This window comes from Paenibacillus sp. RS8, assembly GCF_041956825.1.
Lineage (GTDB): Bacteria > Bacillota > Bacilli > Paenibacillales > Paenibacillaceae > Paenibacillus_AQ.
In genome coordinates this window covers 4,891,769-4,949,439 of the sequence record NZ_CP168131.1, presented here as the reverse complement: position 1 = coordinate 4,949,439, position 57,671 = coordinate 4,891,769, and the positions used below count along the sequence as shown (strand labels likewise).

At 40.4% G+C, this 57,671-nt stretch carries 57 protein-coding genes, 2 tRNA genes, 1 pseudogene, 1 riboswitch and 1 other annotated feature (2 of these 62 running past the window's edge); of the genes and pseudogenes, 5 read left to right on the top strand and 55 right to left on the bottom strand.

All coding sequences use genetic code 11. From position 1 onward, the window contains the following. The 5 genes from ACDZ28_RS23515 to ACDZ28_RS23495 form a co-directional block, all read right to left on the bottom strand. Positions 1-2,371: the 5' portion of a discoidin domain-containing protein gene (locus ACDZ28_RS23515; RefSeq protein WP_375102885.1), read on the bottom strand. Its footprint begins 1,547 nt before the window's first position; 2,371 of the gene's 3,918 nt are visible here — the first part of the coding sequence; the start codon lies at positions 2,369-2,371; its stop codon lies beyond the left edge, outside the window. 270 nt (positions 2,372-2,641) lie between these two features. Next, positions 2,642-2,989 carry a multidrug efflux SMR transporter gene (locus ACDZ28_RS23510; RefSeq protein ID WP_042127587.1) on the bottom strand — a complete coding sequence of 116 codons (348 nt, stop codon included), beginning with the start codon at positions 2,987-2,989 and terminating at the stop codon, positions 2,642-2,644. 17 nt (positions 2,990-3,006) lie between these two features. Further along, entirely contained in the window at positions 3,007-3,333 is a 327-nt protein-coding gene (locus ACDZ28_RS23505) for a multidrug efflux SMR transporter (protein ID WP_042127584.1), read from the bottom strand. 13 nt (positions 3,334-3,346) lie between these two features. Next, entirely contained in the window at positions 3,347-3,880 is a 534-nt protein-coding gene (locus tag ACDZ28_RS23500; RefSeq protein WP_375102884.1) for a TetR family transcriptional regulator, read from the bottom strand. Between the two features lie 107 nt (positions 3,881-3,987). After that, positions 3,988-4,467 (bottom strand): GNAT family N-acetyltransferase, encoded by a 480-nt coding sequence (locus ACDZ28_RS23495; RefSeq protein ID WP_375102883.1) that lies wholly within the window; start codon positions 4,465-4,467, stop codon positions 3,988-3,990. A 114-nt stretch (positions 4,468-4,581) separates the two neighbouring features. On the opposite strand from ACDZ28_RS23495, the gene ACDZ28_RS23490 reads away from it, so the two are divergent. Next, a complete protein-coding gene (locus ACDZ28_RS23490; RefSeq protein ID WP_375102882.1) occupies positions 4,582-6,249 on the top strand; it encodes a ribonuclease J in 1,668 nt (555 codons plus the stop codon). 59 nt (positions 6,250-6,308) lie between these two features. Here ACDZ28_RS23490 and ACDZ28_RS23485 read toward each other — a convergent pair whose 3' ends face one another. Further along, on the bottom strand, positions 6,309-7,418 hold the full coding sequence (locus ACDZ28_RS23485) for a phosphotransferase (protein WP_375102881.1): 1,110 nt from the start codon (positions 7,416-7,418) through the stop codon (positions 6,309-6,311). A gap of 91 nt (positions 7,419-7,509) precedes the next feature. Continuing rightward, positions 7,510-9,066, bottom strand: coding sequence for an ABC-F family ATP-binding cassette domain-containing protein (locus ACDZ28_RS23480; protein WP_042188035.1), 1,557 nt, complete (start codon positions 9,064-9,066; stop codon positions 7,510-7,512). A gap of 198 nt (positions 9,067-9,264) precedes the next feature. On the opposite strand from ACDZ28_RS23480, the gene ACDZ28_RS23475 reads away from it, so the two are divergent. After that, positions 9,265-9,849 (top strand): AAA family ATPase, encoded by a 585-nt coding sequence (locus tag ACDZ28_RS23475; RefSeq protein ID WP_375102880.1) that lies wholly within the window; start codon positions 9,265-9,267, stop codon positions 9,847-9,849. Positions 9,850-9,966: 117 nt separating this feature from the next. Here ACDZ28_RS23475 and ACDZ28_RS23470 read toward each other — a convergent pair whose 3' ends face one another. The 6 genes from ACDZ28_RS23470 to ACDZ28_RS23445 all read right to left on the bottom strand — a co-directional run bounded on the left by ACDZ28_RS23470 (position 9,967) and on the right by ACDZ28_RS23445 (position 17,236). Then, the gene (locus tag ACDZ28_RS23470) at positions 9,967-11,943 is read right to left on the bottom strand and encodes an acyltransferase family protein (RefSeq protein WP_375102879.1); all 1,977 of its coding nucleotides are present in this window, start codon (positions 11,941-11,943) and stop codon (positions 9,967-9,969) included. Positions 11,944-12,166: 223 nt separating this feature from the next. Next, the gene (locus tag ACDZ28_RS23465; protein ID WP_375102878.1) at positions 12,167-12,475 is read right to left on the bottom strand and encodes an NUDIX hydrolase; all 309 of its coding nucleotides are present in this window, start codon (positions 12,473-12,475) and stop codon (positions 12,167-12,169) included. 85 nt (positions 12,476-12,560) lie between these two features. After that, a complete protein-coding gene (locus tag ACDZ28_RS23460) occupies positions 12,561-14,360 on the bottom strand; it encodes a peptidase (protein ID WP_042127572.1) in 1,800 nt (599 codons plus the stop codon). Positions 14,361-14,362: 2 nt separating this feature from the next. Beyond that, positions 14,363-15,424, bottom strand: coding sequence for an AAA family ATPase (locus ACDZ28_RS23455; RefSeq protein ID WP_375102877.1), 1,062 nt, complete (start codon positions 15,422-15,424; stop codon positions 14,363-14,365). A gap of 75 nt (positions 15,425-15,499) precedes the next feature. Beyond that, a complete protein-coding gene (locus ACDZ28_RS23450) occupies positions 15,500-16,483 on the bottom strand; it encodes a phosphotransferase enzyme family protein (RefSeq protein ID WP_375102876.1) in 984 nt (327 codons plus the stop codon). 198 nt (positions 16,484-16,681) lie between these two features. Further along, positions 16,682-17,236, bottom strand: coding sequence for a YdhK family protein (locus ACDZ28_RS23445; protein ID WP_375102875.1), 555 nt, complete (start codon positions 17,234-17,236; stop codon positions 16,682-16,684). 176 nt (positions 17,237-17,412) lie between these two features. Between ACDZ28_RS23445 and sleB the strand changes: the two genes are divergently transcribed. Then, complete coding sequence (gene sleB / locus ACDZ28_RS23440) at positions 17,413-18,054, top strand: spore cortex-lytic enzyme (protein WP_375102874.1); 642 nt, start codon at positions 17,413-17,415, stop codon at positions 18,052-18,054. Positions 18,055-18,101: 47 nt separating this feature from the next. Here the strand turns inward: sleB and ACDZ28_RS23435 are convergent, their stop codons facing one another. The 7 genes from ACDZ28_RS23435 to ACDZ28_RS23405 form a co-directional block, all read right to left on the bottom strand. Continuing rightward, complete coding sequence (locus tag ACDZ28_RS23435; RefSeq protein ID WP_375102873.1) at positions 18,102-18,368, bottom strand: CD3324 family protein; 267 nt, start codon at positions 18,366-18,368, stop codon at positions 18,102-18,104. 102 nt (positions 18,369-18,470) lie between these two features. Continuing rightward, positions 18,471-18,543, bottom strand: a tRNA-Phe gene (locus ACDZ28_RS23430). Positions 18,544-18,561: 18 nt separating this feature from the next. Continuing rightward, positions 18,562-18,634: transfer RNA gene (locus ACDZ28_RS23425), tRNA-Phe, on the bottom strand. Between the two features lie 53 nt (positions 18,635-18,687). Continuing rightward, positions 18,688-18,928, bottom strand: a binding site (T-box leader). An 87-nt stretch (positions 18,929-19,015) separates the two neighbouring features. Next, positions 19,016-19,549: a GNAT family N-acetyltransferase gene (locus ACDZ28_RS23420; protein ID WP_375102872.1), complete on the bottom strand. Its 534-nt coding sequence runs from the start codon at positions 19,547-19,549 to the stop codon at positions 19,016-19,018. Positions 19,550-19,554: 5 nt separating this feature from the next. Further along, positions 19,555-20,052 (bottom strand): GNAT family N-acetyltransferase, encoded by a 498-nt coding sequence (locus tag ACDZ28_RS23415; protein ID WP_375102871.1) that lies wholly within the window; start codon positions 20,050-20,052, stop codon positions 19,555-19,557. A gap of 174 nt (positions 20,053-20,226) precedes the next feature. Next, the gene (locus ACDZ28_RS23410) at positions 20,227-21,243 is read right to left on the bottom strand and encodes a zinc-binding dehydrogenase (RefSeq protein WP_375102870.1); all 1,017 of its coding nucleotides are present in this window, start codon (positions 21,241-21,243) and stop codon (positions 20,227-20,229) included. A 144-nt stretch (positions 21,244-21,387) separates the two neighbouring features. Continuing rightward, on the bottom strand, positions 21,388-21,993 hold the full coding sequence (locus ACDZ28_RS23405; protein ID WP_076118528.1) for a TetR/AcrR family transcriptional regulator: 606 nt from the start codon (positions 21,991-21,993) through the stop codon (positions 21,388-21,390). A 391-nt stretch (positions 21,994-22,384) separates the two neighbouring features. Here ACDZ28_RS23405 and ACDZ28_RS23400 point away from each other — a divergent pair, with 391 nt between their 5' ends. Next, positions 22,385-22,627, top strand: a complete 243-nt coding sequence (locus ACDZ28_RS23400; protein ID WP_375102869.1) for a hypothetical protein — start codon at positions 22,385-22,387, stop codon at positions 22,625-22,627. A gap of 70 nt (positions 22,628-22,697) precedes the next feature. Here the strand turns inward: ACDZ28_RS23400 and ACDZ28_RS23395 are convergent, their stop codons facing one another. The 15 genes and pseudogenes from ACDZ28_RS23395 to ACDZ28_RS23325 form a co-directional block, all read right to left on the bottom strand. Further along, on the bottom strand, positions 22,698-22,964 hold the full coding sequence (locus tag ACDZ28_RS23395) for a CD3324 family protein (RefSeq protein WP_042127555.1): 267 nt from the start codon (positions 22,962-22,964) through the stop codon (positions 22,698-22,700). 190 nt (positions 22,965-23,154) lie between these two features. Beyond that, positions 23,155-24,549, bottom strand: coding sequence for a protoporphyrinogen oxidase (locus tag ACDZ28_RS23390; RefSeq protein ID WP_375102868.1), 1,395 nt, complete (start codon positions 24,547-24,549; stop codon positions 23,155-23,157). A 134-nt stretch (positions 24,550-24,683) separates the two neighbouring features. After that, entirely contained in the window at positions 24,684-27,287 is a 2,604-nt protein-coding gene (locus ACDZ28_RS23385) for an ABC transporter permease (RefSeq protein WP_375102867.1), read from the bottom strand. Beyond that, entirely contained in the window at positions 27,284-27,967 is a 684-nt protein-coding gene (locus ACDZ28_RS23380; RefSeq protein WP_042127549.1) for an ABC transporter ATP-binding protein, read from the bottom strand. Before ACDZ28_RS23380 ends, ACDZ28_RS23385 begins: the two co-directional genes overlap by 4 nt. A gap of 95 nt (positions 27,968-28,062) precedes the next feature. Next, the gene (locus tag ACDZ28_RS23375; protein WP_375102866.1) at positions 28,063-29,064 is read right to left on the bottom strand and encodes a sensor histidine kinase; all 1,002 of its coding nucleotides are present in this window, start codon (positions 29,062-29,064) and stop codon (positions 28,063-28,065) included. Further along, entirely contained in the window at positions 29,065-29,748 is a 684-nt protein-coding gene (locus ACDZ28_RS23370; RefSeq protein WP_375102865.1) for a response regulator transcription factor, read from the bottom strand. Positions 29,749-29,917: 169 nt separating this feature from the next. Further along, the gene (locus ACDZ28_RS23365; RefSeq protein ID WP_042127544.1) at positions 29,918-30,718 is read right to left on the bottom strand and encodes a GNAT family N-acetyltransferase; all 801 of its coding nucleotides are present in this window, start codon (positions 30,716-30,718) and stop codon (positions 29,918-29,920) included. A 95-nt stretch (positions 30,719-30,813) separates the two neighbouring features. Further along, positions 30,814-31,560 (bottom strand): class I SAM-dependent DNA methyltransferase, encoded by a 747-nt coding sequence (locus tag ACDZ28_RS23360; protein WP_375102864.1) that lies wholly within the window; start codon positions 31,558-31,560, stop codon positions 30,814-30,816. A gap of 14 nt (positions 31,561-31,574) precedes the next feature. Further along, positions 31,575-32,786 carry a DUF2812 domain-containing protein gene (locus ACDZ28_RS23355; protein ID WP_375102863.1) on the bottom strand — a complete coding sequence of 404 codons (1,212 nt, stop codon included), beginning with the start codon at positions 32,784-32,786 and terminating at the stop codon, positions 31,575-31,577. Next, the gene (locus ACDZ28_RS23350; protein WP_375102862.1) at positions 32,767-33,114 is read right to left on the bottom strand and encodes a PadR family transcriptional regulator; all 348 of its coding nucleotides are present in this window, start codon (positions 33,112-33,114) and stop codon (positions 32,767-32,769) included. Before ACDZ28_RS23350 ends, ACDZ28_RS23355 begins: the two co-directional genes overlap by 20 nt. A 156-nt stretch (positions 33,115-33,270) precedes the next feature. Further along, positions 33,271-33,588: an iron-sulfur cluster biosynthesis family protein gene (locus ACDZ28_RS23345; RefSeq protein WP_375102861.1), complete on the bottom strand. Its 318-nt coding sequence runs from the start codon at positions 33,586-33,588 to the stop codon at positions 33,271-33,273. 121 nt (positions 33,589-33,709) lie between these two features. Further along, positions 33,710-34,168: a DMT family transporter gene (locus tag ACDZ28_RS23340; RefSeq protein WP_042127538.1), complete on the bottom strand. Its 459-nt coding sequence runs from the start codon at positions 34,166-34,168 to the stop codon at positions 33,710-33,712. A gap of 38 nt (positions 34,169-34,206) precedes the next feature. Beyond that, positions 34,207-34,632: a DMT family transporter gene (locus tag ACDZ28_RS23335; protein ID WP_076118510.1), complete on the bottom strand. Its 426-nt coding sequence runs from the start codon at positions 34,630-34,632 to the stop codon at positions 34,207-34,209. A gap of 191 nt (positions 34,633-34,823) precedes the next feature. Continuing rightward, positions 34,824-35,225, bottom strand: coding sequence for an NUDIX domain-containing protein (locus ACDZ28_RS23330; protein WP_339291035.1), 402 nt, complete (start codon positions 35,223-35,225; stop codon positions 34,824-34,826). Between the two features lie 167 nt (positions 35,226-35,392). Then, positions 35,393-35,536: pseudogene (locus ACDZ28_RS23325) on the bottom strand (maltose O-acetyltransferase); the annotation flags it as partial. 551 nt (positions 35,537-36,087) lie between these two features. Here ACDZ28_RS23325 and ACDZ28_RS23320 point away from each other — a divergent pair. Beyond that, a complete protein-coding gene (locus ACDZ28_RS23320; protein WP_042127532.1) occupies positions 36,088-36,888 on the top strand; it encodes a polysaccharide deacetylase family protein in 801 nt (266 codons plus the stop codon). Between the two features lie 66 nt (positions 36,889-36,954). On the opposite strand, the gene ACDZ28_RS23315 is transcribed toward ACDZ28_RS23320, so the two are convergent. The 20 genes from ACDZ28_RS23315 to ACDZ28_RS23220 form a co-directional block, all read right to left on the bottom strand. Further along, positions 36,955-38,097, bottom strand: coding sequence for a copper amine oxidase N-terminal domain-containing protein (locus ACDZ28_RS23315; protein ID WP_042127530.1), 1,143 nt, complete (start codon positions 38,095-38,097; stop codon positions 36,955-36,957). Between the two features lie 148 nt (positions 38,098-38,245). After that, the gene (locus ACDZ28_RS23310; protein ID WP_042127528.1) at positions 38,246-39,406 is read right to left on the bottom strand and encodes a DHHA1 domain-containing protein; all 1,161 of its coding nucleotides are present in this window, start codon (positions 39,404-39,406) and stop codon (positions 38,246-38,248) included. Positions 39,407-39,544: 138 nt separating this feature from the next. After that, entirely contained in the window at positions 39,545-39,772 is a 228-nt protein-coding gene (locus tag ACDZ28_RS23305; protein ID WP_042127526.1) for a hypothetical protein, read from the bottom strand. 92 nt (positions 39,773-39,864) lie between these two features. Next, the gene (locus tag ACDZ28_RS23300) at positions 39,865-41,487 is read right to left on the bottom strand and encodes a DUF4179 domain-containing protein (RefSeq protein ID WP_052414599.1); all 1,623 of its coding nucleotides are present in this window, start codon (positions 41,485-41,487) and stop codon (positions 39,865-39,867) included. Further along, positions 41,465-42,055 carry an RNA polymerase sigma factor gene (locus tag ACDZ28_RS23295; RefSeq protein WP_042127523.1) on the bottom strand — a complete coding sequence of 197 codons (591 nt, stop codon included), beginning with the start codon at positions 42,053-42,055 and terminating at the stop codon, positions 41,465-41,467. The genes ACDZ28_RS23300 and ACDZ28_RS23295 overlap by 23 nt, the downstream gene beginning before the upstream one ends. 148 nt (positions 42,056-42,203) lie before the next feature. Then, the gene (locus ACDZ28_RS23290; protein WP_052414598.1) at positions 42,204-43,493 is read right to left on the bottom strand and encodes an amidase; all 1,290 of its coding nucleotides are present in this window, start codon (positions 43,491-43,493) and stop codon (positions 42,204-42,206) included. A gap of 75 nt (positions 43,494-43,568) precedes the next feature. Continuing rightward, positions 43,569-44,771, bottom strand: a complete 1,203-nt coding sequence (locus ACDZ28_RS23285; protein WP_042132168.1) for an MFS transporter — start codon at positions 44,769-44,771, stop codon at positions 43,569-43,571. 8 nt (positions 44,772-44,779) lie between these two features. Beyond that, a complete protein-coding gene (locus ACDZ28_RS23280) occupies positions 44,780-46,336 on the bottom strand; it encodes an ABC-F family ATP-binding cassette domain-containing protein (protein WP_375102860.1) in 1,557 nt (518 codons plus the stop codon). A gap of 426 nt (positions 46,337-46,762) precedes the next feature. Continuing rightward, positions 46,763-47,506 (bottom strand): MerR family transcriptional regulator, encoded by a 744-nt coding sequence (locus ACDZ28_RS23275; RefSeq protein ID WP_076118488.1) that lies wholly within the window; start codon positions 47,504-47,506, stop codon positions 46,763-46,765. 13 nt (positions 47,507-47,519) lie between these two features. Then, the gene (locus ACDZ28_RS23270) at positions 47,520-48,257 is read right to left on the bottom strand and encodes an ABC transporter permease (RefSeq protein WP_042127519.1); all 738 of its coding nucleotides are present in this window, start codon (positions 48,255-48,257) and stop codon (positions 47,520-47,522) included. Further along, positions 48,254-48,958, bottom strand: a complete 705-nt coding sequence (locus tag ACDZ28_RS23265; protein ID WP_375102859.1) for an ABC transporter ATP-binding protein — start codon at positions 48,956-48,958, stop codon at positions 48,254-48,256. The genes ACDZ28_RS23270 and ACDZ28_RS23265 overlap by 4 nt, the downstream gene beginning before the upstream one ends. 169 nt (positions 48,959-49,127) lie before the next feature. Beyond that, entirely contained in the window at positions 49,128-50,432 is a 1,305-nt protein-coding gene (locus ACDZ28_RS23260; RefSeq protein WP_375102858.1) for a voltage-gated chloride channel family protein, read from the bottom strand. A 67-nt stretch (positions 50,433-50,499) separates the two neighbouring features. After that, a riboswitch (Fluoride riboswitch) is annotated at positions 50,500-50,561 on the bottom strand. Positions 50,562-50,568: 7 nt separating this feature from the next. Then, the gene (locus ACDZ28_RS23255) at positions 50,569-51,288 is read right to left on the bottom strand and encodes a YebC/PmpR family DNA-binding transcriptional regulator (protein WP_042127514.1); all 720 of its coding nucleotides are present in this window, start codon (positions 51,286-51,288) and stop codon (positions 50,569-50,571) included. A 166-nt stretch (positions 51,289-51,454) separates the two neighbouring features. After that, the gene (locus ACDZ28_RS23250) at positions 51,455-52,582 is read right to left on the bottom strand and encodes a 5-methyltetrahydropteroyltriglutamate--homocysteine S-methyltransferase (RefSeq protein WP_375102857.1); all 1,128 of its coding nucleotides are present in this window, start codon (positions 52,580-52,582) and stop codon (positions 51,455-51,457) included. 140 nt (positions 52,583-52,722) lie between these two features. Continuing rightward, positions 52,723-53,832 carry a 5-methyltetrahydropteroyltriglutamate--homocysteine S-methyltransferase gene (locus tag ACDZ28_RS23245; protein ID WP_375102856.1) on the bottom strand — a complete coding sequence of 370 codons (1,110 nt, stop codon included), beginning with the start codon at positions 53,830-53,832 and terminating at the stop codon, positions 52,723-52,725. A gap of 16 nt (positions 53,833-53,848) precedes the next feature. Next, positions 53,849-54,781, bottom strand: coding sequence for a LysR family transcriptional regulator (locus tag ACDZ28_RS23240; protein WP_042127507.1), 933 nt, complete (start codon positions 54,779-54,781; stop codon positions 53,849-53,851). A gap of 122 nt (positions 54,782-54,903) precedes the next feature. Beyond that, the gene (locus ACDZ28_RS23235; protein WP_042127505.1) at positions 54,904-56,019 is read right to left on the bottom strand and encodes a phosphodiester glycosidase family protein; all 1,116 of its coding nucleotides are present in this window, start codon (positions 56,017-56,019) and stop codon (positions 54,904-54,906) included. Between the two features lie 178 nt (positions 56,020-56,197). Then, positions 56,198-56,899 carry a hypothetical protein gene (locus ACDZ28_RS23230; protein WP_231574199.1) on the bottom strand — a complete coding sequence of 234 codons (702 nt, stop codon included), beginning with the start codon at positions 56,897-56,899 and terminating at the stop codon, positions 56,198-56,200. 24 nt (positions 56,900-56,923) lie between these two features. Continuing rightward, a complete protein-coding gene (locus tag ACDZ28_RS23225; protein ID WP_375102855.1) occupies positions 56,924-57,592 on the bottom strand; it encodes an ABC transporter permease subunit in 669 nt (222 codons plus the stop codon). Further along, positions 57,585-57,671, bottom strand: the end of a protein-coding gene (locus ACDZ28_RS23220) for an ABC transporter ATP-binding protein (RefSeq protein WP_375102854.1). 858 nt of this gene lie beyond the right edge of the window; 87 of the gene's 945 nt are visible here — the last part of the coding sequence; its start codon lies off the right edge, out of view — the gene reads right to left on this strand; it ends in the stop codon at positions 57,585-57,587. The genes ACDZ28_RS23225 and ACDZ28_RS23220 overlap by 8 nt, the downstream gene beginning before the upstream one ends.

Here is a 57,671-nt window from a genome sequence, read left to right as displayed (position 1 = left end):
CGTTCGAACCATTCGAAGGAAGGGCTACATAACGCTGACCTGATGCTTCTGAAGCGATTAGTGCTTGATCAAACGTAGGAGCAGATTTCAATGTTGCACCACCACCGAGAGTAGCATCTTCAGTATCGTACCGACTATAAGGCATGCTTGCACCACGTAAAGCATACACAACTAGATTAGCCGTGCTAACATTGTTTGATTGCTTGGCTGTTACTTCGTTCGCATCCACTTCAACACTAGTGGTGACAGTGTAATTGCCGTTGACTGCTGTCCATGTCCCTGGAATTGTGACGTTAATGGAAGCTCCTGCAGCTATGGTTCCGTTATAGGATCCAGTAAATGTCTGAATAGTGGAGCCCACTGAGTTCTTTAATGCTACTGTAATACCATGAGAACCGCTTGCAGAAGCAATGGTCCCTTGATTCTTGAGATTCACGGTAAAAGCTACAGAACTATTGGCAACTGGATTACTTGGTGTCCATGAAGCCGCGCCCACTAAGTCAGAGCTGGAGACCGGAGCGATAACAAGCGGTGCCCCGTTCGTATAGCTGTTGTTCCCTTCATTTTGCTCAAAAATCACATTGCTTTCATCTACCTTAGCGCTTAGAGTATAGGCCGCTGCGATTTTGGCTCCAGCATTTAATGTCATTGAGGCTGTTGTGGAAGCCCCGGCAGTTAGTAAACCTACTGGTGCAGATCCAACTAGTTCATTGTTTAAGTAGAAGTTAACAGTTGTTGCTGGGGAGCTAGAATTTCCATTGTTCTTAACAACTGCATTTAATGTAATTGCACTTGTCTCGACCGGAGTAGTAGGAGACCAGGACATACCCGTTATCATTAGATCAGGATTTGCTCCGGGAGTACCAAATACTTGAAACTCTGCGATTTGCCCAGCCGGCGCACCGGAGTTCGAAGTAATATTCAACTGAAGACGTTTAACCGTTGCCGAGACCGGGATGGTTACTGTGTTGCCCGAAGCTGGATTAAATGTATACGATTGAGCCGCCACCAAATTACTGAAGCTAGTTGTGTCTTGGTTGTGACCAAGCACCTGAATCGTTTGAGTACGAGTACTCCAAGCAGTGGCTGGATTCAGCTTCAATACGATTGAAGTAATGTTATGGTTCGCACCTAAGTCGAGCGTCAAAGTACTTGGATTGCTGCCGCCTTCCCAGTATGTGCTTGTGTCGTTATCGTTCGCATTTGTGGCTACGAACGTTTGTGTGCTGGAAGATGCGGTAATCGACTTGCCGACAGCAATATTACTCCCAGGAGCAGGTGTTGGTGTTGGTGTCGGCGTTGCTGTTGGTGTGACCGTCGGTGTTGGTGTGGTTGTTGGCGTTGGTGTTGGCGTTGGTGTTGGTGTTGGTGTGGCTGACGGTGTTGGTGTTGGTGTGGCTGTCGGTGTCGGAGCAGGTGTTGCAGGTGGTGTTGTTGTCGTCGACGCTACAGTGATTTGGTCAAGGTTAACATTGCCAGAATCACCAGCATCATATTTATATGCGATGGTGTTGTTACCCGCATTTAGATTAAGAACTTCTACTTTAGTGCTCCATGAATCCCAATTTGGTAAGTTAGATAATGAGGTCTGGCCAATTTTAGCACCATTGACATAGACACTTATTGTCTTTGCACTGCCACTTGCATTAGCGTATTTCAATGTCACTTCACGACTACCTGCTGCTGGCACGTTAATCGTGAATGTCGTTGTTGCACCTTGTGTCAAATATCCATCCACGAAGCCCGCGCCGGAGTAACCGGCATGATCCGTGTTCACTTTAGCTCCTCCAGACAGTGAAGCGGATTCAGCTTCATAAGTGCCGGAAGGCGATGGAGTTGGAGTAGGAATAGGACCACTAGCGCCGTAAATCTCGAATTCAGAGAGCTGAGCTGCCGGCCAACCTGTGTTGCTCGTTACATTCAGACGAACATAACGCGTACTGGTTGAGGCAAAGTCGATGGTAACACTGTTACCTGCCACTGATGGATTGAATTCATAATTCGCAGACCCTACAATGTTTGTGAATGTCGAACCGTTTGTGCTACCTTGAACAGCCAATGTTTGCGTCCGCGTCTCCCAACCAGAAGGGAGCTTTAGAACGATTTGATCAATATTCGTATTTGCACCTAAATCGACTTGAATCCATTGCGGGAATGCATTATTCGTACTTTCCCAATACGTATTTTGATTACTGTCTTTAACATTGTTCGGACTATAAGTTTGAGATTGACCGCTTGCCGTTACATTTTTACCGAGTGTCAGGTTTGGTCCTCCGGAGGCTGAAACAAAATTAAACGGGCCCGCAGCCAAGAATAAGCTTGAAATCAACATGGATACTACCAACGACCATACAACATACTTGTTACGCATTTTAATTTTTAATCCTCCTCAATTGTGTTAGATTCTCTAAATAATGAACCTATCAAAGTGCTCGAATGATAGCGTTTACAAATATAGTCACCTTAGAGCACATTTAAAAGAACCACACCCTCCCTCCACTTTCAGACACACTCATTATAGATAAATAGCAGCTCAAACTATAAGATGTAATTCTACGGAAAAGGTAAGTGATACCATTATTACGAAACTATGCGATTTACGGAATCTATGACATCTATTCAAACAAAAAAAGAGCCCGATTTAACGAGCTCTCTCTTGATCTGCAGAAGGTGCGTTTAATAATACTACCCCGCCTACTATTAATACTATTCCGGCAAACGTAAGAATACCAAATGGATCTCCCCATACAACCATACCCACAAGTGCGGTTAGAACTGTACCTACACCCGACCAGATCGCATATGCTAAGCTTAACGGTAATTCTCTAAGGCTTATAGATAAACTATAAAAAGCGATTATAAAACCAATAATAACCCCTATTGATGGGAGTAATTGCGTGAATCCTTCCGACATTTTCAGCATAGTAGTGCCTACGACTTCGCTAGCAATCGCTATACCTAGAGCTATATATCCAACATTTCTTTTCATGCTACAGCCTCCAAATTCTAATGAGCCCCACCAGAGAGCTTCATAATAATTACCCCACCAATAATGAGCAGCAGACCTAATAACTTCTTACGGTTAAAGCTCTCTTTATAAATGAGTACGCCTATTAAGGCTGTCAATGCTGTACCCACCCCTGACCAAATCGCATAAGCCGTCCCTAATGGAATTGTTTTAAGTGCTAAAGAAAGACTATAAAAGGCAAAACCCATCCCAAGGATCACTCCAATGGAAGGTAATAGCTTTTTAAACCCGTTAGATACTTTTAGCATTGAACTGCCAAATACCTCAAAGATAATCGCTGTTGCCAATAATACATATGAATTCAAATTTAGCGCCTCCTTACTTCGTCATATTTATTAAATCTTGAATGACTTTAGTCCGTAATTCATCTTCTAACACACCTAATCCGAACATCTCAGAATACCATAACCCGTCTGCAGCCAACCTAACGATAGTAGAACGGACAGGATCAATGCCGTCGTTCTCTATATTTTTTTGCCACATTGCATATTGATTTTGAAATTTACTAAGAATATCCGGATTGGTAAAAAGAGCAGCCGAAAGTGCGGTACCGATCTCTTTGCCTTCTTTAAGATCTTCATCAATAGCTTCAGCAAAAGCCCGACTCCACTTTCCTTTCTCAACGGTTGCGCTCAATGCCCTTTCTTGAACATTAGTAAAAAATTCGTTCGTTAACTCTTCCACCATCCCCATGATCAAAGCCTCTTTATTTGGAAAATGGTGCAGTAGTCCGCCTTTACTGACACCAGCCTCTTTAGCAACAGCTTCAAGCGTCAGCTTCTCCACGCCATTATTTTTAACAACCGCGGAAGCTGCCAGTAAAATTGCTTTCCGTTTAGAATTACTGTTCACGTTAATCACCTCTGCTATTTACTATACCGTCTGGACGGTTTTGTTGTCAAATAAAAATATCTAATTACATATAAAAAGCCCGGTAATCCAGGCTCACATTTTTCAATCTATCGAGTTAAGTCTTTTATATACCAAGCATCACAAGCAAAATGCTCCGAACCTGCAAGTGGCGCGTTTAAACGTTCAAATCCGCTTTTTGTATAAAAACGGTTAGCTCCCTGCATATTCTGCAACGTCTCTAGATAACATTTGTTGTAATGAAGTTTGGCAAAATCCAGCGCGATATTCAATAGTTCGGTGGCTACTCCAGTACCTCTAGTAGTATAAGTTAAATACATTTTTTGTAATTCACATATGTCCTCTTCTTTCCCGAAAGGTGCAATTCCGCAACCTCCTAACACAGTTCCTTCCTCTTCAACAATCCAGTATGCTCGATTCTTATCATTAGTATAGTACTGATATAAATGATGCAAGCTGTCATCTTCCCACGCTAAACCTCCTCTATTCCCTCCGAACTCCATTAGGCACTCCCTAATAATTTGTTCGATAGCATAATTATCCTTCATTTGTATTCGTCTGATGTTCATGATTAATCGGTCCCCTAACCTTCGAGTATCAATCTATTGTACCACTTAAATTAAAGGATAATTATAAGTGGTTTCATACATAATATAGGTGAATTTATTAAGGGAGGGACTTTAATGAAAGCGGCAGCAAAGCAGCTCTGGATTGCAGCATTAGGCGGTGTGAATGAAATTGGTAAGAATATGTATTTGCTGCAATATGCTGATGATATTGTTGTCATTGATTGCGGCTCTAAATTTCCGGACGAGAGTCTACTGGGAATTGACCTCATAATTCCTGATGTTACGTATTTATTAAGCAATCTTGATAAGGTTCGAGCATTAGTAGTTACACATGGACATGAGGATCATATTGGAGGAATTCCGTATCTGCTCAAACAATTAAATCTTCCGATTTATGCATCCCGGTTAACCTTAGGCCTAATTGAAAATAAACTGAGGGAACATGGATTATTACGTCAAACCAAGCTTCATGTCATTGATTCTGACTCCACTTTAAAGCTAGGTGCGTTTACTATAACGTTCTTTAATACCAATCATAGTATTCCGGATTGCCTTGGTGTTGTGTTCGATACCCCAGAAGGGACCGTTGTTCATACAGGGGATTTCAAATTTGACATGACCCCTGTGAATAAGCAGTATCCCGATATACATAAAATGGCCGACATCGGGAAGAACGGTGTAAGATTTCTTCTATCTGAGAGTACCAATGCAGAACGCCCGGGTTTCACTCCCTCCGAGAAGCTCGTAGGCGCTCATATAGAAGAAGCATTCATGAAAGCAGATCGCAGAATTTTTGTCTCTACCTTTGCTTCAAATGTACACCGTCTACAACAGATCATTGAGGCTGCTCATCTAACAGACCGTAGATTAACCTTACTTGGCAGAAGTATGGTGAATGTGGTCCGGGTTGCCCAAGAACTCGGATACCTGAGCATTCCCGATAACATGCTAATTGAGCCTACAGAAGCTGCCAAACTCCCCCCGGAGCAAGTAACTGTATTATGTACAGGCAGTCAAGGTGAGCCCATGGCTGCGTTATCGCGACTGGCTAATGCAAGTCATAGGCAGATGGAAATCCAGGCTGGAGATACCGTTCTGATTGCAGCTAATCCCATTCCCGGGAATGAACGCAATGTATCTAGAATTGTCGATAATTTATATGTGCTTGGTGCTAAAGTCATCTATGGATCACGCAGCGAGCTTCACGTGTCTGGGCATGCCAGCCAAGAAGAGCTTAAATTAATGTTAACCTTAATGAAACCTGAATATTTCATACCGATTCATGGTGAATACCGTATGCTTCATCATCACAGCTTGTTGGCGGAGGCAGTTGGTGTTAACCCCGATAATATCTTTATTCTAAAGAATGGGGACATCGTTGAGTCTTCGTCAGGTGTTGTCCGTCAATCGGGCAAAGTGACTGCTGGACAGATCCTAGTGGATGGCCTTGGCATTGGGGATATCGGGAATGTCGTGCTTCGTGATCGTCGCCAGCTATCGGCAGACGGGATTTTGATTACAGTAATTACTCTAAGTCAAACAGATGGACGTCTATTAAACGAACCGGATACTATCTCCAGAGGGTTCATCTATGTCCGAAACTCAGAATCTTTAATGGAGGAAATTAACCAGCTTGTAACTTCTACCCTTCAAAAGATGAGTGAGCCTGATCTAGGGCAATGGAATATCATCAAACAGACTATTAAGGAGACCCTGAGTAGATTCCTGTACGAAAAAACGAAACGACGTCCGATGATTCTCCCCATCATTATTGAGGTGTAGCAAAAAGGAGCTCATGTAGAATGGGCTCTTTTTTTATATCTGGTGAGAAATAAAGTTAACTATGTTATACATAATTTTAATGCGTCAGCTTCTAGCGCCATTTTTTGATGAATAATAATAATTTGCTCCAAACGAATAACCCGCTCCTGAAGACTAGTGTTTAACGGGTCAGATTGTAGCTGAGCATTCAGAGAAATGTATTGAGGTACTTCCCAGATACTACGTAAAGCAGTGCTTAAACAGTAGCCATATCGAGCAAGGCGCTCATCCCCATACCAGCCTGAATCCTTTAATCCTTTGATGTAGGCATGGAACAAGGACTCTTTGTAATCCTTGTAACGGTGAACAGGAATGACTCCTAAGCTCATGTTTACGCCAAACATTTTGCCAAGGTCTTCACCAATGCCGGATATGCTCATGAATTGCCAGTCAATCAGAACTAAACGTTTCTCTTCCATTTCACCCTGATTCAGCAGCATATTCATCTGACTGAGGTCCTGATGGGCAAGTACTCGTGGCAAGCTATTGAGAGCATTCAAGTTACTTTCTATCTGATTAGTAAAGCTGTGGAACCATGTCCAAATGTTTAGCGCATTTTCTCCATGTAAATGATTTATGTAAGTATCCAGATTAGGCGCATACATTCTACTAGATGTAGTCCACGATTTAAGCCAGCCCCTGCATATCCAATCCTCATCAGGTATTTTCTTTCCGGTAAGATAAGCTCCATTGAATTGACCTAACCGCTCAGCGATAAAATCAAACTGCTGCTTTGTATGTGCATATTCCCCGTCTATTCGCTCCAACCATAACCATATGGTCCCTTCTGCTTGCTCTTCAACAAGATAACACTTTGGGGCTTGGATAGAGCCGGGAAGCTCATCCAGAATCTTAGATTCAAAGACTAGCGCTTCGCGGCGCCAGTAATTGTGATGGGCTGGATCCTCTTTTTCTACACTATCCGACTTGATGATTTTTAATATGATTGACCATGGAACCTGCTCTTGATTAACTATTGCCAGACCGTGAATAGAAAAGATACCTGATGTAGTAAAGTTAGGCATTTTATAATTTAAATCTTCGCAAGAGAAACTGATTAATTCTACTCTTTGTTCTCCAAAAAATCGTTGAACACAAATGTTAAGCTGATCCATTTTATTCTCTAACACATAGATCCTCCTCACGATCCGTAAAAAAAAGCCTACAAAGCGTAACTGATTCGTTAACACCTCATAGGCTTGTTCAATAAAACATTGCTTATTAGAATACTTTTGTTGTCCAATCTTCGCAATTCCAGATATCGGTCACGATGTCTTGATAAAAATCCGGTTCGTGAGAGATCATGAGAATGCTTCCTTTGTATGCTTTCAGCGCGCGTTTCAGCTCATCTTTAGCATCGATATCCAAGTGGTTTGTCGGCTCATCCAGTACGAGAATGTTAGTCTCACTGTTGATGAGCTTACATAGACGCACTTTTGCTTTTTCTCCACCACTTAGAACTGCAATCTTACTTTCGATATGTTTCGTAGTAAGTCCGCATTTGGCAAGGGCGGCACGTACTTCGAATTGTGATAGGGATGGGAATGTATCCCAGATCTCCTCGATACAAGTCTTGTAATTGCCTTCTTTCATTTCTTGCTCAAAGTATCCAATCTCTTGATGGTATCCACGTTCTACCGAACCGGACAATGCTTGGATTTCGCCTAAGATGCTGCGAAGCAAGGTGGTTTTACCGATCCCGTTCGCACCGACCAACGCAATTTTTTGTCCACGCTCCATCAACAAATTCAGAGGTCTAGACAACGGTGTGTCATATCCGATAACCAATTCTTTAGCTTCGAAAATCATCTTGCCCGCAGTTTTTCCTTCTTTAAAGTTAAACTGTGGTTTTGGCTTCTCTTTTGCAATCTCGATAATTTCCATCTTGTCGAGCTTCTTCTGTCTGGACATCGCCATGTTACGAGTAGCAACGCTGGCTTTGTTACGCGCGACGAAGTCTTTCAGCTCTGCAATTTCTTGTTTCTGACGGTTATAAGCAGATTCAAGCTGTTGCTTTCTCATTTCGTAGACCTGTTGGAATTGCTCATAATCACCCACATAACGGGTTAGCTTTTGATTTTCCATATGGTAGATCAGGTTGATAACGCTGTTCAAGAAAGGCATATCATGTGAGATCAGAATAAATGCATTATCATATTCTTGCAGATAACGTCTCAGCCATTCAATATGCTGCTCATCCAGATAGTTCGTAGGCTCATCTAGGAGCAAAATATCTGGTTTTTCAAGCAACAGCTTCGCAAGTAAGATTTTGGTACGTTGACCACCACTAAGATCAGCTACGTCACGATCCAATCCAATATCTGTGATTCCTAGACCGCGCGCGGTTTCTTGAATCTTCGCATCGATCATGTAGAAATCTTGGTTTGTAAGTGTATCTTGAATCGTACCCACTTCTTCAAGCAGCTTTTCCAGCTCTTCAGGCGACACGTCACCCATTCTGCCGTACATATCATTCATCTCTTGCTCAAGATCAAAGAGGTATTGAAAAGCGCCTCTGAGTACATCTTGAATGGTCATTCCTTTGGTCAACACTGCATGCTGATCGAGGTAGCCAACACGCACTCGTTTGGACCATTCAACTTTACCTTCATCTGGCTGTAGCTTGCCTGTAACAATATTCATAAAAGTGGATTTACCTTCGCCGTTAGCGCCGAATAATCCGATATGCTCGCCTTTTAGAAGACGGAATGAAACATCCTTAAAGATCGCACGATCTCCAAAGCCATGACTTAATCCTTCTACATTTAATATGCTCATTTATGGACACCTTTTTCTTATTTTTCTCGCTATATTATAAGCAGGATTACACAAAAACTCAATGGAGAATCAAAATAATGTTCTCAGATCCGATCTGTCAGATGACGATTTTGCGCTGGCGATTGCTCACCATCTTCTATATGATAGTATTCAGAGCTAGACTATAACGTTGAATTGATGTTCTAAGGAGAGTCAGTAATGAACAAACTTGTATTTTTTCTAGGGCCAGCTGGGGCAGGCAAAACGACATTAGCAAAAGCGATCGCTTCAGCGCGTAAAGTCCCCTTTTTTGATATGGATATTCTTTTACGGCCAGCGGCTGACGCGATCATGACCTTTCACGGATTGGACCCGGCAGACAGAGACTCTGCCGATTACAAAAGATTATGCCGTGATTTGGGCTACCGGATTACGATGGACGCAGCGCTAGACAATATAGGCCTGAATGTAGATGCATTTGTGGTTGGACCATTTACTAAAGAAGCTGCCAACCCTGACTGGATCAGCAGTGAATTATATCGAATCGGACGTTCGCTGCAAGATGTTGAGGTTAAAGTTGTCTTGGTCGAACTAGCCAATGAGGAATTGTATCGGACACGAATTCACGATCGACATTCACCATTAGATGAATGGAAGTTCCAGCATTGGGATGAATTTCGCAAATCATTTGGAAACCGTAGTGTGAAGTGGCCGCTTCCAAGTTCTAATGTGAAGGTGATCGACAATTCTAATCCAGACATAACGAAGACTGTGGCTGTGGTGGAGCATTTTATCTACGACTAGGAATTGATTAGCTTTTCAATGATCATTCGTTTACGAAAAAAAAGACCGGCAAAGAGAGAACTCTCTTGCCGGTCTATTAAAATATAATATCAAAAAGTTTGGAGATTCAATTAATTCTTACTTACTTTCCAAGGCTTTCGCAAGAAGTGAGGCGTAACACTTGGAGCCCTCTGGTTTAAGATGCACACCATCTTGGTAGAAATAATCGTCTTTTCCTTCACTTGCAGAGTACCAGTCTACTACGGTCGTATTACTATATTCACTGGAAACTTTTGAAATATTGTGATTCACATTATTCTCCCATTTTCTTGGGACCCGTGTATTGACCAAAAAAATCTGCTCAGCATCACTTAATGAATCCAGTAAATTACGTAATTGCTTTGAACTAAAGGATCCGTTGGTCCCAAGCTCGATTATAACCTTTTTACCCAGCCGGCCTTGAGCTTTAAGCTGATCCACTACCTCCTGAGCTTTAGCCATCTGCCGACCGATCTTTCCCTCGATGACAATGCCAGGTAATTCCTCTGAAAGGTATGGTGCTGCATCCAAAATGACAGAATCTCCAATGGCCGTAACATCCGTTCCAGCTTGACTCTTCTCAGCCACAGGTTTCTTTTCTTCAGGAACAGATTTTTTCACTTCTGATTCAGGCTTTGCTATTTCTGTATTTGTTGTTCCCACCTTAGTATCAGCTTTTTTCACTTCAGGTTCAGTTGTAGCTGTTGCCAAGGCTGGTATTGATGGTTTATCAGTTACATTTTCGTCTATCGCTTTATGATCTGCGGGATCATTCTTTCTTCCCATATCTTGTTGTTCTTGCTGCTGCAGTCGTTGTTCTTGCTGCTGCAGTCGTTGTTCTTGCTGCTGCAGTTGTTGTTGTTCATACTGCAAATCTGCCAATTCGATCGCAGACGTATCCGATCCAGCGTTTAACAAATAACCTTTGCATGCGATTGGGATAAGAATCACAGCAATAATAGCCATTAAGAAGCCTGGACGAAGACCACCCCTTCGTTTTACACTGATGTTCTTCCATGTTTCTTTAAGTGAACCTCGACGAATGGGCTCCTCCACATACTTATATGACAATGCAGCTAGAAGAAAACTTACTGTTACCTGAATGATGATCCGAAGCATGCTGCTTTCTTCAGTACTCACATTCGGACTGCTAAGGATAATGACTGGAAAATGCCATATGTACAAGCTATATGATCGCAGCCCGATCCAACGCAAAGGTTTACAGCCTACGATCGATCCCAGACGGCTAGCAGGATGAGCTAGAACGGCAATAACTACAGCTGCAATCAAAGAAATCACTAAAAACCCACCACGGTAAAGTAAATCATCGAACTCATTAACCTGATTAAAAAGTACCAACAATAGAATGAGTCCTAATCCCCCTACAATATCAAGCGCACACCGAGCCGGTTCTGAGACGTTATCATTAAGTTTCTGACTTGGCCAAGCAACTGCAAGTGCTGCTCCAATGAGAAGCGCAAATAAGCGGGTATCCGTTCCATAATACACTCTACTTGGGTCAGTCCCCGGTACGTAGATCAATGCCATTGCTAATGCCGAGACTGCTGCGCAAGCCATAATCCATGCAATAAGCTTACCTCGCCGACGAGCGATTTTCATCACGATGATGAGAACTAATGGCCATAGAATATAAAACTGTCCTTCAATAGAAAGCGACCATAAATGTCCGATAGGAGATGGTGGGCCAAAGCTTTCAAAATAGGAAACATTATGAAATATTAGCCACCAGTTATTGAAATAAAATAAGGAAGACATAAAGTCACCCTTGAGCCCAAACAATCTTGATGGTTCTATAATTAAAAGCCATATGGCAACCACAAAAAGCATAACGGCCATCGCAGGCAACAGCCTCCGCGCCCTACGAACCCAAAAGTCTACAAGGTTCAGCCTTCGGTGCCGCTCCCACTGGCTAATGATTTGGTCAGTAATGAGATATCCGGAGATTACAAAAAATATTCCAACGCCGAGAAGTCCACCCTCAGCCCAATTCAGATTCAAATGATATGCGATTACAGCGAGTACTGATAAAGCCCTTAGACCATCAATTCCTGGCACATAACGCCTGCCGCCTACAGATTGTATAGAAGACTGGCTCCTCATATTATTTCTGAAAAGCTTCGTGTTGTCTTTCATAATGTTTCAGTCCTTACCGTCGATTTATCGTTCATAAGTAAGACGCTGTAAACGTATGAAAAGTTCTGTAATCAACTGAAAATGTTATAAAATAAAAAAAATGAATCTTTGTTGATCGAAACACTTGTCCATTGTGCTCCCTACATTAACTCAGATGTGTAATAATAATTTTTCCAACTTCTGTGCCCCGTAATTCTACGTAAAACGGCTGCGCATCATCATTTAAACAATACTCTAGCCGCAATCTGAGGTTTTTCCATGTGAGCATATCCATCGCTTGTTCTATTGAAAAAAAACCCACATCCAAGCTTTCGGAACTAGTAGCAGGCTCACCACCGATAGCTTTACCCAGAAATAATGTAGTGCAAATAGATCGATCTACATTTTGAAAGACGCCGCAGAACTTATTAATCTCTATATCAATACCCGATTCTTCTTTGGCCTCCCTGATCATTGAATACAACGGTAGCTGCGGAAAGAATATGTTTTGGGGTTGTCATATCGGTTACTCCCTCTAATCATTTCTAAGATCTTCTACCTTAGTTAATTCTGAATACAGGTCCTTTGGGTGAGAAAGGTAAGTCATTTCCCTTTGGCAAAATATAAGCATGGTCTCTTTTAATGGTCAGCTTGTCACAATAACCATCTGTAATAATTAGAAGCGGTCCTTTTTTCGGAAAATCCTCAGCTTGTTGAATCAAATCAATAGCTGGTTGTAAGATCGTTCCCCCTCTTCCCTTCACTTGTACTCGATCTGCGATAGCCTCGGGGGGCATGAAACCTGCATCATAAGGACAAGCATCACAAAATATAATCCGTGCAAAAGGAACATCACGAGCCTGCGCATAACTTGAAATGGCCCCTAATGCTTTGGCCAGAAGCTTTTTATCCATTGAGCCTGAGGTATCTAAAATAACACCAAAAGTACGGCCATCATCTGCAGCGCCGCTATGAACCCACTGTGGTCGAGGGATATCAGGCGTAGAAGATTGACGTCTGCTAATTCGTGAATAAGATCTGGTCTTCTCAAGCGGTGAGAAATAATGATCAAACCAACGAGCAAGCTCTACATCCCATTTAATAGGTGGCTGGCCCAGCGCTCTAATCTCTTCAACTAGTCCTGATGGCAAAAGACCACGGCTTTGCTCTTCATGATACATAAGTCCTTGTTGCATAGCATTCTTACAAAAATCATCAAGCGTTTGTCCTTCTCTCACATCCCAAAAACTAGATGAACCGTTATCTAAAATATCACCGAGTCCGTTGCCTCTCAAGGTTGCCAGTTTCTTATAAGTGCGGATATCTCCGACCATACGATCATAAATCGTTTCAGCAGATAAACCTTTAAGCTCAGGATCTAACAAGAGTCCAATTCGCGGATACTCCCCTACACTCATTTCTATTAGCCAAAGATTTATTACGTAGTCACAAGCCACATTCCAAAGATAATGATCTCGACCAAGACATCGCTCGTGATGCTGAAGCCCCGCATGCAGAAGCTCATGCGCCATCACGAAAATACACTCCTCATCGTTTAGTCCGGCTGCAGGGTTCATAAATATTTTGCGATCAACAACGTCAATGGCAGCTATGGAAATATCTAATCGCCGACATATCGCTGGATCTTCTATAATCTCAAAGCCGGCGGCAAGCGCACCTAATAAAGGATATCTGTCCATGAACCATCGTTTTGCACGTTGTGGAGCTGTTAATGAAAGTGCAGGGTCACTAATAGTATTAGCGTGTCCTCCAGCAACACTTACTGCATTCGTCACAGCATTCGATAACCCATAAGCAAGATAGGCTTCCCAATCTGGTGCTTTTCCCCAGTATCTTTTGGTGGTATCTCGAACATTCATGTCTAGCTTTGAAACACCCGCAGTGCCAAAATATCTGGAGTTGTCCGGAATTCCTTTTATCATAAATTGCTCGTAAAGCTGTTGTTCATCTTTAATTGTAAGATTAATTCGCGACTCCATATCTGCGGGTACTTTCCCAAACTTCAAGTCATTTAAAAACTTTGCTATGTACACATCACATGCAACGTTCCACGCCACTTGATTCTCTTTAATCTTTAAATGCCCAAGTCCTAAATGAAGAAAACAATGTGCCAAAACGTACATCCATTCAGCAACCTCACCACGCCGTTTAGGATGAGTGTAAATATAACCGTTATTAGTGACAATTGCCCAGCCGTTTTCAGGATAGGGACTATTTTCATTATGGATAATCGAAGCTCGAACAGATAACGGTGCAAAAATAGGATGATCCGCGATTAACGAACATGCCTCATTAAAATTTTTCAAAGCGGGGTTTTCTGGAGTTGTCTTTTTAGCCATATTTACCCCCTATCTTTTATTGCAAGACGTGGTAAATCACGCACAATTTCAACCATTAACCAATCTGGAATATTATCACTTTGCTCCTGCTTAGCAACTACTAGCTGTGCAATTTCAAAGCTAATGACTGACAGGTCTTTAATCAGTTTTTTAACAGTGTGTGCAAATTGGCGATGTCCATCTCGTACGTTATCTTTAATCGGAGGGAGTTCTTTAATAATCTGGGCTCGCAAGGATTGCGCTAGGAAATACAGGAGATCCCGATCTTCTGGAGCCGTTGGAAATGAGGATTTACCATCAATAATTTGATTAAGTTCATATTTTCCAGTTAGATTTTTATAAAAAGCCCTGAATTGTGTGGCGTGAGAAGTTGTCAGTGAACCATTCGCTAAAATCCCCACGGTATCCACATTTATATCATCCCCAAACTCATGTAGTGCATCACTAAGCATATGCCAAGAGCGTGGCGTGGAGAAAGGCTCTTCAGTCTTTGGAGGTGCACTCCACAGATGATCGGGACGCATTTCCAGATATTCAATAACCATAGGATGAATGCTATTCTCATATGCCCAAGAGATCCAATTCTGAAAAGATACATTTAGCTGTATATGGAACATCCGATTGATAAGCGCGGAGGACATAGGTTTAACAATTGCACTATCTTGTGCACGGTTACCAGCTCCTATTACTATAGAGCCCTCAGGTAGGTGATAATCGCCGATGCGGCGTTCGTGGATAAGACTATAAAAAGCTTTTTGCACCTCTTGAGAACAGGCATTAAGCTCGTCTAAGAACAAGCAATACGGTTCGTCCCGAGCAATCATTTTCGGAGGACAAAATTGGCTCTTGCCGTTAACGATTTGAGGTACCCCAATGATGTCTTCCGGTGCTAGTTGAGAACCCAGAAGAGAAACACATGGAAGACCCACCTGATCAGCAAAAGCTTCTACAAGAGAAGACTTTCCAATACCAGGCGCCCCCCAAATAAAAACAGGGCGGATCACAGAAACGTTTAGAAGTACTTGCATAAGCTGAATAGGTGTTACAGGAGTTGCTAGGTTCAAATAAATGCTCCTTTTTTATATGATATATCCTCATTATCTATTCTAAATTTATTAAAAACTACTCAAAAGGATTTATTAAAGCTCTAAACAAGCTTTGTCATTTAGGGCATCCTGAATATTACGGGCAAGCCACTCTCTATCCTGCTCACGCTGTGACTCCGAAAACTCTTGAAATAACAAAAGCACTAATTCCAGTCGGCGCTTCTCAATAAAGAGCGGGAGCTCTTCTAGCCATTTATTGTCGAGTGCATACTCTCGATTATACCCTTTCATAAAAGACGTCAGCATGGCTGCCGCAAGACTAGAAGTTCTACTCTGCTCTACCTCCGGTTTTCGCCAATCCCCAAAGATGGTCGAATAATAAACGGCAATGGCAATATCATGCACCATATAGTCGTATCCGCAATCATCAAAATCAAACACGGTGATCTGCCCCTCATGCACGAAGAAATTACCCGGATGCAAATCACGGTGACATAGTCCATAGCCTTCTCGATTCCGCGGCAACTGGTTAATCCGATCATTTATTTGAAGCAACTTTTCAAAAAGCTGCTGTTCAACAGTACCAATGTTAGCAAAGTCAAAATCTAGCTTACCCTGATGTGGTCTTGCCAGAACAGTCTCCGGATTGTATTGCAGAGTTAAAGCATGCATTCTTCCTGTTACCTCACCCCATTGCTCAAAAAGCTCCGTTCCCCAATTGGGATCGGAAGCATTAACATGACCACCTGGTGCTTTCTCCATTACACAGATCATAAATCTTTCCTCATCTTTGAATAGCGTTTGTACCAAGCTGCCATCCTGAAAGGGAATGGGGCGAGCCAGTTGCACGCCATGTTTTGCAAGATGGTCCATAAAGTCAAGTTCAGAGATGACCATCTCCTGCTCCTGATGAGACTGATGTGTTACACGTAAAATATATTCATGATCATCTTTTGGAAAGCTATAGACAACATTTTCAAAACCACCAATATACTTAATCGTTGTCCAATCGACTTGAATCTGTTGTGCAGCTTGTTTAAGCATTTCTTCATCGAATTTCACCTGCCAGTTAGGCATTTCAATCACGCTCCTACCTTCTAAGAAAATATCAATTAAAATGGTATATTTTGTATAGAAGTGCTTTATAAAGATATTTTAACACTTCACTACCAATAAAAGAAGCAATCAAAAAGGTAGGAGCAGCCTAGAACTTTAACAAAGTCCATGACTGTTCCTACCTTGATCATTTTTCATTACTTAAGAGCTTAATTTCTATTAGTAATTTATTGCTGAAAGCTCATCTTCCGTTACCCATTTATGATTTTTCACTTTATCTCCACCCGTAGTAGGTGTGTAATCAATCATATATACCGTAGTATGTTCAGCTGAGTTAATTTGAGCCGTTGCACCTTTCATATCTTTCATATGGTCAGCTTCCATTACGACTTCTGAGCCTGATTCATAGGGTTTGTCAGCTGCTTTTTTGATTTCTTCATGAATAATCCACTTGTGATTTGTAACTGGAAATCCGCCTGTTGTAGGTCTATAAGAAACGATATACGCTGTGGTGTCAAAAGCTCCAACTATTGTTGCAGTAGCCCCCTTCATACCTTCCATATGGTCCGTTTGGATGATCGCTTGACTTCCAACTTTATAAGCTGGATTCTCCGCCACCTTCAAATCATCAGGTACCTCACCTGAGCTAGAGTGCGAGGAATGTTCCATCTGTGTATTGTTTGAGGACATCTTATTGCCATAGCTATTATCATTACTGCATGCACTTAGACCGAGAGCAGCGGCGATTATGAGTAGAATTAATTGCTTTTTCATATAAAGAACCTCCGAAGTTTTATATGCCTTTGACTATTAATTTACCCATTTCAGAAGATCACAAACCGAAAATAATATTTTGAAAATTGTAAGACGTTAATTGGATTACCAATAAATGAGTGTTGTCTACGTTATTGAAGGTTATTTATAATGTTTTCTGAAAGGAGGCTACTATAATGAAGACTAAAATATTCACTTTGTTGCTTCTTTTGGGTCTGGTAAGTATGGCTACTATGATCGGTTCTGCTAGTGCTGCTCCGGTATTAACCGTAGGAAGTTCTTCAGGAGATGTATGGGATCTTCAGTATCGATTGAAGACTCTGGATTTCTATACTCAGCCTTTAGATGGTGTATATGGATCACAAACGAAAGCAGCCGTTTCTAAATTTCAAAAAGCCTACGGATTAAGCGCCGATGGTGTTACTGGCACGAAAACATGGAATGCACTAAAAAAATATACGCTTAATATTGAGGAAATGGACATATTAGCTAAAGTTATCTACAGTGAATCTCGCGGTGAGCCTTATAAAGGCCAAGTTGCAGTTGGCGCTGTAGTTATGAATCGCATACAATCTAGTCAATTCCCAAACAATATTAAAGACGTAGTATTTCAAAAAGGTGCATTTACAGCCGTATCTGACGGTCAATACTGGCTTACTCCAAACCGGACTGCCTATTTAGCTGCACTTGATGCTGTCCGTGGTTGGGACCCAACAAACAATTCGATCTATTATTTCAATCCAGATACAGCTACAAGTGCTTGGATCTGGTCACGTCCTCAGAACTTAAAAATTGGTAAGCATATATTTGCGAGTTAAACGCTTCAAATAAATGTAATAGCCGTCCAACCTTAGTGGCTGGACGGCTATTTTTTAGTATAAACGATCTTCTTAATACTATCCTTAGAAAGACAGTATTCACTTGAGAGCTGGTCAACGGTTGCGCCACCAGCAAACCTCAAGCAGATCTCAATATTTCTTGATTTCAAATACTTCCTACTCCCTGACTTCTCGCCCCATTTCACATGCAATTCTTCAGGCTTTGGAACGTAGACTAAACCACCATTTATATACTTCTGTATTTCTTGTAGTAACTCTTTTGGGAAGACTGTATCTGCATTTACATATTTCATAATTGTTCTGCTCCTTAAACTTTGATGAGATCACAAACAGCCTGCCTAACCATAATGGTCAGACAGGCTGTTTTTATAGAAAGCTTACTATTAAAATTAAGATGGCTCGGGACGGGATTGAACCGCCGACACTAGGATTTTCAGTCCTATGCTCTACCGACTGAGCTACCGAGCCTTGCTATTAAAGTTAAGATGGCTCGGGACGGGATCGAACCGCCGACACTAGGATTTTCAGTCCTATGCTCTACCAACTGAGCTACCGAGCCTTACATGGATACAATTATTTCTTCTAAATGGAAACAAAAAGACCCCTCGTCCGAAAAGGGACGAGGAGCCGCGGTACCACCCTAAATTAGAACTATTCTGTACAACTAGCAGAAATGTTCTCACTTAAATATTTAACGGTTAACACCGGTACACCTCTACTTGCCAACAATGGTTTCAAGGGACTGCTCCGGAGTGAACTTCGATCAACCCTTTTCTCTAGAAACGCTCTCAATCTCCGGCGTTTCCTCCCTGTAAAGAGGTATTGAACTACTTTTCTCCATCAAAGCATTTGTTTTATTATATAATTTTTTCTAATTGTAAGCCCTAATCCACTATAAGTCAATAGAAGAAATAATTCCCACATTTCGATTTGATTAGCTTTATCCATTACTAAAATTAAAAATCATCTTTAATTCATCATCAAAAGACTTCTTACATTCTTCTTGAAAGCTATTACCAGTATATTCTTTTAGTGTCTTTCTCCAAAAATGCTGGGCTCTCCTATTTGTAGCTGTGGGATTGGTTTGTAGCTCCCATTTTCCAATATGAAGATTAAATACCTCCTTAGCCGCGCGTTCAGCGATTCGCGTACCTCGAAAGGGCCGCAGGATAAAGAATTCGTTTAAATAAAATTCACAACCTGGTGGTGTATGAGGTGGTGTGGCTACTAATGCAAAGCCAGCAGGAATTCCATCCTCCTTTATTAAATAAGGATATAAAATCCCTGGCTTCTCCCACCAGATGTCGAAGACTTTATTCTGTTCATTCAGCGTTTGTGTTTCATTATCCTCGTATACCCCGTATTGATTAGGAAGGTTCCCCCATATCTCTGAAAGATCGTGTAAGTATAGTGGGTAGAGATTATTAATCATAAACTTCGTTGTGCTGTCAGTTAATGTTACGCTGATCTTCATTTCATTCACTCCCTCCCATCGAATGCTTGGATGTATTTATGGCAATCACTTAAATAACGTTCTGTGTAGTTATCTTTTGTATAATCCTTAAGCACTTTTCGCCAGAAAGCTATGGCAGGTTTATTATTTTCCATTTGAGCTAGTTTCCATTTAGCTTCTTTAAATAGATCAAGTGTTTTTATTGCGGCAGCAGTACCTATTCCATTTCTTCTGTATTTCTGCAAAATCATAAAGTCATAGATCACATGAGTTGGATCTGGGTCTGTATCTAAGTTTTCAAAAAGAACAACCACAAATCCAGCTAAGTTTCCTGAAACCTCGATCAGATAAGGATTCCATCGATGATCCCCTTCCCAAAAATAATCAATATCCACCTCGAATTCTCCATGCTGATTCACATCTTGATCCGTAAATAAACTGAAATCATAATAGTAAAGTTGATATAGATTAGACAGTACCGCTTTATCTTCAAACGTTACTGGAACAAGTTTAATTTCCATCATACCCCCACGTTTGGTTCATTATTGTTACTTCTGTACTTAGTATAATCACGACGTCACTCTAGTTATATGCCATATTTGATTTGAATTGAATTTTATATAAAGTCATTATTCATCTAGAATAAAAAAAGCTCATATGAGCTTTTACGCCCACATGAACTTTTTTCAGTCTAACAATCAAGTTAAATCTACGATGACTTTAATGGTTTCTTTAGCTTCAATGGCTTTGTCAAAGGCTGCTTGGATATCCTCTAATTTAAAGGACTGTGTCACCATTGTAGAGATATTCGTTTTCTTGTCGTTAATATGTTCAATAACCTTTACAATATCTTCATGTGTGTATCCACTAGCTCCAACTATGTTAACTTCTTTACTCATCACTTGAGCAAGGCTAATAGGTACTTCATTTTTATAAACCGCAATGATTGCAATTCTTGCTTGTGGCTTTACAATCTGCATCACTTGTTCAAATAATATCGGAGCACCCGCTGCGTCTACAAAAGCATCTACGTTTGGCATGTTAACGCCGTAAACATTTACTTCCCCGAAGTGTTTAATTAAGCCCTCTGCTAATGATTCAGTCGTCGTATTAACTGTTAAAGCTCCTAATTCTTTGGCTTTATCCAAACGCCATGGATCAATATCCACAACACAAACCTCTTTAATGCCTTCCCCTATTAATCCTGCAGCAGCAGATAAACCAATAGGACCCGCTCCGAGAATTACGATTTTTTCACCTTGTTTGGGTTGTACACTAAAGGCTCCATGAAAGCCCACACTCATAGGTTCCATTAATACGGCCTCTGTTGCCGAAACGGAATCATCAAATTCATAAAGGTTATAATTAAGTGCTGCATCTTCAATTAAGACATATTGTGAAAAGGCTCCTACCTCCAACGAATAACGACGACCTGCACGTTTTGCAGTAATTGGATTCACACCTACACGCATGCCAACTTTCAAATCGGTTTCCGCATCAGAACCTAATTCGACGATTTCACCAAACATTTCATGTCCAAACTCTGAGCCGAAACGGATACCCATTTCTGAGCCTGCTTTTACTATATTAATATCTGTACCACAAATTCCCCCCGCTAAAATACGAACCAACACATCTTTTGGCCCTACTTCAGGTATTGGCCGCTCTTCTATCCCCACACTATTTTTACCGTGATAAATACCGACCTTCATCATTCTTAACACACTCCTTATTACTATCTATTACTAAATGGTAGTAGTTATTGTGGAGCTTAGCAATCTACAATAAAACTGAAAGCGTTAATAAAACGACAGTTAATAAGCTTGTGTTAATTAAAATTTTAAAAGTGAAATGTTTCACTATTTCTTTTTATTATTTGAAGGGATAAATGGATTTAACTGTATAATTCGCTCTGCTAAATATTTAGGGGTATAGGGCATATCATTGCCAAGCCACATGGAAATTGTACCAATGATTGCAGATGTTCCATACCAAGCTGCGATATCAGAAGGAGTATCTACGGTTAAGAAATCTTCTGTTTTTTGAATCGATTGTTGTTCTGTTGTTATTAATATCAATTCATATAAAAGATCCATCAATTTCGGTGTGAAATAAGGAATGTTTTTGCTTACAAGCAACACCTTGTACATATGAGAATTCTCTGCAATATGCTCTAGCAATAAAATCAGCGAGGTAAGTTCATCCCCTGGTTTATAGGATTCTTCAAATTTATCTATAAGTATTTTCTTCAAATCTGCTAATAAGTCATCCAAGATACTATCAATCAAATCATTAATATCTTTGTAATGTAAATAAAATGTAGCTCGATTGATTTCAGCCTTTTGCGTAATAGCGTTGATCGAGATCTTATTCAGTTCTTTCTCTGCTAATAAATCTATAAAGGCATTCCGAATTGCTTTTCTTGTTTTTCGTATCCGTAAATCTAAGTATGTTTTGTCTGCCATGAATCTTCCACCTCGTAGTTAATGAACTTAAAAAATAGTTAGTATTTGCGAAGAAACAATTTATAGTAAACTCAGAAGAAATCAGGAATTTTATGGATTACAAGATCAGTGGTTGAACGATTAAAATAAAAGTTCGCTTACTAGCTGAAATGACCAGTCTTACATATGCATAATTGACACCTGAAGTATCTAATGAATCTATACTTACCTTTGAATCAGATGGATATTCAGATTATATTGTTACAGGCGTTCAAGAAGGTTCTGCAGAAGTAGTATTAAATATGACGAAATTGCCTCTGAGGCATATGTAAAGAACAGAATAGATACAGGAAACAATAGAAAACAACGCTATACAGCATTTAATAATGTGATAATCCCTAATTACACTAAATTGGTAATTGAGGCGAAAAAGATTAAAGCACCCAATGCAGAATTGCAGGTATTACATGAAATCTGTTTAAAAGCGATTAAGTCGCAACTAGAAGCAATGACAATGATTAAAGAGGCCTTATACAAAACGAAAATTTCCAGCACTGCTTTTAAAGCAGCAAATAAAGAGATGGATGAAGTCGTGAAATATGAAGGACAGTTTGTAGATGGGATCGATAAATATCGGAAGAAGTATGGTATTTAAGATTGAATGATAATTAAATCCCAAAAATCCACGTCAGAGCTTCCTCTAACGTGGATTTTTAGGATTATAGCTATTTTTTTGTGTAAACAATCTTCTTAATACTGTCTCTTGATAGGCAATATTCATCCGAAAGCTGGTCAACCGTTGCACCAACAGCAAACCTTAGACAGATTTCAATGTTTCTAGATCTTAAGTATTTTCTGCTCCCTGACTTCTCGCCCCATTTTACATGTGCTTCTTCAGGCTTTGGGATATACACTAAACCACCGTTAATATATTTCTGAATTTCCTCTAATAATTCTTTTGGAAAAATCGTATCAGCATTTACATATTTCATAATCGCTCTGCTCCTTAAACTTTTTATGAGTTTGAAGGTAGCAAAGTCTATTCTAAAAACAACAATGCACAATGCACTGGCGGTAAATCAAATTTTATTCGCTCTATACAAACAACCGCCGTTGTTTATAGTCTAGACTTTGCATAGAGCTTATCGCTAATCTTTTCACGATTGTACACCCTCCCTTTCATCAATTTGAAGTCAGTTCCTCCAAAATGCGCTTGGCTGTCTTCTCTCCATTAGCAATACAATCTGGAATACCCACACCATAATAAGAGCATCCGGCAAGGATTACGTTAGGATAATGATCTGCAATCTTCTTCTCTAAGGATACTACAATCTCATGATGGCGCATGTGGTAATTTGGCATAACATCATGCCATTTGGTCACGTCGTAGGTTACTGGCTGTCCAGTAATCCCAAGACTTGTCTGTATATCTTTCAACGCCACCTGTAATAATTCCTCTTCTGAGAGCTTAATCAAGGACTCATAATGCGGTCCTGAGCTCTTATAAAACAGTCTGACGAGCAGACGTTGTTGTCCAGATGTATGCTCCCACTTGCGACTTGTCCATGTACAAGCATTACATAGAACATCATCACTGTTGGCGGTAATAAACCCTGTACCGTTCGCTGGCAGCTGACTATCAGGGATATCAAATCCTAGATACACACTAATCATAGAGCTGTTAAACAACTGATTAAAATCTTCATCCAGCACTTCATCTTGAAGTAATGCTTGTGCAGTAGAATGCATTGTTCCAAGTACGGCAAAATCGCTGTCCAAGATTCGTCCATCTGCCAGTGTTACACGGTACCGTTCTCCATCCTTTGCAATGCGCTCGGCACGAATCCCTTTGATGATCTGTACATCGGACAGCTGTTCTTCCATGGCATCGATCAGAGCAGATACGCCACCCTTAAAAGACATAAACTTCTTATCGCCGTTCCCCTGGAATTTAGCCTTATTCGCGGACAATCCCTGAATAATACTTCCATATTCATTTTTATAATCAATCAAATAAGGAAGGGTCGAGGCAATGGTAAGTTCACTCAATTTCCCGGAATATACACCTGAAAGGACAGGTGATATTTGCTTTTCGACCAGCTCTTTTCCTAGGAAAGCTTCTAGAAATTCACCCACGGAATCATTTTTCGTAAACTTATCATTCGGAGTGTAAAAATCTTTAAGTGCTTCAACTTTACCTTCAGCAGAGACCAGATCTGTTGTAGCAAGCGATTCAATACTTAGAGGGATACCAAAGACTGCATCCTTAGGAATTTGCTTAAGCTTTCCTTCTGTATAGATATATGATATTCCTGTCGCGTTATATACGACCTCATCTTGCATGCCAAGTTCTTCAATTAATGGGGCAACATTCGTTTTGCGAGTAACAATAGAATCTGCACCTGATTCCATAATGAAATCTTCCTGTCGCAGTGTTCTGATTTTTCCACCCAGTCTATCGCTGGCTTCAACCAAAATGATTTTTACATCTAGCTTGTTATGCTCTATAGATTTCTGTAAATAGTAAGCGGTAGACAATCCAGTAATTCCCCCGCCAATCACGACGACCGTTCTCAAGCGTTGACACCTGCCTCTAAAGTTATTATCTGTTAAATTCAATTGAATACATTATATCATAGGGATTTATATGTAATAACATACCGTTCGTGTCAGATATGACACAAAAAAGCCGCGATTATCGCGGCTAATCTTTATATATTCTCCTGTTTTAAAGCATCAATAATATTTTCCTTCTTCACTTTTGAACTGGAGTACAGCATAGCTGAGCTAACGATGATAAAGACAGCGACTATGACATACAAGATACTCATCCACGGTAGTGCGAATCCATAGGAGAAACTACTCATCATGGATCTATAGATCAAGTACATCACGATTATGCTAATCGGAAGCCCGAAAAGTAGTGATTTTATCCCATAGAAGATACTTTCATAATTAATCATTTTATTAAAACCGTTTGGCGTCATCCCTACAGACTTCAACATCGCAAACTCTCTTTTACGAAGTGATATGCTAGTTGATATCGTATTGAAAATATTCGCAATCGATATTAATGTAATCAAAGCAATAAAACCATAGGTGAAAATAGACATTAACATAATCATCTGCTCACTATTTTGTCTATTTTGAAACACATTTTGGACATAGACATTCCGCTCTTTCATTTCCTCAATGGCCTGTTGTGTCGCTAATGGATCAGAGCTGTTCAGGTTTAGTCGGCTTTGTATATCGTTACTCATCGTATCATTTGTTAATTGATCAAAGACTTGTTCAGAGACTATGATGTTTAATCCACCAACTAGTGCTGAATGAACACCCATAGGGCGTTTATCAGTTAATGCGACGATTTCTACTGGTGGTAATTTCGTCTCTTTTTCTGTATCCCAATCCGTATAAATTAAATCAAGCTTCTGACCGATTTCCGAATGAAGAGCTTTGGTCTCAATAATCTTTTTGGCGTTCTCATCCTCAAAGGTGACGGTATCATTCACAATAGCTGACATCTGATTGAGATCCGTTAATTGTTCATAACTTACACCGACGGATTCTGCATAGGTTCTCAAACTCTGCTCATTTAGGGCATGGATCTGAATGTAGTAAGGATATTTCCCATTCTTTAAAATACTGCTATCCTTCTCCACGATCTCTTGCAATTCTTTTGCCATATCTTTTTCATCAATCCATGAACTCAAGCTTAGTTCCCTGATCACATTATATTCCGTTATATTAGGTAAGGCAGATATCGATTTCGTCAACCGATCTACTTTTTGAGCGTCCTCAGTCCCCATATAAACTTGAATATCGTAGTTCAAACCATCCTGTGAGAGTTCTACCGACTTTCTCATATTCGTAGTGAACGAAGATACGGATAAAAACAGAACAATACTAATGACAAGGGAGAACACGGTTGCTTGGTACCTGCGTTTATTTCTCTTTAAATTCTTCAAACCAATTTCTGCTTCAATTCCAAACAACTTGCGAACGAACTTGGAAGTTTTCACCGCTTTACCAGAGAGCTTAACATCGGTTGTTTGTCTGATCGCATCAATCGCCGAAATCTTGGAAGCTTTTCTGGCTGGAAGATAAGTGGATATAAAAATCGTAAGTATCGAAACTACACAAGCGGTGAATAGGGACAAAGGCGTAACAACCAATGTTAATTTTTCCGTTATCCCCAGTACATCTTGAATCATCGAATTAATAAACATAAAAGTGATCCCGATTCCTGTAATTCCGCAAAGGATTCCAATAGGGATGCTAATTAAACCGATGATCATTCCTTCAAAAAACACCGAATTCTGCTTCTGCCTCTTTGTAGCACCTACGCTGGAGAGCATTCCTAAATGGCGTGCACGTTCCGAGACAGAAATCGCGAATGCATTATAGATTAATGAAACAGAGCCAATGATAATTACAGTCATAACGATGACTGACAATGAAAGAAGTGCATTACGTAAGCCGTCGCTATTCGTCACACCATAATAACGCAGCAGACTATTATTATAAGAAATCGACTCTATATTGTTTTCTTTTGCCAATTCCTCTGCATGCTTGTATATGGAGCTATCCACCTTATTTAATACAACTGTAGCTGTAGTTTTTTCGGCTGCTCCAATCAAGCTTTCATCTACATAACTTAGGGCAGTATAACCCGGAGACCATGTGGGTTCCCAAGTGGGGCGCTTTATCACTCCCACAATTGTGTAGTTCATTGGTTTTTTATGAATGATCTCTTCATTCAGAGTGTCATCTTCAGTCCGTAATCGTTCGTTTTGGGATAAGGGTTGACCACTATTTTTATCATCCCTAGTAACTCGCTTTCCGACATCAAGCGTTAGAGCTTCACCTATCTTGTATGTTACTTTAGCATTTTTTGCGATTTCCTCAGAAATGACTACTTCATAGTTAGTCTTTGGGAGTCTTCCTTCCAAAAGCTCAATCGGAAATTGTTTAAAACCAGCTGCATTATATTCCTTGATATACCAATAGGGCTTGTTCTCATTCTGTCCCCCCTCTAAAGGGGCATACCCACGATCATTTGAGATGACAAGTGTTTTCGTTGCATCATCCGCTTCTATCGCTTTAAGCTGAGCTTTAGTAACATTTCTGTATTGGACATGCCATTCTCCATTTGTTGAGATACTTTGCTTCCTCATTAATTCCATAAATGAAAAACCAAGCGTTGCCACCGCCGTCACCATAGCCACAGAAATGATGACTCCAATAATAGTAACCAATGTTCTTCGTTTATTTTGTTTCAAATGTCTAAGCGTTAATTTATTTACAATATTCACGGACGAATCACCTCATCTTTGGCGATCCTTCCATCTTCAATGGTAATTACTCTATCCGCTTGTAATGCAATCCGTTCATCATGAGTAATGACAATCAGTGTTTGATTATAGGTTTTATTAAACATTTTTAATAAATCTATAATTTCACCACTGTTCTTACTATCCAGATTACCGGTTGGCTCATCCGCTAACATGATTGCAGGATTACTAATTAACGCTCTGCCTATCGAAACCCGCTGTTGTTGCCCACCTGAGAGCTGATTCGGGAGATGGTTTAAGCGATTTTCCAAATTTAACGCCTTTACGGTATCCGCAAATTGTTTCTTATCTACCTTGTGCTGATCAAGCAGTAAAGGGAGTGTGATGTTCTCTTCGACCGTTAGCACCGGTATAAGATTATAGAATTGATAAATCAGCCCAATTTGTCTGCGTCTAAAGATCGCCAGCTGTGTTTCATTCAATTCATAAATATCCGTATTATCTACGAATACTTTACCGCTTGTCGGTCTATCCACTCCGCCTAATAAGTGAAGAATGGTCGACTTCCCGGAGCCTGAAGGCCCGATAATCGCTACGAATTCCCCTTTTTTAATCGAAAAAGATACATCATCCAGTGCCTTTACCGCTGTTTCGCCTTTTCCATATGTTTTAGACAGATGTTCAATCTTTAAAATGTCCATTGTTAGACCTCCATTTGTTGATGAGATCAGTATATCTGTCTACAATGACTATCCAGTGACTCTAAAGTGACATTCTAGTCACTAAGCCATAAGTGCTAAATGACTTGCTTATAAAATTTGATCAGAAATTGCGAGCCCTTTCCCACTTCACTCTTCACATCAATCGTTCCGTTTTGGCCTGTGATAATGCTTTGTGCTAGGGCAAGTCCTATCCCTACACTATCTTCGCTTGCATTCTTACCTTTATAAAATCGTTTGAAGATATAGGGGAGCTCTGCCTTTGGGATTCCTTTGCCGTTATCTGTAATGATAATTTCCGTAAACAGTGCATTTTCTGCAAAAGAAATCGAAATCTCTCCCCCAGCAGGTGTGTGCTCTACACAGTTTTTCAGAATATTAATGATCGCCTCAGTTGTCCAATTGAGATCGCCCGCATATATGATGCTATCTTCTCCATCAATCAGGATCTGTTGTTCTTTAATATCCATTGGAATTAACATGGGCTCCAAAGATTTTTGAACTAGCTTCTTCACTTGAACTTGATCTTTTTTAAAATGAATAGTTCCAGCATCGATCTTGGAGAACTTTAATAACGAGGAAACTAACCACCCAATTCGTTCGAGTTGAACAGTGATCTTCCGTGTGAATTCCATTTTTTTCTCCACATGCAGCTCCGGGTCACTTAATAAATCGGCCATCACAGTCATGGAGGTAAGCGGGGTTTTGAGCTGATGAGAGATATCCGAAATCGCATTCGTGAGTTTCAGTTTATCTTCTTGTAATTGCGCGCTCTGCTCGGATAACATTAACGTCACTTTGTAAATGTCATTCTTCAGGATACTAAGCTCACCTTCCTGATTATCACGAACATCAAGCGTATAATTCCCACTACTGATTTGACGCAGATATCCAGAGAGCTTTTCAATTTCACCGTATCTCCAGCGAGTAAATACTAAACTGCAGCCTATCAGCAAAGCCGAAGTCATAGCTGTGATTCCCAACGCCTCCGGTGATATAAATGCTGCTACGGCTGCGGCCACAAGACTGATCAAGCACATCGTCAACAATAACCATCTGATTTCTTTATTACGAAGCACCTAATCACCAACCTTATAACCCAACCCACGCACTGTTTTGATCAGTGTAGGTTCTTGGGGGTTATCTTCTAACTTTTCCCTAAGTCTTTTTATGTAAACTGACAATGTATTATCGTTCACGAATTCTCCAGCTACATCCCAGATCCGCTCTAGCAATTGATTTCGCGAGAGAACTTGGCCCACATGATTAGCAAAGATCAGTAGCAATCGATATTCTAATGCGGTCAGTAGCACTTCATCGCTGTTCTTATAAACCTTACCTTCCAGTGTGTTAATCCGTATATTCTCTAATTCGATATTGGATTGGGTCTGTGCTTGCTTGTTATATCTCCTTAACACCGATTTAATCCGCGAAAGCAGCTCCCGAATCCGAAAAGGCTTGGTTATGTAATCATCTGCCCCCATATCGAGTCCCATCACCACATTGACCTCATCATCAATCGCCGTTAAAAAAATTACAGGTATATCACTTTGCGCTTTCACGAGTTTGCACAATTCATAACCGCTTCCATCCGGAAGTGAGAGGTCAAATATGCATAGGGTGAGATCTGATAACTGCTCAGATAACACCGCTTTTGCAGTAGTGGCATCATAACATAGGACAGTTTCAAAGTGATCCTGTTGTAATGAATATTCGAGCCCTGATGCAATTGTTCTATCGTCCTCGACAAGCATAATTTTCATGGAAGATCATCCTAACCTAATAATATATTCAAAAGTTCAACTCGTTCCGATGATCATTCTCTCATAATTATCGAGTTATACCAAATTACATATCATATTAAAGTATTTACAACTTCACAGTAAATATAATAAAGACGTCTGCTCCGAAGAGTTGACGTCTCATAAATGATCATATCGAAAAAGCACTACACTTATATTGATGTATCTGCTGAAACCCTAGTCGTAGTGCCGATTTTTTCGAAGCTTCATTATCCAGTGAACAATCCCAGTAAGGAATAAAGCCATTGGCAAGCACATCTTCAACTACTAGCGTTGCTAAATGTGTCCCCACTCCTTGTTTCTGATATTTAGGAAGGGTTTCAATTCCAATTGCGTGTGTATCCTGAGTAACAAAACTAGAATAACACACCCCCATAATTTCAGATCCCTCAACTGCAGCATATCCGTAGCCTTTTTCCGCAAAGTCTTCTTTCGATGACCAGAATAAATCAATATTTTCATGTACAAATTCTATATTCTTTAGATCTAAGTTTTCCCAATCCAGCATTTTAAGATTTATAGTTCTAATCCCATTAGTCTGCGTCGTAGGCGGCTTGTGAAGTAACTTGAACACCATCTGTTCAAAAGGATATAGCTTCCTAGAAGGAAATATCAATTCAAGATTCCATTCCTCATGTTGACCAGAAACTTCGAAATGTTCCATCCCGAGTTCCTTCATTCTAGGTACTATATAACTCGTTACATAACCGTCCAGTGCATGGATAAAGGCTTGATTGGTGTGATCGCCGATAAGATAAAACCCTTCAATCCCCTGACTCCATACTAACGCACTCTTTGGTGCTGTAATTTGATCCACAAAGATCCAACCTGGATTATTGCCTTCAATCACAGAGAGAATTTCGGGATGGATATGCTCTCCTTGAAGTAGCGGCTTCACTTTATAATAATCCTCATGAGGTATTTCATGCATACAAACACTCCCCTTAGTTTCCTTGCAGATGCTGTATACATAAGTATAAAGGAATCGTCCTCAATCGGATGGTAAAGTTCATTAATAACTGAAGATTACTTTCCATGGATAAGCGTTTTCCTAGCCTTAATTAATAGAAATGAAGGCCTCCTTCTCTCATTTAATAATTTGGGCATATTTTCTAATCCCTCAGCTATGGATTCGGGTTCAACAATTTCTTCAACAGTTAGTCCATTTTGGATCAACGTATTAAGTAATGTTGAAAGTTTCCTGTGATATTTTATGACGCCGTCAATTCCCCAAAACTGGCTTCTGAGACCTTCTTCTCCATAATTATCAATAGGCCAATGTAGGATATTATGATCAGGATCTTTAACCCACCCACTTTGGCTCTTATTTGATAAAACAACCGGATGCTCTGTTGAAAATACCAGATGCCCATTGGGTTTAATCCATTCTGAAATCCTACTAATGAGTGTTTTGTAATCCTCAATATAATGAAAAGCTAACGAACTTACTACCAAATCAAATTCATTACTATTAAAATTGATTTCCTCCATAGAGCCCTGTATATAAAGGATCTCAGGTCGCTTCCCTGCCATAGCTAACATTTTCTCTGATATATCTACTCCTGTTACGTGTGACGCTTTGTTATCAATCATATAGTTTGCCATTTCACCAAAACCGCAGCCAAGGTCGAGAACGTTTAAATCCTGTAGTTCTGGAAGTAACCCTCTTATTGCAGGTTGTTCAATAAAGTCATTGTATGTAATTCTTGATTCCCTTAAGTTCTTATACATTTGAAAAAACTCAGGGTTGTCATAAATGTTCTGTTGCATCATACACCTCCACGATATTATAGATGATGTTTACGAAGACGGTTGTAATATAGCCAAGTTCGACTTACATACGAGCCAAACATGAGAATTAATATGGCGAACAAAATCAAATTTATGAGCTGCAATCGATCCAGATTTGAGAAAGTCGATAATTTAATGTTAATTACTATGGTATACGTATATACAATTATAAGGGGCAAGAACATAGCAGAATAAGTTAAGGCTATACGTCTAGCTAGTTTCAGTTGATTTAACTTATCGCTGTATATTTGCGGTTTTGCTTCACCCGGTACATATTCTTGGCCCCATACAACCCATCTTTGAGTCCATGAACTTGATTTATACAGACATGCCCAGCCAGATTCCATGTGAAAGTTGAAGTAATTGGTGTCTGCAGTATTTTGTAAGTCCGCACAATAACACACCTTAATAGGTTTCCCTTTTATAAAATAAAAGGCAGCACCTGTTTTGCCAACTTTGTACAGATTATATCCCTTTTCTTCCATTCCCTCTAGCCACGCCTCAAGCCGATCTGGCGCATACATCCATCCAGGCTTCCACTTCATAACAAGTTGACCTGAATTTTTCAAACGCTTTTCTTCATTTTTACTTAGTATGATTTGCTGAAGGGGTGTCACTTGACCATTTGACTTGCTTGGCTGTAAGAATTCTTCTGTTATTCTTTTGTTAGTCTTGTTTAATGTGATCAACGAATACACTGTGAAAATACACAAGATCACGCTAAGCCCCAATGCAGTAGCGGGAATAAAACCATACGGTCCACTGAAAACATTAAAATGATTAAATTTGGATACACTCATTGCTATTGCACTTATTAAAATTACATTGAGGAATGCAACCATTAAATAAATCAATATCCCCATAAAAATATACATGATCTTCTTGTTATGCTTTACGATCCCTTCTCGATCAGGAAATGTTCTTATCTGTTCTAAAGGCAGCCTATTCATCGTCACAACCCATTTGCCGTTCTGTAACACCTTCGTCCATCCAAAATTTAATAATCCTTTAGAAAGGGATGGATTTCGAACTTTATCGAATACGATCCGATAGTTAGCTACGTTCGATTCAACCTGTTGAAAGTAAAAATATCTAGTTAAATGGTTGATTCGGATAAGTTCATAACCTTTTTGCGCCATAGAAGCCAACCAATCTTCGGTTTTCTGAACATCATAACTCCAAAAGGGTTTAAATATTTTGATGATCATCTACATCACCCCCATATTTTATAGCATTCTCATGCAGCTCTTTAAGCCTTTTGATCTCAGTAGCAAGAATTAGCGTCCCTAAGTCTGTTCTTTCATAAACCGTTTTTCTCTCTTCATCAGCAAAAACAGTAATCATCCCATCTTTTTGCATCTTCGTTAACGTGCCATAAACAGTTCCTGAGCCTAACAAAAGGCGTGCTTTCGTGATTTTCTCTACATGCTTCACTATTCCATATCCATGACGTGGTTCATCTAAGGATAAAAGAATATAGAAAGCTGTTTCAGTCATGGGTACATATTTTTTCAACACTTTCTCAGGGTTCAACATGCCCAGCTCCCTTATTACGTACAGCGTGTATACGTCACAATTAAATATGTCTCAACGTGACTATATCACGCCGTGACATAGTAAGCAATAAAAAAAGTGTGCAGAATCGCTTCATCAGCCACTCTACACACTCTACATTCAACTGCTCCGACCCGCCTATCGAATATCTTTTACTCGAATATTACTTCCTAACAGACTCGAATCACTTCTTAATCTGAACGCTGGGTAATTCTCATCTGCTTCAAGCCGCATCTGTTCATCAAATAAAGATTCCTGCTGTCGGTCAACAAAAAAAGTAAAAGGCTCTTTCTGAACTTCAATATCTGTAGGATGGGGTTCACTAATGATCTGAATTACGATCACACCATTACAACCACAGCCCTCTGTGTCGAAAAATAATTTAAAATATCCTGGTCGTTCACCAAGGTTTTTTTCTAACTTTTCAATAGTTTGGGAGTTCAATTGTATGAACATAGGATGATCCACTCCTTATTTATATTTGAGCGAGTACTTTCCCAAAGTATAATTTGAATTAGTTCCAGCCTCGTGTGACTGCCATCACTTTTATATTGACAGACATGAGTCTGAGAATAAATCAAGCTGCCTTCTGCGTCTCCCGTTCGCCACCTAGCTTAAACACGAGGATACCCCCAATAATAACCAGTACTCCAAGCAACTGTTTCCAAGTAAAAGGAACCTTTTCAAGCCCTAACCAGCCTAGTGAATCCCAGAGTAGTGCGAACCCAAGCTGAGAGATCAATACGATCGAAATCGCATACGTTGGGCCCAGTCGTTTAGTACCTTGCACAAGGCATAATACCACCCCGACTCCGATCAAACCACTGATCCAATACCAAGGCTCCATATTTCTCAAAGTAAATATACGGTTTCCCTCAACGATAAGACTCATAATAAATGAAGCTAAGAATCCCATCCCTAACACTAAAGTTGTCGTTGCCCAAGAACCAACCTTTTCGTTAACTTTCGTATTAAATATATTTTGCAGACTCACGAGTGATCCCGCAATAAGCGCTAATATCAACCCAATAACCATAACTTAATTCCTCCATTTATCGACTATACTCAAGGTTGTTAGAATTTTAGTATCACAACGCCAGCTATCATCAACCCGATGCCGATGAACTGCGGTAATCTCATCTTTCGTTTTTCCATTCCAAACCAGCCTTTGATATCAATCAAGAAGGTCAGACATAGCTGAGCAATCAACAACGAGGATATTGTAAATGTAACACCGATTTGCTGAATGGCCGTTACTTCACTGAAAATAATTACAGCTGCAAAAGCGCCGCCGATCAAATATAAGGGTTTTACTTGCTTTATTCCTCCCCATTTCCCATCTCTAACGAACAAAAGAATTAGGAAGGACATGATAAACCCCGTTAACTGTGTAATTGTCGCCGCCTGCCAAGTCCCGATATCTTGACTAATTCGAGCATTTGATACACCCTGTAACGTAATACAAGCCCCCGCTAAAAATGCAAATATAATCCCTCTCATTTCTCTCTCTCCTCAACTTCGATCTCTTACATATTAAAAAGCAATTCAAGGGTTTAAAAAAGGACATCTGTCCTAAATGAGAAGAAACGTTGTTATTGCCCAGCAGCTGCTGTTGCTCGTAGAAATAAAAAGACCGTCTCAAGCCTTCGTACGGGCTTAAAACGGACTTCAAAAATTTTTTTATAGTTGATTTATAAGAGCAAATTCTTCTCATGCAATTGATCAAAAATAATTTGGGTAACTACAGACACACGATTTCGATCTTTATAGCTTAACCAAGTCAATTCCTCGATTTCGGACGCTGGCGTTAATGTCCCTTCATAATCCGCAATATAACAGGTCATTTTTACTGTAACACCTTCTGCTTTGCCATGAGCCTCTGCTTCAAAGGTTCCAAAATAAGAGACGGTATCAGCCTTAATCTGAACAGAGATTTCTTCCTCAATTTCGCGCAAAAGCGTCTCCTCGTCTGTTTCTCCGGCTTCTCTTTTTCCCCCAGGCAAATAATAGGTATCTTTCCCTTTGGAACGCGCACATAAAACTTGTCCGTTCTCGATATGAATCCAAGCGATTTTATCAATGATTGTAGTCATATAGTTCTCCCTATGCCTTTTTTTCAACAATTATATCATACAACTGAACTAACACATTTATGCAACGTCAGTTTTAACTTTTTGGACATTAGGGTAACACACAGGGCAAATCATATATGCAGCGAAGATAAGAAAAGGATAGCTTACATGGCAGTATGATTAACTTCTTATTTATGATCATATTGACCCTTATCATCTTCAGTTATCTCCCGTATGACTCTGCAAGGGTTACCCACTGCAATCACATTTGCAGGGATATCTTTAGTAACAAGACTGCCCGATCCGATGATGGTATTATCTCCGATAGTGACCCATGATGTCTTTCTCCTCTCTACTTATACCAAGATGATTGTAAAGCGTACATGTTTGCATTAATCCCTTTGTGAAGCACTAAATCTTGATAGTCCCCTACTTCAGCGATCTCTCCATTATACATAACATAGATCGTATCGACATTCTTAGCCGAGCCCAATCGATGTGAAATGAAAATAGCCGCTTTATCTTGGCTTTTGGATCAATAGCAGAGGTAGGTTCATCGAATACTATAAGCTCCGCATTATTGTATAATGCGCGCGCATCACTAGCTTTTACCACTGACAGCCTGATAGCTGCCTACTTCCTTCTACTGATTAAAAAGATTGGGGCAATCAGTAACTTAGTGCTAAAATATGAGAGTGAGTTTCTTCTGTCTATCACATATAATAGTTTTACAACATAGAGAAAGTCAGACAGGCAGCCCCTCTTCTTATCAGTGTATTTCTTTCTGCAAACACTTTCATTGTTAAGACGGGAATCCGATTATAAGGTCTATAATTGGATGAGGTAATTTTCGAAATGAACATATGAATAGGAGTGTGAATTCATGAAGCTTCAATTTAATTTATTCCCGGGCGGATTGCCCAAGGCGCTTACTATGAGCTATGATGATGGACAAAAACACGATATTCGCTTGGCGGAGATTTTTGATCAATATGGGATTAAAGGTACTTTCCATCTAAATAGCGCTATGATAAACGCACCCGGATTTTTATCTTCTGCTGATGTTAAACATTCACTCAGAAACCACGAGGTGTCTGCCCATTCTGTTACTCATCCACATCTAGAACGTCTTCCTTTACCTATGGTGATCGATGAGCTGTTTGAAGACCGTAAGCGACTTGAGAAACTAGTGGATTATCCGGTACGTGGAATGTCCTATCCTTACGGTACATACTCTCAAGAAATCATAGCGCCACTTCAGTCTGTTGGGATTGAATACAGTCGTACTGTCCACTCTACCAAACAGTTTGATATGCCTCTGAATTTCATGGAGTGGCATCCAACATGCCAACATAATGAAGACCTGCATCACGTATGGGAGCGATTTACAACGGAGGGTCCATCCCAAAAACTAAGACTCTGTTATGTTTGGGGTCATAGTTATGAATTTGCTGAGCAGAACAATTGGGAGCTTATCGAGAACTTTTGCCAACAAGCTGGTGGACATCCGGATGTTTGGTACGCAACCAATATAGAGATTTATGATTATGTCACTGCGCTGTATTCACTGAAAATGAGTGCTGACAAAAAGATCATCCGTAACAACTCTGCTATTGATGTCTGGGTATCTGTAAATGATCAACCTGTTCAGATTAAGGGTGGAAGTACGATGATGCTGAAATAATCCCGAACACAAAAAGAGCGATTCATAACATCGCTCTTTTTTCTCGTTACATAAAAGTAACTGCAATTATTTGGATTGAAGTGTAAATGTCACTGTTTTTGCTTTTTCCTCAAGGATTGGAGTATAGGTAAATGTCAGCACATTCCCTTTGCGACCCTTCAATACTAACATTCTGGTCAAAACATATGGATCTCTGCCATCATTCACTCTATCCCATTCCTTACGATCCTCACTTGTTATCAGTTGTTCGCTGAGATTGATGATTTCCCCAGAGCTGCTATAAACCAAATATAAGTGTGTCGTATCTAATAAACGTATGAGCGCCACATCCTCCGATGCATATTCCACGATGAAATCTCCTGTTGCCCCGGTTAGCTTCTCCATCTCAAATAACTTCCCTAGATCGCCATCCTTAGTAATATACTGCACGTTCTTCCCATCTGTCATATACAACTGAGTAGAAGGCACTTGCGGCGCATGTGGATAAGCAGAATTCATATATTGATAATTCATTTGTTTGAGAATAGTGCCTGCTTTGACCAATACTTGATAGCTGCTATTGAAATCGGTGAACATGGCATAGTGATTGTCTGTTAACCGGAGAAGATCCGTGCCATTGACAATTTTCTTGACCTCAAAAGCGTAGTTGTAGGCTGATTCCTTGAACGGTAGTCGACCAATAATTACCGGTTTCCCAGCTGAGGTAGCACGGTAATACAAATCTCCGTTTTTCTGAGATATCCAATAGGATCTACCATCTACAGAAGCAGAAACCAATCTAGCTTCATCTACGATCTGGATAACCCCATCCGTTTTATTAAGCCCCGTTTTACCTCCAAGTGCACTGACCGCTGAGACCAATGGCACATACACTGAACCTTTAATAATACGTGGGGATTTCGTTAAATTCACCACTGCTTCATTTACTTTTGACTTTACAGTACCAGTTGTGAAAATAACCTCCCTTTCAGGACGAACAAGTTTGGCCGTTTTGGTTTGTTGATCCCAGGATAATGTGTACCCCATAGCATCTGCGAGTGATTTCAGAGGCACAAAAGTTGTATTCTCTGTGATGACCTGTTTACTGCTGATTCCGATTTCTTTAAAGTTGAATTGAATTTGGCTTTCTGCTTGCGCAGATACAGATCCAAACCCCGTACTAAAAATCAAAACAGCTATGATTCCTAGCGTAACCTTCCATTTATTCATTTCTATTCTTCTCCCTCGACTTTATAGTCATATGTAATTAGACGACATTTTTTGGAAAAAGTTTCTTATTCTTCCCTTTCATCATGCAAAAAAGACCTGATCCACGGAGACTACCGCAGTCAGGTCATCTGTCTTTTATATTGTAATCTTAACTTCTAGCAAACTCATAAAACGCCAAAGCGTCCTCCCAAGTTGGGAATCCAGCTTGCGCTAATTTATCGCTGCCTCCGCCTTTTCCATTGTAGGTACTAAGATGCGTTTTGAAAAAAGCTCCACAGGAGATCTCTGCACTGCCGTTCTGCGCAAACACAACCTTATTCTCAGCAGAACTAGCCAATAAAACTGGAACATCACATTTCGCAGTAAGCTTGTTAGCTAAACTTTGTAAATCTTTCAGTGATTTATCCTCGAATACTTTTGCGATCAGTTTTCCTTCTTGTTGTGCTAAAAGCTCCTGTTCGATATAATCATCATTCTTATCTTTTAGTAGTGTAATTTCCGCTTGCAGCTGCTTTTGTTCATTCTCCCACTTTTCAATTCGATCGATAATTCCATCTTTTCCCGTATTGAACTTGGAAGATAGTGCTCCAAGGATTTGCAGACTGTTATTAAATTCCTTCAAAGCACGGTATCCACATTTAAAATAAATCCGCGTATTCCCTTTTTGTTTCTCCGCTTTCAGAAGCTTAATCATACCAATTTCACCAGTTGAAGATACATGCGTACCTCCGCAAGAGTTATATTCAACATCTTTGATCTCTACAATCCGGATGTTCTCCGTCACTTTTGGCTGTTTGACCAGTTTAAGCAGGGAAGCTTCTTCCCCTGTTACAAAATAGCTAAGAATGGAATGGTTCCGGTAAATCTGCCGATTAACCTCCCACTCAATGGAATGAAGCTGGTTAGGCGACAGTTCTGAAGCTTCTATGTCGATGGTGCAATAATCTTCACCTAAATGAAAGCTTAGAGTCATAAACTGTAAAAGATCAAGACAGACTGCTGACAGCAAATGTTGCCCACTATGCTGCTGCATATGGTCGAATCTTCTCGTCCAATCGATCTGACAATTGACAGCTAAATCATCAGGCAGACGTTCCAGCTTATGTAGGACAAGATCTTCCTCACTGATTACATCAAGTACAGGGATATCCTGTATAGTCCCTAGATCACAGGGTTGCCCACCGCCATGCGGATAAAAAGCAGTTTCCTCCAAAGTAACATAGAGCCCATCTTCTCGTTCTATCGTTTCCGTAATACGGGTTTGCCAGTCAGTCAGATATGTAGAATTGTAATATAGTTTGTTGATCATGTATGTATCCCTCTCTTTTATACGTTTATGGCACATTAAGCTTATAGTATCATAACGGATTTCAAAGACAAACTACACCAAGAAAAACGGGTGTCGTCCTTAAATGAACGACACCCGCTTCTATAGCATCTTGCGGACTTAACATGCACAAGAAACATCTTTTAAGTTTCTTATAGCAATTGCATTCAGTCGAAGCGCTTCGACAATTGAGTCTCTTACTGCTAACAATTCAAATCTTTCACGACTGCCAATAGGCAACCTGCAAAGTAATGCTTCAATTCTTCTAAGACTTTCTTTCAGAATCACTCTCTGCTTACGCAAAGCATTTAAAGCTCTTTGAATTTTTCTCTTCTCTGCAGCAGTCATAAACTACCACCTCTTTTCGATTGTGATAGTATATGAGATGCGAATTCTCTAGTTCTTGCTTGTACAATTTGGAAGCATAAAGATTGATTTTATTATTTTTTGCTAACTTCCATGATAGGAACGGTCCAATCGACATTGGTGTACAAACGGTTAACTACTGTACGTATTAATTGAAGCTGATTAGGGATTTTAGTAAGGCCAGCAGCACGGAACTGAAAAAAATTCTTTTTGTTATTTGACTGTGATTCAACGATTACGATATAACCATCTTTCCATCCGGACCCATCAGTAGAATATCCTCCTCGCCCTGACAGGGGATACTCTTTACCCTCAAGGTCTTTAAATATCCACTCACTGTTCATAAATTCATTTCTCAATCTTCCGCTAAAATGTAGCGAACCTTCCTTCGCAGATCCATTGGTATTGGGTGGCGACTCCACAGTAAAATCATTTAACATGAGCTCATCTCCATCAAAATCAAAGGGAATCGGATGTTCCTTCAACTTAGAAGGCTCAAATTGCACGCTCGAACCATCCTTCTCAGGAACAAAATATCCATCGAACACAAAAGTATATGGCGTATCCTGGGGTAAATATTTAAATGTATAGCTCCAATGCATTAATCCAGGTTTATCACCGGGTGCCGAAGATCGTGACATTACACTATCCTTACTCGGTAATTTCCTCGCATTAACACTGTGAATCTCTTCTCCCGTGCTATCTTCAAAATGGAACTTCAGCCCCTGCTGCTTCCATAATTCACCTGGAGAACGACTCAATGCCTCTTCACTTAATTGAGTGTCAAATTCAAAACGAACACCTTGAACCATATGAGTTAGTCTTTTCAAAGTCACTGTTAAACCGTCCGGAGAAGTATAGCTACCCGTTAGGGGAGCTGAGGTTGTTTGTTGATTCGCTTTTGTCATATCCATCGAAAAACTGAAATTCCAATCTCCTTGTAAAATAGGAATATTTCTTCCCTTGCTTCCCAACTCAGTTATATGACCTTCGACTGTAATTTGATCGGCTTGCAATGGCTCCGAAAAATTAGCGATCATATAGTAAAAATCGTTGGTAAATCCCATATCGTATAATTCTCCAACGACTTTTCCATGATCATCTTTAACTTCAATCTTATTACCTTCACCAAAACCCAAGCGATGTCTGTCATGTTTACCATCCGGTCCGAACAACTGTAGAGCGACAATCACACGAGTAGGATCTGCTACGGCTTCGTCAATTTTAATCGTATAGCCTTTATCCTTCACTTTTATATTAGGATGATCTACCAACCCAAATTCTTGCGCTCGCAAAAGGCCAATGTCAACATTATCTTTCACAAAAAGAGAACGTAAAGTCTCTGCCAATGTGGGTACAGAATATAAAATCACGGCACTCAGAACAACCAGTAGCAAAGCTGCTGCCATGGCTAATCTAAGTAACTTAAGAATCTTCGGATTCTTTCGCTTTATGTCAGGTACCGTTACTTTCTCTAGTACTACTGATTCTATTGAAGCCATAACTTGATCCGTAAAAGACTCTGGCAGTTTCTCCTCAAACAACGCTTGCGACCACTCCTCTTGTTCTTCCAATAGCATATGATAGATTAAGTTGCAATGGGTACAAGCAGCGATATGATCTACATTTTCAAAAGGTCGGGAGGTAGGTGTACTTAGGATGTATTGCTCGATCTCATATGGGCTTAAGCACTTCATCGCTCTTCACCTCCTGGAGTGTCATGATTTGCTTCAATCGATGTTTCGCACGATAAAGGTCATTTTGAATTTTACTTATAGGGACCTCTAAGAGCGTACACATTTCTTCATAGCTTAAATCATTGGTGTAACGAAGCAGCAAAGCCATCCGATAATTAGGCGGCAGCTTCTGCATTAGGTGAAGCAGCTCTGTGCGATACTCTGATCGAATGAATTCTTCCTCTGGATTATTTGAAAGGGAAAGTTCAACAAGATCGTCTGGTAGGCTTGCTGTAGGACGAGTTTTTTTCCAAAGATCCTTCAATAAATTAGTCGCGATGGTATACAGCCAAGCCGCAAAGTTTTTATCTAAATCATGTGAGGCCAGCTTACGATAAGCTTTAATAAACGTCTCCTGAGTGATGTCTTGAGCATCTTGGTGATCGGCTCCCATCCCTCTCAAAAGTCCATAAATTTTATTCTTATATCGATTCACAAGAAACGAATAATCTTCTTTATGTCCATGCAGAACATTTTGAATCCATTGCCTCTCATCCTCTTTTTCAACTTTCGGTACATGTCCCTTCACCCTTAAGCCTCCTTGAAGCACGATACTGTATAGACGATCCCTATCAGAAAAACTCTCACTTTATACAAAAAAAGTAGATCTTCAATTGTATTGAAGACCCACTCTGTTATCTAACCTCGAACTTGCCCCATCTGTAGCCCAAATTGGCTCACCCCAGTGCTAGTGATACAAGTCTACTCCAATATATAAGCTTTTCATCCTGCCCGTAAGCCCCAATACATTGAAATCCTAAAGGCATGTTGCGAATAGTGGCTGAAGGAATGCTCACAGTTGGCGCTCCTGCGTATGACCATATGGCGGTCATTCCAGCCCATCCTGTCCGTGTTCCCCACAATGGAGCAGTTCCTGCTTGAGCGGGCGAGACCCAAATATCAATCCCCTCTGTCTTTTGAACATCCAGTAGATCATATCTCAATTTGATTTGTCCTCTACGATATCGCTCCAGTTCCTCCTCTTTGATGGTTTGACCTGATTCAATACCATCACGCATCGCAGTACCATAGCAATCTTTGTATTTTTCAAATCGTACGGCATGCACTTGAGCCATTTCCCCTTGTACTAACCTCAACATTCCATCCCCATAGATGAAACTATCTTCCCATGGCATCTTAACATTTTTTATGACGAAGCCTGCCTCTTCCAACTTCTTAATCTGGCTCCAAAAAGTATGTTTAGCGTCCTCTTCCAATAAAGTCATGAATACCCCTTCTGGAATACCAAGCACGGGTTTACGGTTAGCTTCGAAAGGCCTCCATTCCGAGATGAGTTCTGAAGAGACCCACTCCATGCTAACCATATCCTGTGTGAAAAATCCCATCGTATCAAATGAAGGGGACATCAACTGAACACCATCCAAAGGGATACGTCCATAGCTTGGCTTAAATCCAACAACACCACAGAAAGAAGCAGGAGCCATAACAGAACGCAAACTTTGTGTACCTATCGCAAATGGACACATACCTGTGGCAACTGCCGCTGCAGACCCTGCACTAGAGCCGCCTGGTGTATGATCCAAATGATGAGGATTACGAGTTGGGAGATGCCCGGCATATGCGAACTCTTCGGTCACCGTTTTGCCTGTGAACCATACTCCTTTTTGCCGCAGCTTTTTAATAAAACTACCTTCTGAACGTGTTAATTCCTGTGGAGGAAGATTTGAACCGGCACGAGTGGGCAAACCGTCTATATGAATTAGATCCTTAACTCCTACTGGAACTCCGTATAATGATGGTTTTGGGAGCTCATGATAGGTTTGTCTTAGCTGCGCTACTTCACTCATGATTCTATCTGTTCTTTTCTCTTCCGATACAAAAGCATGGATGTGAGGCTCTAACTTATCATAACGATCTAAATGCTGATTAAGGAATAGCTCGAGTGATGAATCATTTGGCTCTAATCCTTGATGGAACTGCGTTAAAGAAGATGTATGGATATACATACCTAACCCCCTTCACAAATTACTAAACTAAGATCCCTCTGCTCTATGATTGTATTTATTTGGAATATCTTCATGTTAATCGTAGTTCTTTGCTAAGGCAAGAAGTTTAATCACTGCATAGAAGGCGCACATAATCACTGCAAAACCAGCGAATAAAAGAATATTCTCCACTTGGACTCTATCAGCTAGCGGACCAAACAGCGCCATCCCGAGTGGCAAAGCACATGAGTTCGTCACTTGAACAAGACTAAACACCCTACCTTGCATCTTCGGCTCCACATTCTGCTGCAACATCACTGTCAAAGGAGCGTTAAAGCAAGGCATCGTTACGCCTATCAACAAATTAAACAATAAATACATTGCAAACATAGGAGCGAAGCCAAGTCCAACCATCAGCAAACCGTAGAGAGCACATGCTATAATGTTGGTATGCATACGAGACTTAAAGCCGCCCCATGACGCTATCAGAAGCCCTCCAACTAACGCCCCTACGCTAAAAGTCATCTCACTTGCGGTCAATCTCCATACTTCTGAACCAAAGGATCGACTCACCATTAGAGGGGTTAAGAAGGCTGCTGGACTGATCAGTATCATTACGACAAATAAATAGATTAGTAATTGCTTAATAAAGACATGATCCTTTAGGTACTTAAATCCTTCCTTAATATCTTGTACATTCGATTTCTGAACCTCCTCCAACTTAGCATGAACTGGAATAACGATTATACACATCATACCAATTCCAATAATTGCAGTAATCACATCAATAAAAAAGGCAGTTTCTATGGTACTAATCGATAGAATCACGCCCCCTGCTGCTGGAGCTAGAAACATCATCAAGGATGAAATACTACTATTTACTCCATTCACCTTCATAAGCTGATCTTTTGGAACAATTTGAGGGATAAGTGCGTTCACAGCAGGAACCTGTATCCCCGTACCTGCCGCTCGGATCAGCAAAATTACATATAGCAACCCAATATATTTATAGCCCATCAAAAACATCACAGCGAGGATAAGAGTAGCGATCGCAATCATACCATCCGCTAGCATGATCATTTTTTTACGACTATAACGGTCGATCCATACCCCAGCAAACAGCGATATCGCCATCTGCGGGAGAAAGCCGCAGACGGTTGATATCGTCATCATCACCCCTGAAGAGGTAGTTAGAGTGATATACCAAATAATCGCATATTGAACCAGCGAGGAACCAAATAAAGATATGGTTTGAGCCGTTAGAAATAGGGTTATTTTTCTTTTCCAATTGTCATTCATGGTTTGCATTAGTACTTACTTCCTTTACTTCTGGTTTCATCTCCTATGTTAAGCACACGATCGACCCACCCTTGATAAAACTCTTCTTCATGAGAAACAAGAATAACAGTACCGCTAAATTGAATTAGAGCTTTCTTCAATGCGTCTTTCGTTTCAGCATCTAAGTGATTGGTCGGCTCATCCATAATTAGGAAGTTGTATGGTGAGAGCAGTAATCGGCACAACTTAACCTTAGACTGTTCTCCGCCGCTGAGCGTACGGATAGACTGTGTTACAAGGTTATCTTTAACCACACACTGTGCCAGATGACGACGTATTTCCTTTACAGTCAGTTTTGGATCATAAGCTGAAATCACCTGAATAGGTGTCATCATATCATCTTCCCAAGTTAAATCCTGCTCGAAGTAACCGACTTTAACTTGTTCTGCGAACTGAAACCTACCGGTTATCCCTTTGATTTCACCAACCAATGTTTTAAGCAATGTTGATTTCCCGATTCCATTGAACCCCGTAATCACCAGCTTTTGTTCGCCACGGATGGAGAACTTCAATTTAGGCAACAAAGGTTTATCGTAACCAACCACTAATTGATCCACTTTAAGCGCTACTTGTGACGTGCATGGGAGCTCTTTAAAGCGAATAGACGCTTTGGATACAAATGTTGGAGCTGCGATTCGTTCCAGCCTATCCAGCTGTTTCTGGCGACCACGGGCTATTTTGGAATTAACACCCGCACCGTTTTTTCGAATGAATTGCTCTGTAGTTTCTATTTTTTTCTGCTGTGCATGATATTGCCGGATATAACTCTCTCGCAAATGTTCCTTCTGCTTCACAAAATCCGAGTATTTACCGTGGTATTTTTTTATCGTTTCCCCCTCTATATCGCAAATGCTAGTGGATATTTTATCGAGAAAGGCATAGTTATGAGATACAACAATGAACGCTTGATTAAAGGCAATCAAATACTCAGCGAGCCAGTTAACATGTTCGGTATCTAGATAATTGGTTGGTTCGTCGAGTAATAGCACATCAGGTTGTTCAAGTAAAAGCTTGGCCAGTATAACTTTAGTCCGTTGCCCCCCGCTTAACTGCTCGATGGGACGGTCGATTCCAATCGCGTTGATCCCTAGACCCATAACCATCTTACTGATATTGCTCTCCATCGAATAATAGTCTAGCGCTTCTAATCGTTCCTGGTAGTCTGCTGCCTTTTGTAATAACGTTTCGTTGCCGGTTACAGAGCACTCTTCATAGAGCTCATTTATTTTTCGTTCTAGTTCGTATAATTCTGAGAAAGCCTGACTTAAATAATTATGAACCGTACAGTTTCCATCCATGACAGCATATTGATCGAGATGACCGATTGTAATATTGGGCTGCCACTTTATCATTCCATCATCCGGGATCACTTCCCCCGTCAAGATGCTAATCAACGTACTCTTACCCGTTCCGTTCTGTCCAACCACTCCTACATGCTCTCCCTTGTACAAATCCATAGAGACATTTTTGTATAGGACCTTATCGCCAAAAGCATGTGTCAAATTAGAAACCTCAAGTAAACTCATTTCCTATTCCTCTTTTCTGAAATTAATTAAGAACGCAAAAAAAGCAGAAGACACTGCACCCTTTGGGCACAAGCCTTCTGCTTATCTGTACACGAATAGACGGCACAAACATATAAATGACAGTCTAGAAACTGAGCATTATAAACACAAAAGGCTGTAGACGAAAATTGTCTACAGCCTCTTAATCATTAACATCGAAAGATAGCATAACCAAATAAGCATGACATTTCACGCTAAATCGGACTAGCTATCATTCGACGATATAAAAGCAATACGCTTTTGATTAAGCTCCGGACAACGTTTCATCGTTTGTATCCGTTTGTTCGGAGCAGCCTCTGGTATATAACTTTACAGTTTCTACATGAATCATGTTAAACCATCCCTTCGTTTGGTAACAGTTTAAAACGCATGCCTAAACTTGTCAACCTAGAGCGGGAAATCATAATTATTTTTAGTCTCTAACAGTTGAATAACTTCTTTTGCCTTTTGTATCGCTTCTTCTAGAGAATAAATTAAACGATCTGTTACTGTGACAATATCTTCGAACTCTCCAGGTGTGTCTAATATTTCTTTGATGCTTAGTTCCTTTGATTGTTCTGCTGTATTTATTAATCTTAGAATAGCATTCATAGAATAGTGTGCTGCTCGCAATGTACGAATAATCTTCATTCTATTTAATTCTCGTTCTGTATAAAAGCGATAACCATTTGGTAGTCTGGGAACGGTTATTAAGCCATTTCTTTCCCAGTTCCTTAGGATTTCAGGTGTTAATTCCAATAATTGTGTGACTTCATTTCGATTATAAGTCTGATTAGACAATGACTCATTGCCACTGAGCCATTGTTCAACCAATTGAATGGCTTCTAAAGCTAGTCGGTATTCTTGTTCAAGATGAGCCAAATAGACCTGGGCTAGTTTAAAAGCCAGCTTGAAATCACCCTTCCCACTGGCTTCTGCAATAGCTCGTGCTTTAGCTCGACTATGACCTTGAATAATCTCACAATGAAAAGCGGTTCTAGCTACTTGAAGCTGAAATAAATGAAGCTCCGAAAATACTCGATATCCATTGTCTGCACGAGGCACTGGAGAGATATACTTCCACTCTTCATAAATGCGAACAGTATTCGGATGTACGTTAACAAGACTCGCTATTTCTTTGGTGCTATACATCCCTTCGCCTCCCTCACTTCCATTTAAAGAATTTGATGGCGCTGCCTAAACCAATCAATATACATAAGACAAGAATGATAATACTAAAGAATAAGTGCTGAATTGACTCTCCAATCGAAACTTGTTTAAGTAAATGAATACCATGTGAAAGCGGAAGAATATCCATTATCCATTGGAGAAAACGTGGCATAATTTCATATGGAATCGTAGCGCCAGAGAATAGAAGCATTGTGAAGTAGACCACTGAACTCCATAAATTTGCAGACTTTTGATCAGGCACGACACTGCCGATAGCAATCCCAACACTGTACATCGCACACACAACAAATGCATAAGTTATCAGAAAGACTCCCCATGAGCCTCTCATTTCATAATCAAATAATAAAGTATATACAGTAGTTACGCCAATAAATGAAACTAGTGCTGAGGATAATTGAATAACAACTTGAGCAAACAATATATGTACTGGGGATACGGGTGTTACTTGGAATCTTTTTAGAATTCCTCGATGACGATAGTCAGCAATGGTAAGCGGTACACCCATTACGCCAGTGGCGAGTACCCCAATACAAATAACTGCAGGGTAAGAGATTTCAAACATGGATGCTCCGCTGGCAGACACATCTTTACTCATGACATATCCAAAAAGAGTCGCCAAAATGATCGGGAGTAGGATCCCAAATATAAGTATATCCATACCTTTCCAAACAAGTTTGCCCTCTATCTTTAGTAGCGTCCAAAATAATTTCATACCCATTCCTCCTCACCTGCAAAATATAAATAGGCATTCTCTAATGTTGGTTGTCCACTAAGTGTAATAATTTCTTGAATGGAACCAAAGGCGACCGTTTTACCGTCTCTTAAAATGATTAGTTGATCGCAGAGAGCTTCTACTTCGTCCATGTAATGAGAGGTGAGTACAATCGATAGTCCGTTTTCTTTCATAGTTAAAAGCTGTTTCCATAACATCTTACGCGCTTTTGTATCAAGCCCCGTTGTTAATTCATCTAAAAAAACGAGCTGAGGATTAGGCAAGAGGGCTAACAAAACTGCTAATCGCTGCTTTTCACCGCCAGATAGCGATCTTACTAGCTGCTTTTTCTTTTCATGCAGTCCAAAGGTTATAAGTAAAGGATCGATAGCTTGTGGTTTTTTGTATAAAGAACGCCATTGGATACAAGCCTCTTCTACGGTTAGGCGATCTTGAAAATTCGTATCTTGGAATTGTACGCCAACGTTTTGGAACACTTCCTTTCGTTCTGTGAATGGCGATTTCCCAAGTACATCGAGCCTTTGAAATTCGCTTTTCTCGATCCCTAGAATTGCAGCAATACTCGAGGATTTCCCTGCACCATTAGCTCCTAGCAAACCAATTACTTCTCCTTCACCTAAATGAAAGTTTAAATCCTGGACAGCAACTTTATCTCCGTATCGTACAGAGAGATTTTTCACGGACAAAATCATAATCCCCACCTCATTTCAGATATTAGGTTTACACTATATCAAATGAAGTAAAGGCTGGTGGTTTATTGGAGGGTTTGTTTTTTGAACAAAAAAAAGAGAGGTTAGCTCATCTCTTGAACTAACCATCCTCTGACAGATGAAAAATATTTTCGAAAAATCATTTTCTTTTTTTAACACCATTTATCCTAGTCCCTTGAGGGATTGAAATGAGCTGACTCTTTGATACACCGATAAGCTGAGAAGTATAAATACTCGAATGTCCGGAGAATAAATAACTCACCACACAAGCGATGAACATATAAATTGCACCTTCCGAACCGAACAGCTCAATTCCCATTATAAAGCATGCGATGGGTGTGCTCGTAGCTCCGCAGAAAACAGCAATGAATCCGAGCGCAGCTAAAAAGGGACCATACACATGTAATATTCCAGCCAAAGCATTGCCTAATGTGGCTCCCATCGCAAACAACGGAGTAACTTCACCACCCTGAAATCCTGTTCCCAGGGTAAAAGCGGTGAAAATCAGCTTCCATAAAAAAGCGAACGGCGTTACATCTCCCTCAAAAGAATCCTTGATTAAAGGGATACCAAGTCCCAGATAGTCGCGTGACCCTACAACGAATACCAACGCTATGATAATTAAACCACCTACTGCTGCTTTTATCATCGGATTGCTAATCATGGCGGTGAAGGTTCTTTTTAGAAAATGAGTCAGTTCACTGAAAAGCATACTCACAAGACCAAAAATAACAGAAGCCAATACCACTTTTAGAATAATCATTACACTTAAGGCAGGAAACTCATTCACTACATAGTGAGTATGATGAACGCCCCACAATTGAGTGGTGACCAGATCACCAACAAAGCTGGCCACAAAACATGGAAGTAACGCTTGTTGGCTAATAAGTCCAATCGTTACCACTTCTAGACCAAATAAGGTTCCAGCTAGTGGTGTTCCGAAAATAGAGCCAAAGCCTCCGCTAATCCCGCACATTAACAATATTTTGCGATCCAGCGGACTGATTTTGATTAATTTCCCAAACCACTCCGCGAGGCTTCCTCCCATTTGTACTGCGGTTCCCTCACGTCCGGCAGATCCACCAAACAAATGAGTTACCAGTGTTCCGAACAATACTAAGGGTGCCATGCGTAAAGGAATGGTCTCTGTACCATCCTGAATTTGTTCTATGATAAGATTATTTCCTTTAGCGCTGTTTTTTCCATAACGCATATATAAGAAACTAACAAGGACTCCTCCAAGAGGCAGCAAATAAAGCAGCCACGGATGCTCTAGACGTACATCTGTTACATAATCTAAGCTTTTCAGAAAGAATGCCGAGGCAGTTCCCGATAAAAGTCCAACCACACTTCCGAGTACAATCCATTTGATAAACGTACTCCATAGTGCAAAATGACTTCTTTTCTTAGCGAATTCAACCCATCGTGCAGACCATTGATTCATTACGACAGCCTCCAAAATCAGTATAAAGCAGTCCCAACAACAAAACAGACTCCTACCAGTGAAGCTCACACTGGTAGGAGTCATTAGTCTCATGAGACGGTTGAGGCGAACTCCATCGCCTTGTTAGATATTATTCTTAGTCTTCAAACTCCACGTTATGATACACCTGTTGCACATCTTCCAAATCTTCTAAAGCATCAATCAGTTTTTCAAATTGAGCTTGTGCATCTTCAGGAAGTGTTACATAGTTCTGTGGAAGCATGTTTAATTCTGCTACAGTAAATTCGGTAATTCCAGCATTTCTGAATACTTCTTGTACGGCATGGAACTGATCAGGCTCAGCATATACGATAACTGCTTCGTCCTCTTCCAGTACATCACGTACATCAAGCTCTGCTTCGAACATCATCTCAATCACTTCATCAGCAGTTTTACCTTCCACACCGATAACAGCCGTTGAGTCAAACATATAGGCTACTGATCCGCTGACACCCATATTTCCGCCATTCTTACTAAATGTAGAACGAATCAAAGGTGCTGTACGATTAACGTTATTCGTAAGCGCATCGACGATAATCATCGAACCGTTAGGTCCAAACCCTTCGTAACGAAGGTCTTCATAATTCTCATCACCGCTGCCTTTGGCTTTATCCATTGCGCGGTCGATAATCGCTTTTGGTACATTGTAAGTTTTTGCACGTTCTAATACAACCTTCAGTGCCCGGTTTGCTTCTGGATCGGGTTCACCTTTCTTGGCTGCTACATAAATCTCAACACCAAACTTAGCATAAACGCGACTTGTGTTGGCGTCTTTGGAGGCTTTCTTTTCCTTAATATTATTCCACTTACGACCCATATTGTTCCCGCTCTCTTTCAACATGAATTAAAAACAATTGTTACTTATTATACCCTTGATTAATAGCTCTAGTAAAGTGCGCTGCTAGGTTAATCCTCTAAGCTGTCACAATACACTCATAAAAAAGGCTCCTGAATCGATCAGGAGCCTGCTAGTATTTATCAAATCAATGCCAAATTTCATCCGCAATCTCTTTAATAAATTGCAGTTTGTCCCACTGTTGCTGATCTGTCAAATGGTTTCCTTCTTCTGTAGAAGCAAAACCGCATTGTGGGCTTAGACATAGCTGATTGATGTTAACATACTGTGACGCTTCTTTAATACGCTCCACGATTTCTTCTTTATTCTCAAGCTCACCGGTCTTCGAGCTGAACAATCCTAGAACGACCTGTTGATCCTTGATAAATCTTAATGGTGCGAAATCACCTGCCCGATCCGTATCAAACTCCAGATAGAACCCATCAACATCCACAGTTCCGAATAACACTTCTGCGATTGGCTCGTATCCACCGGAAGCTGCCCATGTAGAAGCATAGTTTCCACGGCATACATGCATGGTAATGACCATATCAGCAGGATGATCCTTAATCGCTTCATTATTTACGAATGCATACAACTTAGCAATTTCGTTAACATTTACACCCTCTTTTTGTCGCGCTTCCCAATATCCTTTGTCACAGAGCATCCCCCATGTGCAATCGTCCAACTGAAGATTTCGACAACCCGCCTCATAGAAGTCGCGAATCACTTCACGATATGCTGCGGCAATATCAGCAACTAGTTCATCTTGGTTATCGTAAACAGCTACAGTGGTCTGGTGATTCCGTTGAAGCTCAGCAAGAAATTGTGCAGGAGAGGGAATCGTTTGACGCGCAACTACATCGTTACCGGCAACGCTAGCCAGTTGTATGTAATCTGCGATCATTGGATGATTCGTACCGCGAATCTTGCCAGATAGGATTGCCGTTTCCGCTCTTGTCTCAATGCCATTGAATAAATAGCCTTCTTTGCTGACTTTCTTAGCTACGCCTTCCAGACCCCACATGAAGTCTAAATGCCACCAAGAACGGCGGAATTCACCGTCCGTTACTCCTTTTAAACCTACATCTTTTTGCTTTTTCACGACTCTGGCAATCTCCGTATCTTCAACCTTGCGCAATTCGTCTGCCGTGATTTCATTGTTTTGAAATTGAACGCGAGCCCTCTTAATAGTTTCCGGGCGTAAGAAGCTACCTACTATATCAACTCTGAAGGGTACTTCTGTTCTTTGCGTTCCTGTTTGAATGGTACTCATGGGGCCGACCTCCTTGATTCTCTGTGCTTGTTCTGTTGCATTCACTATAGCACTTCATCATCTAAGGCTGGTAACTCCTAAAAACTATGGCCTACCATAAGCTTACGCTATAGCAGGCCATCAGATTTACGTATTTTTACTTAAACCCAAATTTCTTGGGCGGTTTCGATTACGAGACGTATTTTATCCCACTGCTCTTCTTCGGTTAGAATATTCCCTTCCTCGGTTGAAGCAAATCCACATTGAGTACTTAGGCAAAGCTTCTCAATATCAACATATTGTGCCGCTTCTTCAATACGCGCTTTGAGCTGTTCTTTGCTCTCAAGACCCCCATGTTTCGTAGTTACTAGTCCCAACACTACAAATTGATCTTTAAGAAAGCGTAAGGGCTCAAAATCACCCGCCCGCTCATTATCATACTCCAAGAAGAAGGCATCCACTTTAGTATTCGAAAAAAGCTCTTTAGCCACAGGCTCATAACCACCAGCAGCGAACCATGTAGAACGAAAATTGCCTCGGCATACGTGAAGTGCTATTGTCATGTCCTGCGGACGATTGGCAATGCTCTCGTTAATCAGCCTAACATAATCCTTAGCCAATTGATCTGGATCTGTACCTCTGCTGCGTAAATGCGCCCGATGTCTGCCACTACACAGTGTTCCCCAAGTTGTATCGTCTAACTGGAGGTAACGGCAGCCCGCATCATAGAACGCTTGGATTGCAGTTCGGTAAACAGCAATAATATCTTGAAATAACGTTTCCTGATCCGGATAAACCTCATTCCCGTTAAACTCCTCCACAAAATGAAATAAAGCGGGTGAAGGTATCGTCATTTTCGGAATTCGGTCTCCAGCCATTTGCTTCAAAGCGATAAATTGCTCGATCATCGGATGATTTTCAAAGGCAATTCGGTCCACAATTCGAAAAGATTCCGCGCGCTGAGCCGCTTCCGCTCTTCCTTGATTCAAGTTAATCTTTTCTGTCCCTTTAATCCCTACAAAAAAATCAAGATGCCACCAGGAACGGCGGAATTCCCCATCTGTGACCGCCAATAAACCCACTTCTTTTTCTTGTTCCAGAAGTTTGGCGATTTCAATATTCTCAATTTCATGAAGCTGACTGCCCGTGATTTCACCATTGTCATATTGGAGGCGGGCTGCTTTTATCTCATCCGTGCGTAAGAAGCTGCCAACGATATCGTAGCGAAAGGGTGGAGCATTTCTCTGGGTGCCAATTACGGGTCTAATCATACCGATCCTCCTACTGCTATAGTAAAAAATGATTTAGATCAAAATAACTTCCTGAAACCAGGTCATTCAAAATCTCGATATACTTAGATGCCATTACACTCGGTCTACGATCTTTATGCGCTATCCAGCCAACCGTAAATACTTCATTGCTCTCAAAAGGAATCGTCTTCAGGCCATCACCATTTAGATCAGACGCCAGAATTCCTGTGCCAACCGTATAGCAATCCGTACCCATTAATAAATTGGTCAGTGTCGCTCGGTCATTCACCTTAATATTCTTCTCAATTTGTGAAAAGCTTAACATTTCCTCTGAGAAATGCAGTGAATTGTTCTCACCTTGTTCAAAAGTGATATAAGGGAACGGTACAATATCATCCTGAGTAATAACTTCCTTACGAGCCAGCGGATGTCCGGTTCGAACATAAAGATGCGGATCCGTATTAAAAAGCGGTGTGAATTTCAGATTGCCGTCACTAAACAGTTTATTCATATGCTTATAGTTACTCTCGTTAATATAAAGAATTCCTAAATCACTGCGCAATGTACGTACATCCTCGATAATCTCGTAGGTTTGCGTCTCTCTCAAGCTAAAATTGTATTCCGAGACGTCATTCTGCTTCATGAGATTTACAAAGGCGTCAACCACAAAGGCGTAGTGCTGCGTAGAGATGGAAAAATAGATCGGACTACGCTTTTTCCCAGTATAACGATTCTCCATAAGCTCCGTCTGTTCAATAATTTGGCGAGCATAACCTAGGAATTCCATCCCCTCTACGGAAATACTGATCCCACGGTTGGTCCGCTCAAAAATCGTAATTCCCAGTTCACTTTCTAACTCTTTAATGGCATTGGACAGGCTCGGTTGAGAGACAAAAAGCTTCTTTGCCGCCTCATTCATGGAGCCACTATTTGCAATTTCGATAGCGTAGCGGAGTTGTTGCAACGTCACTCCTATTCCCCCTGTTCCAGACCTGTTAGTTCTGTATTCTGTTTCATGCTAGGTGATATCGTAGCATATTTTCATATAGCAATCCAAGATAATCCTTATCATAATTACGTATTAAGCGTGCTTTAGCGTGTACGCTTCTTAGCAGCATCAATTTTGGAGGGGTCAAGTCCCTTCCAAATGTTCGGCATATCAACCTGCTCCGGGTGCTCAAATACTAGAAAAGCCGTAGGTAAATATCGTTCCCCATATTGAGAGGATGGCTTGTTCATAATCTCGTTGTCTTTTACCAGCACGGTAGAAGAACCTCCATCCAAATTGGCAGCAATCACGGCTCCATGCTTAAGAAGGATTTGCTGCACATCGTATAGATTTGCTCCAATACTATAAGTAGGTTGTCTTCCATCGATGACAACAAAGATGATCGCTCCGTCTGCACGCTGACCCATCGCTGTTCTAGGTGCAATCCCCCACCCTTCAGCCGCGTTCTTAATCAATCCTTTTCCATTAACGATCAGACGAGGGCTAAAAGTAACGGCCTCCTGAACACCCATTTTACTAATCTCGTCTAAAGAATAATTCCCAGCAACCATTTTCCCTTGTTTATCAAGTCCTACGATTTGGGTGGATTTTTTGCCACCGAGACCGTTGTAATATAACTTACCTTGTGAAATCACAATACCAATAGGTTTAAATCCATTACCTTTCCAGTTAGGATCGGCAAATCCACCACCGTTAACTCCAGCAATAGCACCTGTGCGCTTCACCATGCTAGTTACTTTCTCACCTGACCCTACCTTATCTGGAATTCCCAAACGGACTTTTGTAGGATCATTAACGATCATGACATATCCGGAATACCCAGTACCTGATACATTTTCTATCTCGACTAGTGGTTTCTCTTTTACTTCTGGTTCAGGAGTGATGGTGTGTGTGTCCTTTTCGACCCCCATCTCTTCAAATAGGGAGCTATATTCAGTCACTCTGTCCTTTAATCCGTCCTCGCCAATTATATATTTAGCCATGTAGCGGTGCTGTGTTGTAATCAGTGTATCAGCGATTGAATAGCGCAGATTTTTAGCCGAAGGTGCAAAGTAAAACCAGCCGCCTCCAGCAATCAACAAAATTAAACAAAATAAAAACACTTTAGATAGTGTACGAAAAAAACTCCGTTTCTTACGTTTTTTGGTTGGTTTCTTTTTGCGTACGGTGGAACGTTGAGGTAATGATGAAGTGCTCACTTCTTTTTCCTCCCTGACTATTTCGGAATTTGAAAATAACGATCTAACTTTATCATAGACGATAAATTCCATAAAAAGTTTCTGTTAAGGAAATTACTAGTTATAATTAGTTTCTAAGCATACACAAAAATATCGCCGTACGATTCTCATCATACGGCGATTGTTTGTTAGTTTTCCTTTATAATTTCGCCATTATTTGCGGTCTCTTTATTCGCTGCAACACATAATAAATCAAGAATAGATTTATTCCCAGCAAAATAATCATAATCCCTGCTGACCATTCTAATGGATGCTTTACACCAAATGTAACCAGTAAAGAAGGTACCATCGTCAAGAAGCTTAATGCTGAAGCAATATGTAATCCTTGGCGTGGCTTTTGCATTACCATGGATAATATTCCAGTTATAAAGATCATGAATATACAAATCAGAAGATTATCAAAGATTAATATACTTTGAGCTGTTGAGAACCAAATGAGGCTAGTTTCATGCATAAAAACAAATTGGATGAAGTTTGCTGTCAGCCAAGTAAACAATGACGACACTACCAGCATTACTAGTGAAATCAGGATTGCAATCATACTCTTTCCAATGAACATTGACTCTGTTCGTATTGGCGTTGACAATAAAGATTCAAAGGTTTTATATACTTTTTCTCCTCCAATCGAATATGAGATCATATTTACTGTTATTCGAGGCACACCTAGAGCCATAATGATGATTGGATAATAAAAGTTCAATTCGCCAAAATAAATATAGGCAAGCATCGTAAAGATGGCTGGTGCAACGATTAAGAAAAGCATGCTAAACCGAAATTGCTTTAAAGCTACGAAATATTTCCATTCATGATGAAGAACACTAGACATTTGTGATTTCATCAAAAACACCTACCTTCTTATATGACTCTACAAAAAATACGAACGATCCATTTTCTTAACTTTTATAAAGATAAAAAAAGAGTTAACCCCTACCAAAACGACTAAAAATACTGCTGATAGTAAATAAGTAGCCACCATCAAATGCTGAGTAAATAAATTAAAAAGAATAACAATATAAATATAAATCGGATAAAAAACTATGCTTAGCTTACTAATCGCCTTCTGGATATCGTCAGAAGTACTGGATCGATCTACTCCTATTAAAGTGACGGCTAATAAAATATGAAAAAATAGAATCAACATACCTACCCATTCCCAAAAATTGATTTGAAAAGGCTCATTTGTGAAACTCTTCACTAAAAGCATTAAAATGAATATGGATAAATAACAAACTCCACTGCTAACGATGCAAAACATACATTTTCCATAAAATAGGCTTCTACTCTTAATTGGTGAGGATAATAATGTTTCTATCGTTTTCATTTCTTTCTCACCCGCAAAGCTGTTGGCTGTCCATTGCTTTAACAGAGTAAGTGGAAATAAGATTGATCCGCTCAACAAAACAGTATCGTTCATTCGAAGCACAGGAGCAACGATCCCTATGAGAACTACAGCACATAAATGAAAGATCAGAGCACCTTTATCCTTGAAATACTCTTTTATCTGCATCCTAAAGACGGTTTCTATTTCATTCATTTGGTTTCTCACCATTTTCTACCTGCATATACAGCTCTTCGAGGTCAAATCCCTTTGTTTCAATATTCTTCACATCTAT

Excerpts from the sequence above, each read along its gene's own strand:
- ACDZ28_RS23480 (WP_042188035.1), bottom strand. The coding sequence starts at position 9,066 with ATGAGCATATTAAATGTAGAAGGATTAAGTCATGGCTTTGGAGATCGT.
- ACDZ28_RS23405 (WP_076118528.1), bottom strand. The coding sequence starts at position 21,993 with ATGGCAGACAAAACATACTTAGATTTACGGATACGAAAAACAAGAAAA.
- sleB (WP_375102874.1), top strand. The coding sequence starts at position 17,413 with ATGAAGACTAAAATATTCACTTTGTTGCTTCTTTTGGGTCTGGTAAGT.
- ACDZ28_RS23310 (WP_042127528.1), bottom strand. The coding sequence starts at position 39,406 with ATGATCAACAAACTATATTACAATTCTACATATCTGACTGACTGGCAA.
- ACDZ28_RS23410 (WP_375102870.1), bottom strand. The coding sequence starts at position 21,243 with ATGATGAAGGTCGGTATTTATCACGGTAAAAATAGTGTGGGGATAGAA.
- ACDZ28_RS23270 (WP_042127519.1), bottom strand. The coding sequence starts at position 48,257 with ATGAAATTATTTTGGACGCTACTAAAGATAGAGGGCAAACTTGTTTGG.
- ACDZ28_RS23475 (WP_375102880.1), top strand. The coding sequence starts at position 9,265 with ATGAACAAACTTGTATTTTTTCTAGGGCCAGCTGGGGCAGGCAAAACG.
- ACDZ28_RS23305 (WP_042127526.1), bottom strand. The coding sequence starts at position 39,772 with ATGACTGCTGCAGAGAAGAGAAAAATTCAAAGAGCTTTAAATGCTTTG.
- ACDZ28_RS23260 (WP_375102858.1), bottom strand. The coding sequence starts at position 50,432 with ATGAATCAATGGTCTGCACGATGGGTTGAATTCGCTAAGAAAAGAAGT.
- ACDZ28_RS23490 (WP_375102882.1), top strand. The coding sequence starts at position 4,582 with ATGAAAGCGGCAGCAAAGCAGCTCTGGATTGCAGCATTAGGCGGTGTG.
- ACDZ28_RS23345 (WP_375102861.1), bottom strand. The coding sequence starts at position 33,588 with ATGTTCATACAATTGAACTCCCAAACTATTGAAAAGTTAGAAAAAAAC.
- ACDZ28_RS23335 (WP_076118510.1), bottom strand. The coding sequence starts at position 34,632 with ATGAGAGGGATTATATTTGCATTTTTAGCGGGGGCTTGTATTACGTTA.
- ACDZ28_RS23280 (WP_375102860.1), bottom strand. The coding sequence starts at position 46,336 with ATGAGTTTACTTGAGGTTTCTAATTTGACACATGCTTTTGGCGATAAG.
- ACDZ28_RS23315 (WP_042127530.1), bottom strand. The coding sequence starts at position 38,097 with ATGAATAAATGGAAGGTTACGCTAGGAATCATAGCTGTTTTGATTTTT.
- ACDZ28_RS23420 (WP_375102872.1), bottom strand. The coding sequence starts at position 19,549 with ATGAAGATCAGCGTAACATTAACTGACAGCACAACGAAGTTTATGATT.
- ACDZ28_RS23395 (WP_042127555.1), bottom strand. The coding sequence starts at position 22,964 with ATGAAATATGTAAATGCTGATACGATTTTTCCAAAAGAATTATTAGAG.
- ACDZ28_RS23355 (WP_375102863.1), bottom strand. The coding sequence starts at position 32,786 with ATGATCATCAAAATATTTAAACCCTTTTGGAGTTATGATGTTCAGAAA.
- ACDZ28_RS23495 (WP_375102883.1), bottom strand. The coding sequence starts at position 4,467 with ATGAACATCAGACGAATACAAATGAAGGATAATTATGCTATCGAACAA.
- ACDZ28_RS23245 (WP_375102856.1), bottom strand. The coding sequence starts at position 53,832 with ATGATTAGACCCGTAATTGGCACCCAGAGAAATGCTCCACCCTTTCGC.
- ACDZ28_RS23465 (WP_375102878.1), bottom strand. The coding sequence starts at position 12,475 with ATGATCAGGGAGGCCAAAGAAGAATCGGGTATTGATATAGAGATTAAT.
- ACDZ28_RS23225 (WP_375102855.1), bottom strand. The coding sequence starts at position 57,592 with ATGAATGAAATAGAAACCGTCTTTAGGATGCAGATAAAAGAGTATTTC.
- ACDZ28_RS23380 (WP_042127549.1), bottom strand. The coding sequence starts at position 27,967 with ATGGACATTTTAAAGATTGAACATCTGTCTAAAACATATGGAAAAGGC.
- ACDZ28_RS23350 (WP_375102862.1), bottom strand. The coding sequence starts at position 33,114 with ATGTTGAACCCTGAGAAAGTGTTGAAAAAATATGTACCCATGACTGAA.
- ACDZ28_RS23300 (WP_052414599.1), bottom strand. The coding sequence starts at position 41,487 with ATGAAGTGCTTAAGCCCATATGAGATCGAGCAATACATCCTAAGTACA.
- ACDZ28_RS23435 (WP_375102873.1), bottom strand. The coding sequence starts at position 18,368 with ATGAAATATGTAAATGCAGATACAGTCTTCCCAAAAGAGTTACTACAA.
- ACDZ28_RS23365 (WP_042127544.1), bottom strand. The coding sequence starts at position 30,718 with ATGCATGAAATACCTCATGAGGATTATTATAAAGTGAAGCCGCTACTT.
- ACDZ28_RS23250 (WP_375102857.1), bottom strand. The coding sequence starts at position 52,582 with ATGAGTACCATTCAAACAGGAACGCAAAGAACAGAAGTACCCTTCAGA.
- ACDZ28_RS23340 (WP_042127538.1), bottom strand. The coding sequence starts at position 34,168 with ATGGTTATTGGGTTGATATTAGCGCTTATTGCGGGATCACTCGTGAGT.
- ACDZ28_RS23360 (WP_375102864.1), bottom strand. The coding sequence starts at position 31,560 with ATGATGCAACAGAACATTTATGACAACCCTGAGTTTTTTCAAATGTAT.
- ACDZ28_RS23510 (WP_042127587.1), bottom strand. The coding sequence starts at position 2,989 with ATGAAAAGAAATGTTGGATATATAGCTCTAGGTATAGCGATTGCTAGC.
- ACDZ28_RS23460 (WP_042127572.1), bottom strand. The coding sequence starts at position 14,360 with ATGGCTAAAAAGACAACTCCAGAAAACCCCGCTTTGAAAAATTTTAAT.
- ACDZ28_RS23320 (WP_042127532.1), top strand. The coding sequence starts at position 36,088 with ATGAAGCTTCAATTTAATTTATTCCCGGGCGGATTGCCCAAGGCGCTT.
- ACDZ28_RS23445 (WP_375102875.1), bottom strand. The coding sequence starts at position 17,236 with ATGAAAAAGCAATTAATTCTACTCATAATCGCCGCTGCTCTCGGTCTA.
- ACDZ28_RS23255 (WP_042127514.1), bottom strand. The coding sequence starts at position 51,288 with ATGGGTCGTAAGTGGAATAATATTAAGGAAAAGAAAGCCTCCAAAGAC.
- ACDZ28_RS23290 (WP_052414598.1), bottom strand. The coding sequence starts at position 43,493 with ATGTATATCCATACATCTTCTTTAACGCAGTTCCATCAAGGATTAGAG.
- ACDZ28_RS23285 (WP_042132168.1), bottom strand. The coding sequence starts at position 44,771 with ATGAATGACAATTGGAAAAGAAAAATAACCCTATTTCTAACGGCTCAA.
- ACDZ28_RS23370 (WP_375102865.1), bottom strand. The coding sequence starts at position 29,748 with ATGAAAATTATGCTTGTCGAGGACGATAGAACAATTGCATCAGGGCTC.
- ACDZ28_RS23330 (WP_339291035.1), bottom strand. The coding sequence starts at position 35,225 with ATGACTACAATCATTGATAAAATCGCTTGGATTCATATCGAGAACGGA.
- ACDZ28_RS23450 (WP_375102876.1), bottom strand. The coding sequence starts at position 16,483 with ATGCCTAACTGGCAGGTGAAATTCGATGAAGAAATGCTTAAACAAGCT.
- ACDZ28_RS23275 (WP_076118488.1), bottom strand. The coding sequence starts at position 47,506 with ATGTATAGCACCAAAGAAATAGCGAGTCTTGTTAACGTACATCCGAAT.
- ACDZ28_RS23415 (WP_375102871.1), bottom strand. The coding sequence starts at position 20,052 with ATGATGGAAATTAAACTTGTTCCAGTAACGTTTGAAGATAAAGCGGTA.